General features: G+C 66.7%; 58 protein-coding genes and 1 pseudogene (1 of these 59 running past the window's edge). 30 read left to right on the top strand and 29 right to left on the bottom strand.

Annotation, left to right across the window (positions count from 1 at the left end; translation table 11 throughout):
* Together AC6H42_RS04320 and AC6H42_RS04315 are read right to left on the bottom strand one after the other, a co-directional pair.
* Positions 1-586 carry the 5' portion of a GMC family oxidoreductase gene (locus AC6H42_RS04320; protein WP_497547478.1) on the bottom strand. 1,097 nt of this gene lie to the left of the window's left edge, so the window shows 586 of its 1,683 coding nt (coding positions 1-586); its start codon is at positions 584-586; its stop codon lies beyond the left edge, outside the window.
* On the bottom strand, positions 583-1,104 hold the full coding sequence (locus tag AC6H42_RS04315) for a hypothetical protein (RefSeq protein ID WP_057155756.1): 522 nt from the start codon (positions 1,102-1,104) through the stop codon (positions 583-585). Before AC6H42_RS04315 ends, AC6H42_RS04320 begins: the two co-directional genes overlap by 4 nt.
* Positions 1,105-1,207: 103 nt before the next feature.
* Between AC6H42_RS04315 and AC6H42_RS04310 the strand changes: the two genes are divergently transcribed.
* On the top strand, positions 1,208-1,903 hold the full coding sequence (locus AC6H42_RS04310) for a DUF8198 family protein (protein ID WP_057155757.1): 696 nt from the start codon (positions 1,208-1,210) through the stop codon (positions 1,901-1,903).
* Between the two features lie 2 nt (positions 1,904-1,905).
* On the opposite strand, the gene AC6H42_RS04305 is transcribed toward AC6H42_RS04310, so the two are convergent.
* Entirely contained in the window at positions 1,906-2,724 is an 819-nt protein-coding gene (locus AC6H42_RS04305) for an RNA methyltransferase (protein ID WP_497547477.1), read from the bottom strand.
* 180 nt (positions 2,725-2,904) lie between these two features.
* On the opposite strand from AC6H42_RS04305, the gene AC6H42_RS04300 reads away from it, so the two are divergent.
* The 6 genes from AC6H42_RS04300 (at position 2,905) to AC6H42_RS04275 (ending at position 8,603) form a co-directional block, all read left to right on the top strand.
* Positions 2,905-3,687 (top strand): inositol monophosphatase family protein, encoded by a 783-nt coding sequence (locus AC6H42_RS04300; protein ID WP_497547485.1) that lies wholly within the window; start codon positions 2,905-2,907, stop codon positions 3,685-3,687.
* Positions 3,688-3,914: 227 nt separating this feature from the next.
* The gene (locus AC6H42_RS04295; RefSeq protein WP_057155759.1) at positions 3,915-5,333 is read left to right on the top strand and encodes a DEAD/DEAH box helicase; all 1,419 of its coding nucleotides are present in this window, start codon (positions 3,915-3,917) and stop codon (positions 5,331-5,333) included.
* A gap of 99 nt (positions 5,334-5,432) precedes the next feature.
* The gene (gene otnI / locus AC6H42_RS04290; protein WP_057155760.1) at positions 5,433-6,224 is read left to right on the top strand and encodes a 2-oxo-tetronate isomerase; all 792 of its coding nucleotides are present in this window, start codon (positions 5,433-5,435) and stop codon (positions 6,222-6,224) included.
* A 60-nt stretch (positions 6,225-6,284) separates the two neighbouring features.
* Positions 6,285-7,169 (top strand): hypothetical protein, encoded by an 885-nt coding sequence (locus AC6H42_RS04285; protein ID WP_200953972.1) that lies wholly within the window; start codon positions 6,285-6,287, stop codon positions 7,167-7,169.
* 10 nt (positions 7,170-7,179) lie between these two features.
* Positions 7,180-7,668, top strand: coding sequence for a hypothetical protein (locus AC6H42_RS04280; RefSeq protein WP_057155761.1), 489 nt, complete (start codon positions 7,180-7,182; stop codon positions 7,666-7,668).
* A 53-nt stretch (positions 7,669-7,721) separates the two neighbouring features.
* Positions 7,722-8,603, top strand: a complete 882-nt coding sequence (locus AC6H42_RS04275) for a universal stress protein (RefSeq protein ID WP_057155762.1) — start codon at positions 7,722-7,724, stop codon at positions 8,601-8,603.
* On the opposite strand, the gene AC6H42_RS04270 is transcribed toward AC6H42_RS04275, so the two are convergent.
* The gene (locus AC6H42_RS04270) at positions 8,600-8,959 is read right to left on the bottom strand and encodes a hypothetical protein (protein WP_057155763.1); all 360 of its coding nucleotides are present in this window, start codon (positions 8,957-8,959) and stop codon (positions 8,600-8,602) included. The genes AC6H42_RS04275 and AC6H42_RS04270 overlap by 4 nt on opposite strands.
* A 333-nt stretch (positions 8,960-9,292) precedes the next feature.
* Between AC6H42_RS04270 and AC6H42_RS04265 the strand changes: the two genes are divergently transcribed.
* The 6 genes from AC6H42_RS04265 to AC6H42_RS04240 are packed head-to-tail and all read left to right on the top strand — an operon-like array spanning position 9,293 to position 16,463.
* Entirely contained in the window at positions 9,293-11,857 is a 2,565-nt protein-coding gene (locus AC6H42_RS04265; protein ID WP_497547476.1) for an EAL domain-containing protein, read from the top strand.
* The gene (locus tag AC6H42_RS04260; RefSeq protein ID WP_057155764.1) at positions 11,854-12,189 is read left to right on the top strand and encodes a hypothetical protein; all 336 of its coding nucleotides are present in this window, start codon (positions 11,854-11,856) and stop codon (positions 12,187-12,189) included. The genes AC6H42_RS04265 and AC6H42_RS04260 overlap by 4 nt, the downstream gene beginning before the upstream one ends.
* Positions 12,190-12,191: 2 nt before the next feature.
* Positions 12,192-13,028 (top strand): HDOD domain-containing protein, encoded by an 837-nt coding sequence (locus AC6H42_RS04255; RefSeq protein WP_057155765.1) that lies wholly within the window; start codon positions 12,192-12,194, stop codon positions 13,026-13,028.
* Between the two features lie 22 nt (positions 13,029-13,050).
* A complete protein-coding gene (locus AC6H42_RS04250) occupies positions 13,051-14,559 on the top strand; it encodes a PAS domain-containing sensor histidine kinase (protein WP_082551848.1) in 1,509 nt (502 codons plus the stop codon).
* Positions 14,556-15,923 (top strand): response regulator c-di-GMP phosphodiesterase, NosR family, encoded by a 1,368-nt coding sequence (nosR, locus tag AC6H42_RS04245; RefSeq protein ID WP_229418192.1) that lies wholly within the window; start codon positions 14,556-14,558, stop codon positions 15,921-15,923. The genes AC6H42_RS04250 and nosR overlap by 4 nt, the downstream gene beginning before the upstream one ends.
* 9 nt (positions 15,924-15,932) lie before the next feature.
* Positions 15,933-16,463, top strand: a complete 531-nt coding sequence (locus AC6H42_RS04240) for a response regulator (protein WP_057155767.1) — start codon at positions 15,933-15,935, stop codon at positions 16,461-16,463.
* 3 nt (positions 16,464-16,466) lie between these two features.
* Here the strand turns inward: AC6H42_RS04240 and AC6H42_RS04235 are convergent, their stop codons facing one another.
* The 3 genes from AC6H42_RS04235 to AC6H42_RS04225 form a co-directional block, all read right to left on the bottom strand.
* The gene (locus AC6H42_RS04235; protein WP_057155768.1) at positions 16,467-17,750 is read right to left on the bottom strand and encodes an ATP-binding protein; all 1,284 of its coding nucleotides are present in this window, start codon (positions 17,748-17,750) and stop codon (positions 16,467-16,469) included.
* Positions 17,751-17,830: 80 nt separating this feature from the next.
* A complete protein-coding gene (locus tag AC6H42_RS04230; protein ID WP_057156093.1) occupies positions 17,831-18,745 on the bottom strand; it encodes a M90 family metallopeptidase in 915 nt (304 codons plus the stop codon).
* A gap of 146 nt (positions 18,746-18,891) precedes the next feature.
* Positions 18,892-19,467: a winged helix-turn-helix domain-containing protein gene (locus tag AC6H42_RS04225; protein ID WP_057156094.1), complete on the bottom strand. Its 576-nt coding sequence runs from the start codon at positions 19,465-19,467 to the stop codon at positions 18,892-18,894.
* 289 nt (positions 19,468-19,756) lie between these two features.
* Between AC6H42_RS04225 and AC6H42_RS04220 the strand changes: the two genes are divergently transcribed.
* From AC6H42_RS04220 to AC6H42_RS04210, 3 genes are all read left to right on the top strand, one after another.
* A complete protein-coding gene (locus AC6H42_RS04220; RefSeq protein ID WP_497547475.1) occupies positions 19,757-20,014 on the top strand; it encodes a hypothetical protein in 258 nt (85 codons plus the stop codon).
* 287 nt (positions 20,015-20,301) lie between these two features.
* Entirely contained in the window at positions 20,302-21,348 is a 1,047-nt protein-coding gene (locus AC6H42_RS04215) for an OmpA family protein (RefSeq protein ID WP_229418193.1), read from the top strand.
* Positions 21,349-21,422: 74 nt separating this feature from the next.
* Positions 21,423-22,319: a YihY/virulence factor BrkB family protein gene (locus tag AC6H42_RS04210; RefSeq protein WP_057155771.1), complete on the top strand. Its 897-nt coding sequence runs from the start codon at positions 21,423-21,425 to the stop codon at positions 22,317-22,319.
* Here AC6H42_RS04210 and AC6H42_RS04205 read toward each other — a convergent pair.
* The 4 genes from AC6H42_RS04205 to AC6H42_RS04190 all read right to left on the bottom strand — a co-directional run bounded on the left by AC6H42_RS04205 (position 22,316) and on the right by AC6H42_RS04190 (position 24,953).
* Positions 22,316-22,906, bottom strand: a complete 591-nt coding sequence (locus tag AC6H42_RS04205; protein WP_497547474.1) for a hypothetical protein — start codon at positions 22,904-22,906, stop codon at positions 22,316-22,318. The genes AC6H42_RS04210 and AC6H42_RS04205 overlap by 4 nt on opposite strands.
* Positions 22,907-23,020: 114 nt before the next feature.
* Positions 23,021-23,311 (bottom strand): hypothetical protein, encoded by a 291-nt coding sequence (locus AC6H42_RS04200; RefSeq protein ID WP_057155773.1) that lies wholly within the window; start codon positions 23,309-23,311, stop codon positions 23,021-23,023.
* A gap of 61 nt (positions 23,312-23,372) precedes the next feature.
* Complete coding sequence (locus AC6H42_RS04195; RefSeq protein WP_229418194.1) at positions 23,373-24,587, bottom strand: AI-2E family transporter; 1,215 nt, start codon at positions 24,585-24,587, stop codon at positions 23,373-23,375.
* A 51-nt stretch (positions 24,588-24,638) separates the two neighbouring features.
* A complete protein-coding gene (locus tag AC6H42_RS04190) occupies positions 24,639-24,953 on the bottom strand; it encodes a BON domain-containing protein (protein WP_057155774.1) in 315 nt (104 codons plus the stop codon).
* Positions 24,954-25,158: 205 nt separating this feature from the next.
* On the opposite strand from AC6H42_RS04190, the gene AC6H42_RS04185 reads away from it, so the two are divergent.
* Genes AC6H42_RS04185 through AC6H42_RS04175 form a run of 3 tightly spaced genes read left to right on the top strand, consistent with a single transcriptional unit; the run spans position 25,159 to position 26,163 of the window.
* Positions 25,159-25,602: an outer membrane lipoprotein gene (locus AC6H42_RS04185; protein WP_057155775.1), complete on the top strand. Its 444-nt coding sequence runs from the start codon at positions 25,159-25,161 to the stop codon at positions 25,600-25,602.
* Positions 25,603-25,634: 32 nt separating this feature from the next.
* A complete protein-coding gene (locus tag AC6H42_RS04180; protein WP_082551849.1) occupies positions 25,635-25,787 on the top strand; it encodes a DUF3309 domain-containing protein in 153 nt (50 codons plus the stop codon).
* A 25-nt stretch (positions 25,788-25,812) separates the two neighbouring features.
* Positions 25,813-26,163, top strand: a complete 351-nt coding sequence (locus AC6H42_RS04175) for a hypothetical protein (protein WP_497547473.1) — start codon at positions 25,813-25,815, stop codon at positions 26,161-26,163.
* Between the two features lie 70 nt (positions 26,164-26,233).
* On the opposite strand, the gene AC6H42_RS04170 is transcribed toward AC6H42_RS04175, so the two are convergent.
* From AC6H42_RS04170 to AC6H42_RS04145, 6 genes are all read right to left on the bottom strand, one after another.
* Positions 26,234-26,659: a hypothetical protein gene (locus tag AC6H42_RS04170; protein ID WP_057155777.1), complete on the bottom strand. Its 426-nt coding sequence runs from the start codon at positions 26,657-26,659 to the stop codon at positions 26,234-26,236.
* A gap of 26 nt (positions 26,660-26,685) precedes the next feature.
* Positions 26,686-27,066 (bottom strand): phage holin family protein, encoded by a 381-nt coding sequence (locus AC6H42_RS04165; RefSeq protein WP_057155778.1) that lies wholly within the window; start codon positions 27,064-27,066, stop codon positions 26,686-26,688.
* A gap of 21 nt (positions 27,067-27,087) precedes the next feature.
* Positions 27,088-27,390 (bottom strand): ElaB/YgaM/YqjD family protein, encoded by a 303-nt coding sequence (locus tag AC6H42_RS04160; protein ID WP_057155779.1) that lies wholly within the window; start codon positions 27,388-27,390, stop codon positions 27,088-27,090.
* Positions 27,391-27,453: 63 nt separating this feature from the next.
* The gene (locus AC6H42_RS04155; protein WP_057155780.1) at positions 27,454-27,990 is read right to left on the bottom strand and encodes a ferritin-like domain-containing protein; all 537 of its coding nucleotides are present in this window, start codon (positions 27,988-27,990) and stop codon (positions 27,454-27,456) included.
* Between the two features lie 21 nt (positions 27,991-28,011).
* Positions 28,012-28,923: an OmpA family protein gene (locus AC6H42_RS04150; protein ID WP_497547472.1), complete on the bottom strand. Its 912-nt coding sequence runs from the start codon at positions 28,921-28,923 to the stop codon at positions 28,012-28,014.
* 15 nt (positions 28,924-28,938) lie between these two features.
* Entirely contained in the window at positions 28,939-29,331 is a 393-nt protein-coding gene (locus AC6H42_RS04145; RefSeq protein WP_057155782.1) for a DUF4398 domain-containing protein, read from the bottom strand.
* A 121-nt stretch (positions 29,332-29,452) separates the two neighbouring features.
* Between AC6H42_RS04145 and AC6H42_RS04140 the strand changes: the two genes are divergently transcribed.
* The 3 genes from AC6H42_RS04140 (at position 29,453) to AC6H42_RS04130 (ending at position 32,180) form a co-directional block, all read left to right on the top strand.
* Positions 29,453-31,510 (top strand): AsmA family protein, encoded by a 2,058-nt coding sequence (locus AC6H42_RS04140; protein WP_497547471.1) that lies wholly within the window; start codon positions 29,453-29,455, stop codon positions 31,508-31,510.
* A 134-nt stretch (positions 31,511-31,644) separates the two neighbouring features.
* Positions 31,645-31,956: a BON domain-containing protein gene (locus tag AC6H42_RS04135; protein WP_057155784.1), complete on the top strand. Its 312-nt coding sequence runs from the start codon at positions 31,645-31,647 to the stop codon at positions 31,954-31,956.
* An 11-nt stretch (positions 31,957-31,967) separates the two neighbouring features.
* The gene (locus AC6H42_RS04130) at positions 31,968-32,180 is read left to right on the top strand and encodes a YMGG-like glycine zipper-containing protein (RefSeq protein ID WP_057155785.1); all 213 of its coding nucleotides are present in this window, start codon (positions 31,968-31,970) and stop codon (positions 32,178-32,180) included.
* A 70-nt stretch (positions 32,181-32,250) separates the two neighbouring features.
* Here AC6H42_RS04130 and AC6H42_RS04125 read toward each other — a convergent pair whose 3' ends face one another.
* Complete coding sequence (locus tag AC6H42_RS04125) at positions 32,251-32,994, bottom strand: Crp/Fnr family transcriptional regulator (RefSeq protein ID WP_057155786.1); 744 nt, start codon at positions 32,992-32,994, stop codon at positions 32,251-32,253.
* Between the two features lie 137 nt (positions 32,995-33,131).
* Here AC6H42_RS04125 and AC6H42_RS04120 point away from each other — a divergent pair, with 137 nt between their 5' ends.
* The 4 genes from AC6H42_RS04120 (at position 33,132) to AC6H42_RS04105 (ending at position 35,378) form a co-directional block, all read left to right on the top strand.
* Positions 33,132-33,818, top strand: a complete 687-nt coding sequence (locus tag AC6H42_RS04120; RefSeq protein ID WP_057155787.1) for a glycine zipper 2TM domain-containing protein — start codon at positions 33,132-33,134, stop codon at positions 33,816-33,818.
* A 123-nt stretch (positions 33,819-33,941) separates the two neighbouring features.
* A complete protein-coding gene (locus tag AC6H42_RS04115) occupies positions 33,942-34,088 on the top strand; it encodes a lmo0937 family membrane protein (protein WP_157200948.1) in 147 nt (48 codons plus the stop codon).
* A 62-nt stretch (positions 34,089-34,150) separates the two neighbouring features.
* The gene (locus AC6H42_RS04110; protein WP_057156096.1) at positions 34,151-34,792 is read left to right on the top strand and encodes a YiaD family glycine zipper/OmpA-like lipoprotein; all 642 of its coding nucleotides are present in this window, start codon (positions 34,151-34,153) and stop codon (positions 34,790-34,792) included.
* Positions 34,793-34,829: 37 nt separating this feature from the next.
* Positions 34,830-35,378: a DUF3617 domain-containing protein gene (locus tag AC6H42_RS04105; RefSeq protein WP_057155788.1), complete on the top strand. Its 549-nt coding sequence runs from the start codon at positions 34,830-34,832 to the stop codon at positions 35,376-35,378.
* A 10-nt stretch (positions 35,379-35,388) separates the two neighbouring features.
* Here AC6H42_RS04105 and AC6H42_RS04100 read toward each other — a convergent pair whose 3' ends face one another.
* A complete protein-coding gene (locus AC6H42_RS04100) occupies positions 35,389-36,225 on the bottom strand; it encodes a branched-chain amino acid aminotransferase (protein ID WP_057156097.1) in 837 nt (278 codons plus the stop codon).
* A gap of 63 nt (positions 36,226-36,288) precedes the next feature.
* Positions 36,289-37,368: a porin gene (locus AC6H42_RS04095; RefSeq protein ID WP_057155789.1), complete on the bottom strand. Its 1,080-nt coding sequence runs from the start codon at positions 37,366-37,368 to the stop codon at positions 36,289-36,291.
* A gap of 146 nt (positions 37,369-37,514) precedes the next feature.
* Between AC6H42_RS04095 and AC6H42_RS04090 the strand changes: the two genes are divergently transcribed.
* The 3 genes from AC6H42_RS04090 (at position 37,515) to cls (ending at position 42,345) form a co-directional block, all read left to right on the top strand.
* Positions 37,515-38,825: an acetyl-CoA hydrolase/transferase family protein gene (locus AC6H42_RS04090; protein ID WP_497547470.1), complete on the top strand. Its 1,311-nt coding sequence runs from the start codon at positions 37,515-37,517 to the stop codon at positions 38,823-38,825.
* A gap of 106 nt (positions 38,826-38,931) precedes the next feature.
* Positions 38,932-40,947, top strand: coding sequence for a site-specific recombinase (locus AC6H42_RS04085; protein ID WP_057155791.1), 2,016 nt, complete (start codon positions 38,932-38,934; stop codon positions 40,945-40,947).
* Positions 40,948-40,950: 3 nt separating this feature from the next.
* Positions 40,951-42,345 (top strand): cardiolipin synthase, encoded by a 1,395-nt coding sequence (cls, locus tag AC6H42_RS04080; RefSeq protein WP_057155792.1) that lies wholly within the window; start codon positions 40,951-40,953, stop codon positions 42,343-42,345.
* Here the strand turns inward: cls and AC6H42_RS04075 are convergent.
* The 7 genes and pseudogenes from AC6H42_RS04075 to AC6H42_RS04045 all read right to left on the bottom strand — a co-directional run bounded on the left by AC6H42_RS04075 (position 42,326) and on the right by AC6H42_RS04045 (position 50,475).
* The gene (locus AC6H42_RS04075; RefSeq protein ID WP_497547469.1) at positions 42,326-43,108 is read right to left on the bottom strand and encodes an HpcH/HpaI aldolase family protein; all 783 of its coding nucleotides are present in this window, start codon (positions 43,106-43,108) and stop codon (positions 42,326-42,328) included. The two genes, cls and AC6H42_RS04075, sit on opposite strands and share 20 nt — an antisense overlap.
* Positions 43,095-44,333 (bottom strand): type III PLP-dependent enzyme, encoded by a 1,239-nt coding sequence (locus AC6H42_RS04070; protein WP_497547468.1) that lies wholly within the window; start codon positions 44,331-44,333, stop codon positions 43,095-43,097. The genes AC6H42_RS04075 and AC6H42_RS04070 overlap by 14 nt, the downstream gene beginning before the upstream one ends.
* A complete protein-coding gene (locus AC6H42_RS04065) occupies positions 44,324-45,418 on the bottom strand; it encodes an IucA/IucC family protein (RefSeq protein ID WP_497547467.1) in 1,095 nt (364 codons plus the stop codon). The genes AC6H42_RS04070 and AC6H42_RS04065 overlap by 10 nt, the downstream gene beginning before the upstream one ends.
* Positions 45,419-45,513: 95 nt before the next feature.
* Positions 45,514-45,747 (bottom strand): annotated as a pseudogene (locus AC6H42_RS04060) (IucA/IucC family protein); the annotation flags it as partial.
* 440 nt (positions 45,748-46,187) lie between these two features.
* Positions 46,188-47,393, bottom strand: coding sequence for an MFS transporter (locus tag AC6H42_RS04055; RefSeq protein WP_497547466.1), 1,206 nt, complete (start codon positions 47,391-47,393; stop codon positions 46,188-46,190).
* Positions 47,390-49,270, bottom strand: a complete 1,881-nt coding sequence (locus AC6H42_RS04050; RefSeq protein WP_497547465.1) for an IucA/IucC family protein — start codon at positions 49,268-49,270, stop codon at positions 47,390-47,392. Before AC6H42_RS04050 ends, AC6H42_RS04055 begins: the two co-directional genes overlap by 4 nt.
* Entirely contained in the window at positions 49,267-50,475 is a 1,209-nt protein-coding gene (locus AC6H42_RS04045) for an ATP-grasp domain-containing protein (protein WP_497547464.1), read from the bottom strand. The genes AC6H42_RS04050 and AC6H42_RS04045 overlap by 4 nt, the downstream gene beginning before the upstream one ends.
* A 242-nt stretch (positions 50,476-50,717) precedes the next feature.
* On the opposite strand from AC6H42_RS04045, the gene AC6H42_RS04040 reads away from it, so the two are divergent.
* A complete protein-coding gene (locus AC6H42_RS04040; protein ID WP_057155796.1) occupies positions 50,718-52,829 on the top strand; it encodes a TonB-dependent receptor in 2,112 nt (703 codons plus the stop codon).
* A gap of 6 nt (positions 52,830-52,835) precedes the next feature.
* On the opposite strand, the gene AC6H42_RS04035 is transcribed toward AC6H42_RS04040, so the two are convergent.
* Together AC6H42_RS04035 and AC6H42_RS04030 are read right to left on the bottom strand one after the other, a co-directional pair.
* Positions 52,836-53,660 carry a metallophosphoesterase family protein gene (locus tag AC6H42_RS04035; protein ID WP_057155797.1) on the bottom strand — a complete coding sequence of 275 codons (825 nt, stop codon included), beginning with the start codon at positions 53,658-53,660 and terminating at the stop codon, positions 52,836-52,838.
* 22 nt (positions 53,661-53,682) lie between these two features.
* On the bottom strand, positions 53,683-54,380 hold a 698-nt coding region (locus AC6H42_RS04030; RefSeq protein WP_497547463.1), incomplete at its 5' end, for a diacylglycerol/lipid kinase family protein.

Raw genomic sequence — 54,380 nt, 5'->3', positions numbered from 1 at the left:
AGCCGTTCACGTTGCGCCGGATCGACGCGGTGGGGATACCCAGCTTGTCCGCCCCGCGCCGCAGCAGGTCGTTGTTCTCGTTGGGCGGCACCTCCCAGGGGCCGATGTGCAGGCGCCGCTCCATCATGGCAAACCACGGCGCCATCGCTTCCGGCGTGTAGCCGGCCAGGCCGAAATGGCGCTGCCAGTAGGCCAGCGTGGACGGCGGCGTGCGGAAGCTGGAGGTCCAGTTCACCGTGGTGGACCCGCCCACCGTGCGGCCCTGCAGGATATTGATGCCCTTGTCGCGCGTCTTGCGGGCGCCGGCCTCCTGGTACAGCGTGGGATAGGCGTCCGCTTCGCGCATCTTGAAATCGCTGGACGACTTGAGCGCGCCCTCTTCCAGGATCAGCACGCTCAGGCCCGCCAGCGCCAGCAGCTCGGCCGTCACGCCGCCGCCGGCGCCGCTGCCGATCACCACCACGTCGGCCTCCAGCGTGCGGTCGCCGTCCAGCGCGGCGCCATCGATCACTTTCCAGCCGGAGGCCAGACCGGCCCGGATCGGGTCGGGAATCACATTCGGGTGTGCGTTTTGGCCGGCGTTCATCGGCTCAGCTCCTTGATCGGGCCCGGATAGCCCATGGCGGCCCAGCTGGCGGGATCGGCATACCATGCGCCCAGCACCAGGTCATGCAGCGCGTGGTAGGCGGTCTGGAGCATCTGCAGCCGGTGCAGGCGCCAGTCCTGCAGGAAGGCGGCGGCCTGCGCGGGCGTGGTTTCGCTCCAGGCCGGCACGCCCGCCAACAGGCGGCGCGCGGGCGCCAGCGCCAGCAGGCCAAACAGGTCCTGCACTTCCTTCTGCGTGCTCAGGGGCAGGCTGGCGACGGCTTGCTGCACGCCATCGGTGGTGCGGGCAACGGCGGCATTGCGCGCGGCCTCGCCCGGCGGCAGCATGGGGCCGACGATGGCCGGAATAATCGCCACCAGCACGGCGCGCGCCTCGCCGTTCAGCACGTAGCGCTGCAGCGGTGCGGCGCCCTGTACGGTGCGGTACAGCGCACCGCCCGCGGCCAGCGCCAGCGCGCCCAGCACGCCGGTTTTCAAAAAGGTTCTGCGGTTCAGCATGTCTCTGATATTCCAGTGTTTTTTGCAGTGTACGCCAAAGATCCGCGCGTTCCGCGTGCAAAAATAGAGCCACGCATCTATTTGCTTCTGGTAAAAAATCACCATGAAGAATGAACCCATCACGAGTGCGCTGGAACTGCAATTGCGCGCCGCCCGGCTGGAACGCCAGGCGGCCGGGCGCGATCCGGCCCTGCAATCGGCGCGGCTGGCACTGAAAACCTTCCAGGCCGCGCGCCTGGCGCGCACCCATGCCGACCTGTTGGCCGCCCCCGACACCCGCCAGGCCGCCGAGTTTTTCCTGGAAGAGCTGTACGGCACCCACGACCTGAGCCAGCGCGACACCGACCTGGAACGCATCGCGCCCACCATGCAGCGCGTGCTGCCGGCCGACGCGCTGCAAACCATCACCGAGGCGATGCAGCTGGACGCGCTGGCTGAACGGCTGGACACGGCCATGGCCCGCCTGCTGGGCCCACAGTTCAGCGACGCCGCTTATATCGCCGCCTACCGCCTGGCCCTCACGCGCGCCGACCGCGAACGCCAGCTGGACCTGGTACAGGCGCTGGGCGATTCGCTGAGCCAGCTGGTGCGGGTGCCGATGCTGAGCGGCACCCTGATGCTGATGCGCGGCCCGGCCCGGCTGGCCGGCCTCGGCAGCCTGCAGCAATTCCTGGAGCGGGGATTCTCAGCCTTCAAGCGCATGAAACGGCCGCGCGAATTCGTCGCCGCCGTCACCGGGCGCGAGCGCGCCATCATGGAACGGCTGTACGGCGGCCACGCGGCGCCGTTCGATATCTGAACTTACCTGGGCTGGTCGGCTGGTTTGTCGGCGCATTTGTCGGCGCATTTGTCGGCGCATTTGTCGGCTATCTTGCGCGCAATGCCACGCAAAATGTTCACTTCCTCGGTTTCCAGCTGGGTGCGGGAAAACATGCGCTTCAGGCGCGGCATCAGCTTGCGCGGGTTGTTCGCGTCCAGGAAGCCTAGCGCCACCAGCGCCTGCTCCAGGTGCGCATACATGCCGTCGATCTGCGCCAGGCTGGCCGCCTCGCCCTGGAAGCCGATGGCCGGCTCGGCCGGCGCGGCGGCCTCGGTGATGGCCGCCAGCGCCGCCATCCTGCACTCGTACACCAGCACCTGGGCAGCCTGCGCCAGGTTCAGCGACGAGTAATCCGGGTTGGCCGGGATATTAATCAGTGCGTTGCACTTCTCCACGATGTCGTTCGGCAAGCCGAAGCGCTCGTTGCCGAAAATCAGCGCCGCATGCAGCTCCGGGGCAGCGGCCGCGTGTTCGGCGAACTGGCGCGGCGCCAGCACCGGCGGCGAATACTCACGCAGCCGGGCCGACACGGCGGCCGCGAAGTTGATGCCTTGCAGCGCCTCGGCCATGCTGCCAACGATGCGCGCCGACGCCAGGATGTCCTGCGCGCCACTGGCGAACGCCACCGCCTCCTCGTGCTCCAGCATGCCTTCGAAGCGCGGCGTCACGAGCACGAGCTCGGCAAAACCCATGGTTTTCATGGCGCGCGCCACCGAGCCAATGTTGCCAGGACGACTAGTTTCGACCAGAATTATTCGCAGGCGGTGAAAAAGAGTCGCTGTATTTTGAGGCTGCATCATTTAAAATAGCGCCATTACGCGCGTTCGAGATGGATTTCGGTGGCATTCTAACCATTCCAACCCGTTCCCGCACCGCTCTTTCTCACAATCGCTTTTTCACATTGCTATACGCCACCCTGCCGAGATGCAACGCGCCCGGCGGGCAGCAGCGTTTTTTTCACGGAAGCTACCATGCACCCAATGCTCAATACGGCTATCAAAGCCGCCCGCCGCGGCGCCGCCGTCATCAACCGCGCCAGTTTCGACCTTGACCGTGTCATCGTCAATGAGAAGCAACACAACGACTTCGTCACCGATGTCGATACCGCTGCCGAGCAGGCCATCATCGAGGTACTGAGCAAAGCCTACCCCGAGCATGGCTTCCTGTGCGAAGAATCCGGCGCCTCGGCCAATGTGAACGACGAGACTGAGTACCTGTGGATCATCGATCCGCTCGACGGCACCACCAATTTCATCCATGGCTTCCCGCAGTACGCCATTTCCATGGCCCTGCAGCACCGCGGCGTCATCACGCTGGCCCTGGTCTACGACCCGGTGCGCAACGACCTGTTTACCGCTGAAAAGGGTTCCGGCGCCTTCCTGAACGACAAGCGCATCCGGGTGGGCAAGCTGGACCGTATCGCCAAAGCCCTGCTGGGCACCGGCTACCAGGCCGGCAACCCTGCCGCGCTGACTGAATACCTGAAAATGTACGGCATCATGGCCGAACGCAGCCATGGCGTGCGCCGCGCCGGCTCGGCCGCGCTGGACCTGGCCTATGTGGCCTGCGGCCGCCTGGACGGCTTCTACGAAAAAGGCCTGAAGCCTTGGGACATCGCCGCCGGCGCGCTGCTGGTGTCGGAAGCGGGCGGCATCATCGCCGAGTTCAACGGCGAGTCGGACTACCTGCACAAGGGCAACGTCATCGCCGGCAGCCCGAAGGTGTTCGGCCAGATGATCGGCCTGTTGGCGGAATTTGCCTGAGGTTTGCACGACTTTGATTGATAAAGTCACAATTTAAGTAACTTTGTTACAAAATAAAAGGGGCTGCGGCCCCTTTTTCATTTCCTTGCCGCAACTTGAACGACAACTAGCTGTTATACTCGGCAAAGCGGCACCTCGACCAGTCCATGGCCGCCACCCCGAGTAAAAATTGATTGCCTCTGACTGGCGCCCAAAAGGCGACGAGCCGATCTTAACTAAAAGTCATCATGTCATTTTCTACCCTTGGTCTGTCTGACGCCATCGTCCGCGCTGTCGCCGAAACCGGTTACACCACGCCGACGCCTATCCAGACCCAAGCGATTCCGGCTGTACTGAACGGCGGCGACCTGCTGGCCGGCGCCCAGACCGGCACCGGCAAGACCGCCGGCTTCACCCTGCCCATCCTGCACCGCCTGTCCACCGACGCCAACGGCGCCAAGCAGAGCAACCGCACCGCCGCGCGCCCGATCCGGGCCTTGATCCTGACCCCGACCCGCGAACTGGCGGCCCAGGTCGAGGAAAGCGTGCGCGTGTACGGCAAGTACACCAACCTGAACTCCGCCGTCATTTTCGGCGGCGTCAGCATCAATCCGCAGATCAAGCAGCTCAAGCATGGTGTCGACATCCTGGTCGCCACCCCGGGCCGCCTGCTGGACCATATGATGCAAAAGACCATCGACCTGAGCAAGGTCGAGATCCTGATCCTGGACGAAGCCGACCGCATGCTGGACATGGGCTTCATCCGCGACATCAAGAAAGTGCTGGCCGCGCTGCCGCCGAAGCGCCAGAACCTGCTGTTCTCGGCCACCTTCTCGGACGAGATCAAGGCCCTGGCCGACAACCTGCTGGACAGCCCGGCCACCATCGAAGTGGCGCGCCGCAACTCCACCGTGGAAGTGATCGCGCAAAAGATCTACCCGGTCGACCGCGACAAGAAGCACCCGATGCTGTCCTACCTGATCCGCACCCACAAGTGGACGCAGGTGCTGGTGTTTACGCGCACCAAGCATGGCGCCAACAAGCTGGTGGAGCAGCTGGGCAACGACGGTATCGGCGCCATGGCCATCCACGGCAACAAGAGCCAGGCTGCGCGCACCCGCGCGCTGGCCGAGTTCAAGGATGGCACGCTGCAAGTGCTGGTGGCCACCGACATCGCCGCGCGCGGCATCGATATCGACCAGCTGCCGCACGTGGTGAACTACGACCTGCCGAACGTGCCGGAAGACTATGTGCACCGCATTGGCCGGACCGGCCGCGCCGGCGCCACCGGCGAAGCGGTATCGCTGGTGTGCGTGGACGAACACATCATGCTGAAAGACATCGAAAAGCTCATCAAGCAGACGCTGCCGCGTGAAGTGATCCCAGGCTTTGAGCCGGACCCGACCGCGCGTGCCCAGCCCATCCAGCTGCGCAGCGGCGCCGGCCACCATCGCAACGCGCCCCGCCAGGGCGGCGGCGGCAATGGCCGCAGCAAGCCGGCCACGGGCGCCAGCGCCGGCGGCGCAGGCAAACCGCGCAGCGCCGGCGGCACTGGCGGCGGCGGTGGCGGCAACGCCGGCGGCGGCCGTGCTCCGGCAGCCCCGGGCGGCGGCCGCAGCGCCCCGCGCGCCGCGCCTCCGCACCGCTCCGGCGGCCGCGGCCGCTAAGCGCCCTGCTCCCGGCATGCCGGGAGGCAAAATGGGGTCAGGGTTAATTAAGTTATATACTTAACTAACCCTGACCCCTTTTTGCTTTTTCAACCCGTCATGCCGAAGTTTGCCGCCAACCTGTCCATGCTGTTTACCGAACTGCCGTTCCTGGACCGCTTCGCTGCGGCGCGCCAGGCTGGCTTCGATGCGGTGGAGTTCCTGTTTCCCTATGCCTACGACCCGGACCAGCTGAACCAGCGCCTGCACCGCAACCAGCTGCAGCTGGTGCTGCACAACATGCCGCCCGGCGACTGGGCGGCCGGCGACCGCGGCATGGCTTGCGATCCGCGCCGCGCCGACGAGTTCCGCGACGGCGTGCAGCAAGCCATCGATTTCGCCACCGAACTGGGCGTGACCAGGCTGCACTGCATGGCCGGCATCTTGCCCGGCGGCCTGGCGCCCGAGCGCGCCCGCGAAACGCTGGTGAGCAACCTGCAGTACGCTGCCGAGCGCTGCCACGAACACGGCATCCAGGTGCTGATCGAGCCCATCAACACCTACGATATCCCCGGCTATTTCCTGAACCACAGCCGGCAGGCGCTGGACATCATCGCCGCCTGCGCGCGGCCGAATATTTTCCTGCAATACGACATCTACCATATGCAGCGCATGGAGGGCGAACTGGCCAACACCATCCGCGCCTGCCTGCCGCAAATCGGCCACATGCAATTGGCCGACACCCCCGGCCGCCACGAGCCGGGCACCGGCGAGATCAACTATGCCTTCCTGTTCAAGCTGCTCGACGAGCTGGGCTACGAGGGCTGGGTGGGCTGCGAATACAATCCGCTGGCGGCCACCACAGACGGCCTGGGCTGGCTGGCGCGCCTGGCTGATTCCGGTTTGCGCTAGCGCAAGGTCCAAATCTTTGCAGGGAGCAATATAGATCCTTTCCTGCCTGGGAGAGGACCGATGAAACCGCCCCGCCTGCCGGCCATCGCGCCGGCCACCCCGTGCCTGCTGTTGCTGGTCCTGCTGCTGATGCTGGGCGGCTGCGCCAGCAATCCGCGCCTGGACGAGGCGCGGGAATTTGCCGCCGAGTCCGCCAAACTGGGCGGCTACGCCGACCTGACCCAGCGCTTCCGCGACACCTATATCCGCCAGCAACCCTACCTGTCGCCGGCCGCCGAGCAGCGCGAGCGCCTGGCCGACGCACGCCGGCGCGCGGCTTATCCGGACCTGATGGCCATCCACGAGGCAGTTGCGCTTTATATGCAGGCCCTGGGCAGGCTGGCCGGCGGCGACACGTTCGACTTGAAGCAGCCGCTCAAGGCCATGGGCAGCAGCATCAAGGCCTGGCCGGAAACCGGCCTGACCGACCGCCACGTGAACGCCTACAGCGGCCTGGCGCAATTGCTGGCGCGCGCGGCCAGCCAGCCTTACCAGGAGCGCGCCGTGCAAGCCATGGTGCGCGACGGCGACCAGGAACTGCAGGCCCTGCTGGAGGCGATGCAGAACCTGCTGCGCTACTACAGCAAAAGCAGCGACAACGAACGCGACACCGTGCTGGGCATGCTGGAGGTGGAGATCCCGTTCGCCGACACACCGCGCGACCGGCTGCTGGCGGCGCTGGCCAAGTCGCACCGGCAGGCCAAGCGCAACGAATACCGCCTGGCCGGCCTGCGCCACACGCTGGCGGCCAAGCATGTGGCGGCCATCGCGGCGGCCCATCTGGCGCTGGCGGCGCACATGGCGCGGCCGGACGATCCGGCCGCGCGCAGCACCCTGGCCGCAAGCCGAGACGCCCTGCGCGCCAGCGCCGCGGCCGTGGCCGGCGCCGCCCCTGTCACCGAATGAGGAGAACGCCATGACCCGGTCCATCACCGCCGCCGATGTCGAAGCCCTGGCCGACGCGCTGTCGGCCTGCGCCGACGCGCTGCACCGGCGCATCATGAAGGCGATCCGCGATAAGCCGCCAGGCGGCGCGGCGCCCGCCAGCGTCAGCCTGGAGCAAGGCATCTCGCAGGGCGCGGCGCAGGCGCTGTTCGACAACGAGGTCGCGCTGCGCCAGCGCGCCAACCGCCTGTACGTGGACGCCGCCGTGCTGGCGGCGGCCGGCCTGGGCGAACCGCAGCGCGTGCTGCTGGATCTGGTGGCAGTGGCGCAGCGCCGCATCCGCCACGCCAGCCGGCTGAAGGACGTGATCGGCATCACGGCCGACATGCTGGGCCTGGCCGCCGCCATCGCGGCCGGCAAGCCCGAACATGTGCCCGCCGTCGCCGACAGCATCAAGGAGCACTACGCGCAGCTCAAGGAAAGCGGCGCGGGGGAGCGCACCGAAGGCAGCGCCGGCTAGCGCCGCGGCGGCCTATAATCAAAGACATGCCCCCTCTCCTCAAGGAGCGCAGCATGTCTTACAAAAGCATCCTGGTGCACGTGGACGAAGCCCCGCGCGTGGCCGAACGCATCCGGCTGGCGGTCGAACTGGCGCTGCAGGACGATGGCCACCTGCTGGGCGTGGCCATGACCGGCATCGCCCGCGCGCTGTACCAGAACGCCATCGTCGACGAGCAGGACCCCAACCTGGCCCTGCACCTCAATTTCCTCAGGGAACGCGCCAACCGCGCGCTGGAGCAGTTCGGCCCGCTGGTCCAGCGCCTCGGCCTGCAGGACTTCGCGCAGCGCGTGGTGGACGACGACCCGGGCGCAGGCCTGAGCGTGATGGCGCGCCATGCCGACCTGGTGGTGATCGGCCAGGCCGACCCGGAACACGTGTCAACCTCGGCCGGCAGCGACTTTCCGGCCCAGGTGCTGACCCATTCCGGCCGCCCGGTACTGGTGGTGCCGTACGCCGGGCTGCCGCTGCCCGCGTCGGCGCAGGGCGGTCCGGCGCGGCGCGTCATGCTGGCCTGGAACGCCAGCAGGGAAGCGGCGCGCGCGGTGCACGAGGCGCTGCCGCTGCTGCGGCGCGCCGAGCGCGTGCATGTCGCCGTGTTCGATGCGGACAACCAGCGCGCGCTGCATGGCGACGCGCCCGGCGCGGAGTTGCTGCAATACCTGGCGCGCCACGGCATCGAGGCGGACGTGCTGCTGCGCCAGTCGCCGCGCGCCGGCCTGCTGAAGCGGCCCACCGGCACCGGCGAAGCGCTGCTGTCGCTGGTGGCCGAGCAAAACTGCGACCTGCTGGTGCTGGGCGCCTACGGCCACTCGCGCTTCCGCGAAACGCTGCTGGGCGGCGTCACCCGCACCGTGCTCGAGAGCATGACGGTGCCGGTGCTGATGGCGCACTAGCCTTCCGACCAGGACTGGTCGCGGATCTTGGCCACCTGGCGCTGCGCCAGCCACTTCCACAGCTGCAGCGCGTCGGCCTGCGGCGCGCCGGCCATGCGGCGCGGGCTGGCCAGGGCGATCTCGCAGTCGCGGTCGGACCATTCGGCAAAACAGATGTCGCCGCCGCTGGCCACCTCCACCTCGTACATCAGGCCGTCGTCGTAGCCGAAGCGCAGCACCGCCGTGCCGGGACCGCCATCCGGGCCGTGCGCGGCGCCGCTGTAGATTTCCGCCAGCGCCGCAGCCAGCTGGGATTCGGTCGGCGCGGCCACGTCGCGTCCGTCCGGGCGTGTCAACACTACCCATGCCTGTGTCATTGACGTTCCCCCTTCTCAACTCGTTAGCATTCTTCTGGCGAATAATGTACCGGCTCGGGCAACTTTGCCATGATCCATGTCTAGCATGGGGCTTGAGGACGCTTTTCAGATCATGTATCGGTATTTTTATTGTAGCAACTATATAAGCTGCCACCAGCGCGTCAAATGAATTCTTGCGCCGGTTGTTGGACTGCAACACCAAGCCTGTACCGCTGCCGAGATTGCCCGCCGGGCCGTTCCGCTTCCGTGCGGGCGCGCACAGAGCGCCGTGCCGGCCGTATAATAAAAATCAATTGCTGTCCCTGTCCGCTGCCCACCCATAGGAAAAGCCCGATGGAATTGGATGCCATGCCGCAGTTGTCCGCCCGCGCTCTGGCCGCCAGTTCGAACGGCGTGCTGATCGCCGACGCGCGCCAGCCTTCCTGCCCCATCATCTACGCCAACCCCGCGTTCTGCCGTATCACCGGCTACGGCCAGGACGAGCTGCTGGGACGCGACTGCCTGTTCCTGCAGGACACGGACGGCGAACAGGCCGCCGCCGCGCTGCCGGCGCTGCGCCGCGCCATGGCCGGCGGCGAGGACGCGCGCATGGTGCTGCGCAGCCAGCGCAAGGACGGCACGCCATTCTGGAACGACCTGTTCCTGTCGCCGGTGCCGGACCAGCACGGCGAACTGGCGCACTACATCGGCATCGTCACCGACATCACCGAGCTGAAAGAGCGCGAGCAGCGGCTGGCCTTCCACAGCACGCACGACAGGGTCACCGGGCTGCCCAACCGCCACCTGTTCATCGACCGCTTGCAGCAGGCACTGCTGCAGGCGCAGCGCCACGGCGGCCAGCTGGCCCTGCTGTGCATCGGCATCGACAACTACGCCTTCATCAATGAAAGCCTGGGCCACGCCGGCGGCGACCAGCTGCTGGCCGGGGCCGCCGAACGGCTGCGCGCCAGCGTGCGCAGCGACGACACGGTAGCCCTGCTGGGCGGCAACGAGTTCGTCGTCATCCTGGGCGACGTGGCCAGCCCGTCGGACGCCATCTCGGTGTGCGAGACCATCTTCGCGGCACTGGCGCCTGCCTTCACGCTGCAAGGCCAGCAGGTGCATGCCAGCGCCAGCATCGGCATCGTGCTCAGCCCGCAGGACGGGCGCGACGGCGCCACCCTGCTGCGCTACGCCGACATGGCGCTGACTCGCGCGCGCGAACTGGGCGGCGCGCACTACCAGTTCTTCGCCTCGGAAATGAATCACCGCACGCTGGAGCGCATCGGCATGGAGGCCGCGCTGCGGCTGGCGGTGTTCCGCGAGGAGCTGCAGCTGCGCTACCAGCCGCTGGCCGACCTGCGCAGCGGCGCGGTGGCCAGCCTGGAGGCGCTGGTGCGCTGGCAACATCCGGTGCTGGGCCTGATTCCGGCGCAGCGTTTCGTGCCGGTGGCCGAAGAGGCCGGCCTGATCGGCGCCATCGGCGCCTGGGTGCTGCGGCGCGCCTGCCACGATCTGCGCGCCTGGCGCGACGCCGGCCTGGCGCCGGTGCGGGTGGCCGTCAACGTCTCGCCCAAACAGTGCCGCGACCGCCAGTTTGCAGCCCAGGTGGCCGCCGCGCTGGACGCGTTTGGCCTGCCGCCGTCGGCCCTGGCGCTGGAAATCACCGAGGCGGCGCTGCCGCAGGAGACCGCCGCCGGCGCCGACCAGCTGCAATTGCTGGAGCCGCTCAAGACGCTGGGCGTGGCGCTGGTGCTGGACGACTTCGGCACCGGCTACTCCTCGCTGAGCAACCTGAAGCGCTATGCCTTCGACGCCGTCAAGATCGACTGCGCCTTCATCCGCGACATCGTCACCGACAGCGGCGACGCGGCGCTGTCCAAGACCATCATCTCCATGGCCCACCTGCTGGGCATGCAGGTGGTGGCCGAGGGCGTGGAAAGCGAGGCGCAGTGCGACTTCCTGCGCCGCCACAGCTGCGACCTGATCCAGGGCTATTTCTTCGCCGCCCCGCTCACGCCGGACGAGGTGCAGACGCTGCTGCGCGAGGACCGCCGCCTGTCGCCGCACCTGCTGCGGGTGCAGAAGCAGCAGCGCACCTTGCTGCTGGTGGACGACGAGCAGAACATCGTCTCGTCACTGAAGCGCCTGCTGCGCCGCGACGAATACCAGATCCACACCGCCAACAGCGGCCAGGAGGGCCTGGACGTGCTGGCACGGCACGCGGTGGACGTGATCGTGTCGGACCAGCGCATGCCGGGCATGCTGGGCGCGGACTTCCTGCGCAAGGCCAAGGAACTGTATCCGGACACGCTGCGCATCATGCTGTCGGGCTATACCGAACTGCAGTCGGTGACGGACGCCGTCAACGAGGGCGCGATCTACAAATTCCTCACCAAGCCGTGGGAAGACGAGCAGTTGCGCGGCCACATCGCCGAGGCATTCCGGCTCAAGGAAATCGCCGACGAGAACGAGCGCCTGAACCTGGAACTGCGCACCGTCAACCACGAGCTGGCCTCGGCCAACCGCCGCCTGGAGGACGTGCTGCGCCAGAAGCAGCAGCAGATCAGCCGCGACGAGATCAGCCTGAACGTGGCGCGCGAACTGCTGCAGCACCTGCCGCTGCCGGTCATCGGCATGGACGACCTGGGCATGATCGCCTTCATCAACGCAGCCGCCGACCATTTGTTCCGGGGCGGCGGCGCCCTGCTCGGCAACGAGGCCTGCGTGGTGCTGCCGGAACTGTTCCCGGCCGGGGACGGCTTCGAGGCCATGGCGTCCGGCAGCCGCCGGGCGCCCGGCACGCACGAGGCCGACATCGACGGCGTGCGCTTCGCGGTCGACGTCTACCCGATGGGCGCCAGTTCCACCTCGCGCGGCAGCCTGATCACACTGAGCCGCAAAGAGGAGGCAGCATGAGCAGTGCCAGCACCAACGGTGTCAGCACCGTAGTCGACCTGGACGATGCCAGCGCCGGCATGGTGCTGGCCGAAGCCTTGCTGGACGCGCACGGCGCCGTGCTGCTGCCGCCGGGCGCCGTGCTCAGCGACAGCAGCCTGAACTCGCTGCGCCGGCGCGGCGTGGCCAGCTGCAGCGTGCTGGTGCCGCCCGCGCCGGAAACGGCCGAACAGGCCGCCGCGCGCCGCCAGCAAGCCCTGCAGCGCCTGCAGCACCTGTTCCGCCACAGCGCGCAGGCGGAAGCCACCGGAGAGCTGCTGCGCCTGCTCGCCGATTACCGCAGCCGGAGCTGATCATGCCGACCATGGAAGACGTCGCCCGCCGTGTGCAAGACTTGCCCTCGCTGCCTGCCGTGGTGGGTGAACTGCTGGCCTGCGTGGGCCAGGAAGGGCTGGACATGCAGGTGCTGGCCGGCAAGCTCGCGCTGGACCAGTCGCTGTCGGCCAAGACCTTACGGCTGGCCAATTCCTCGTTCTACGGCATGCCCTCGCGCGTGACCACCATCCAGCAGGCAGTGGCGGTGCTGGGCGTGCACAACATCCGCACCCTGGTGACGGCGTGCTCGATCACCGGCAGCTTCCGCAGCGCGGCCGGCAGCAGTTTCGACCTGCCGGCATTCTGGCGCCATTCGGTGGGCACGGCCGCCTGCGCCCGCGCGCTGGCGCGGCCGCTGCGCCAGAACCCGGACACCGCCTTCATCGCCGGCCTGCTGCACGACCTCGGCACGCTGGTGCTGGCCACCCGCTACCCGGAGGAATACGCACAGATGGAAGCCTACCGCCGCGAGCACGATTGCTACCAGGCCGATGCCGAGCGCGCCGTGTTCGGCTTCGACCACGCCGGCATCGGCGGCGCGCTGGCCGCGCGCTGGCAGTTTCCGCATCAGATACAGCACGCCGTCGCCAGCCACCATGACGCGGAAGGACTGGATGCGCCGTCGCTGGCCCTGGCGGTGCACCTGGCCGACGCCTTCTCGCACGGACTGGAATTTTCCGGCCGCAGCGACGAACTGGTGCCGGCACTGGGCTGGCAAGCCTGGCGCGCGGCCGCGCTCAGCGACCAGGTCTGCATGGAAGTGCTGGCCGAGTCCGAGCGCACCTTCCACGACCTGAGCCAGATCCTGGTCAGCTGACGGTCAACCGAACGGAGCCGCCATGTTCCCCAGCCACGCCAGCACCGCCGCCACGTCCGCCGCCCCTGCGGCCCGGGCCGCCGACACGGTGCCCGCCTTCGACCTGTCGGCCTTCCTGGACGGCCATCCGGTGGCCACCTTCGTGATCGACACCACGCACACCATCACCCACTGGAACAAGGCCTGCGAACACCTGCTGGGCTGGAGCACGGCGGAAATGGTGGGCACGCAAAACCACTGGCAAGCGTTCTACCCCAAACAGCGCGCGCTGCTGGCCGACCTGATCGTGTCCGGCGTGGACCCGGCCGCCAGCGAGTACTACCGCGAAAAGCACAAGCGCTCGGCGCTGATCCCGGGCGCCTACGAGGACGAGGACTTCTTCCCCAATATCGGCGCCAGCGGCCACTGGCTGCACTTCACGGCCGCGCCGCTGCGCGACGCGGGCGGCCGGGTCGCGGGCGCGATCCAGACCCTGCGCGACGTGACCGAAAGGCGGGTGGCCGAGAACGCGCTGCGCAAGGCGCACGACAACCTGGAACACCTGGTGGAAAAACGCACCGCCCAGCTGGCCGAGGCCAACCAGCGGCTGGAGGACGACATCCGCCAGCGCGAGCTGGCCGACGCCGAACTGCGCCGCCGCAACATCGAGCTGACCGCGCTGAACGAACAGCTGGGCATGACCCAGCAGCAGCTGCTGCAGTCCGAGAAGCTGGCCTCGATCGGCCAGCTGGCCGCCGGCGTGGCGCACGAGATCAACAACCCGATCGGCTACATCTTCTCCAACTTCGGCACCCTGCAAAGCTACCTGGGCAGCCTGTTCGACGCGCTGCAAGCCTACCGCGACGCCGAGCCGCACGTGGCCGACGCGGCCGTGGCCGAACGGCTGCGCGCCATGCGCGAGGAACTGGACCTGGACTTCCTGCGCGAGGACATCCCCTCGCTGATGAACGAGTCGAAGGAAGGCATCGTGCGCGTGCGCCACATCGTGCAGGACTTGAAGGACTTCTCGCGGGTCGACGCCAACCAGGAATGGGTGTGGGCCAATCTGCACCAGGGCATCGATTCCACGCTCAACATCGTCAGCAACGAAGTCAAGTACAAGGCCGACGTGGTCAAGCAGTACGGCGATATCCCCGACATCCAGTGCCTGCCGCTGCAGCTCAACCAGGTGGTGATGAACCTGGTGGTAAACGCGGCGCACGCCATCGGCGCCGAGCGCGGCACCATCACGGTGCGCACCGGCGCCGACGACGCGGGCGAACAGGTGTGGCTGGAAGTGCGGGACACCGGCGGCGGCATCGCGCCGGACAACCTGTCGCGCATCTTCGATCCCTTCTTCACCACCAAGCCGATCGGCAAGGGCACCGGCCTCGGCCTGTCCATGGCCTACGGCATCGTACGCAAGCACAACGGCAGCATCACGGTGCACTCCACCGTCGGCGCCGGCACCACGTTTCGCGTGCTGCTGCCGGTGCGCCATGAAGAAGCGCAGCCCGGGCCAGCACCGGAGCAAGGACCAGGGCCAGCATGAACTCAGCCATCAAACCCGCCGACACTGCAGCAGACGCGGCAACCGCGCCCGCCATGCCGCCGGCGCCCGCCGCGGCGGCCACCCTGCTGTGCGTGGACGACGAACCCAACATCCTGGCCTCGCTGCGGCGCCTGTTCCGCGCCAAGGGCTATCGCGTGCTGCTGGCCGAAAGCGGCGCGCTGGGCCTGGACGTGCTGGCAACGGAAAAAGTCGACCTGGTCATCTCGGACATGCGCATGCCGGAAATGGACGGCGCGCGCTTCCTGGCGCAAGTGAAGGACCGCTGGCCCGACACCGTGCGCCTGCTGCTGACCGGCTACTCCGACATCCAGTCCATCCAGGACGCGATCAACTGCGGCGAGATCTACCGCTACATCACCAAGCCCTGGGACGACAACGACATGCTGCTGGTGGTGCGCCACGCGCTCGAGCGGCGCGCGCTGGAGCAGGAAAAGCAGCGCCTGGAGGCGCTCACGCTGCGCCAGAACGAGGAACTGAAGTCGCTCAACCAGAGCCTGGAAGCCAAGGTCGAGGCGCGCACGCTGCAGCTGAAGCTGTCGCGCGACGCGGCGGTGGCCGCGAACGACAAGCTCAAGCAGAATTTCGTCACCACCATCAAGGTCATCTCCAGCATGCTGGAAATGCGCGGCGGCGCGCTGTCGGGCCACGCGCGCCAGGTGGCCGACCTGGCGCGCAAGATGGCCGCCAAGCTCAAGCTGGACGCCAGGGAGATCCAGGACATCTTCGTGGCCGGCCTGCTGCACGACCTGGGCAAGATCGGCTACAGCGACGCCATGCTGGCCACGCCGCTGACCATGCTGCACGGCGAGGAGCTGGGCCTGTTCCGCAAGCATCCGGTGCGCGCCGAGCAGCTCCTGATGCCGCTGGAGGATTTGCGCGGCAGCGCCGCCATCCTGCGCGCCCAGCTGGAGCGCTTCGACGGCAACGGCTTCCCGGACGGCCTGGCCGGCCTGGCCATCCCGCTGGGCGCGCGCATCCTGGCGCTGGCGGTGGACTATTACAACCTGCAGCAGGGCGCCATGGTGCAGCGCCACCTGCGCGCCGACGAGGCCAAGTCGCTGATCGTCAACGCCAGCGGCAAGCGCTACGACCCCAACGTGGTGAACGCCTTCCGCCAGGTGGTCGACGGCGGCGCCGGCGACGAGGCCAACGGGGTGGAAATGCTGTCCGGCGAACTGGTGCCCGGCATGGTGCTGGCGCGCGACCTGGTCAGCCGCGACGGCCTGATGCTGCTGGCGGCCGACCACGTGCTGGACGCGCGCATGATCCAGCAGGTGCAGGACTTCGAAGCGAAGAGCGAGGGGCGCTTGTCGATACGGGTGCGGCCGTTCAAAGGGAAATAGGAGGAAACCATGCGACGCATCCTGCTGCTGGACGATGAAATGAACGTGCTGATGGCGCTGCAGCGCTCGATGCGTGCGCAGCTGAAGCACCTCGATCTGCAGACGGAAATCTTCACCAATCCCTTCGAGGCGCTGCAGCGCGTGTGCGTGTGCGACTTCGACGTGGCGATCTCGGACTACCACATGCCGCAAATGAGCGGCGTGGCCTTTCTGCAGGCGCTCAAGGATGTCGCGCCCAACACGGTGCGCATGATGCTGACGGCCTCCACCGAGTTCGAGACGGCCATCAGCGCCATCAACGAGGCGCACGTGTTCCGTTTCATCCCCAAGCCCTGGCAGCTGGCCGACCTGCAGGACAATATCGGCGAAGCGCTGGCCATGCGCGACCGTCTGCTGGCCGACCAGGCCGCGTCGCGGGCCCAGCCGGCCCGGGACGCCTCCCAGCTCACGCCGCAGGAACTGGAAGCGCAGCGTCTGGAGGCGGAGGAACCCGGCATCCTGAAGGTGAACCGGGCGCCGGACGGCTCGATTATCCTGTAGCGCTCAGCCCTTGGGCGGGTGCACCGGCAGCCGTATCGTGAAGCGGGTGCCCTTGCCCACTTCGGAAGCCACCTCGATGCGGCCGCCGTGCTTGTTGACGATGCCGTAGGACAGCGACAGGCCCAGCCCGGTGCCGCTGCCGACCGGCTTGGTGGTGAAGAAGGGTTCGAAAATGCGGTTCAGGTTTTCCGGCGGGATGCCGCAGCCCGAATCGCCCACCTCGATCCAGACCCAGCCGTTCTCGGCGCCGGTGCGCAAGGTGATGGTGCCGCGCTCCTTGATGGCGTGGCCGGCGTTGACCAGCAGATTCATGAACACCTGGTTCAGCTGCGAGGCCAGGCACTCGACCTGCGGCAGCACGCCGTACTGCTTTTCCACCGTGCATTTGTACTTGATCTCGTTGGCCACGATGTTGAGCGTGCTGTCCAGGCCGTGGTGCAGATCGGCCACCTGCCACTCGGTTTCGCCCACGTGCGAAAAATCCTTGAGCGCCTGCACGATGTCCTTGACGCGCTTGAGCCCGTCCATCGATTCCTTCACCAGCTCGGTGACGTCCTCGCGCAGAAACTCCAGGTCGGCCGCCTGGCGCGCCGCGCCGATGCGCGCCGCCAGCGCGGGCGGCAGCGGCTGCGCCGCCAGCGCCTGGTCGTAGGCATCGACCACGCCGAACAGGGTGCTCACGTAATTGCGCAAGGTGCCCATATTGGAATTGACGAAGCCCACCGGGTTGTTGATCTCATGCGCGATGCCGGCCGCCAGCTGGCCGATCGAGGCCATTTTCTCCGACTGCAGCAATTGTTCGTGGGCCTCGCGCAGTTTGGCGATCAGGTCATGCTGGGCCTGCTCCATGTGCTTGCGCACGGTGATGTCGGTAAGCGAGCCGATCACCTCCAGCGGTGCGCCGTGCTCGTCGCGGATCAGGCGCAGGCTGTCGTGCATCCACAGGTAGGAGCCGTCGGCGATGCGGAAGCGGTACTCGTAGGCGCGCTGCCCTTCGGTGAAGATGCTGGCCAGGCTGGAGAAGATATTGGGCGCGTCGTCCGGGTGAATGTGGTCGAACCAGAAGTTGGGGTCGGCCACCATGTCTTCCGGCCGGTAACCCAGCACGTTGAGGGCGTTGTTGCTGACGAAGGTCATCTTGAAGTCGCCGCTGGGCACGGTGCAGTAGATGATGGCGGGCGTGTTGTCGACCAGGTATTGCAAGCGCACCAGCGGCGAGGCGGCCTCTGCCGCTGCGGCCGGCGCCACCGGGGCCTGTGTGAAAAAATCGAATTCCTCGAATTGCATGTCGCCACCCTTCCCGCGCGCCTAGGACATGCTTGAATTATGCTCTTTTCCTCGACGGAAAGCGCACCTTATGCCGGCCCCTACCAGCTTGCAATGGCGTAGGAACGGCGCGCCGCGCCGGGCCCGGCCGCCATCAGCGGGACCGGGCCGGGTTCCGGCAGCGGCGGCGCCGCCGGCTGGTCCAGCCAGGCGCGCGGATCGACCCGGTAGTACTTCATGAACTCGTCATAAAGGGCGGCGTGGCGGCCGGCCATCTGCCACGGCTTCTCGAAGAAGGTCTCGGTGGCGACGGCAAAAAACTCGGCCGGACTGGTGGCGCCGTAATGGTCGAGCACACTGTCCTGCCGGCCATAGTAGGCGTCGTAGCGCAGATTGTCGTAGTCGCGCGACAGAACCGCCGACCAGCTGCGGTAGCTGTCCTGGCTGCCCAGGTAGGGCGCACCGTTGGTGCTGCCCGATTCGCTGTCGAGCTGGTGCGCGAACTCGTGCAGCACCACGTTGTGGCCGTCGGTCCAGTCGCGGTAGCCGCGCTTGACGTCGGCCCAGGACAGCACCACGCGGCCGTCATCCCAGGACTCGCCCAGCAGCGTCTGCTTGTGGGCCGTGACCACCCCGCCGGCCTCCATTTGCTGGCGCGGCACCAGGAAGGCGCTGGGGTAGACCAGGATGGTGTGCAGCGCGCGGTACACCTTGCTGGGCCGGTTCAGCAGCAGCAGGCAGGCCTGGCCGGCGATGGTGTAACGCATCTCGTCATCCAGCTCCAGGCCCTCGCAGCCGACGAATTTCTTCTGGTGCAGGAACTGCTTGACCAGTTGCCGCAGCTGCTGCTGCAGCGCGGCGCCCATGCTGGCGTACACCGGGATATTGCGCTGCAAGACCGCTTCGGCGGCAGCCGGCAGCGGCCGGGCCAGTGCCCGCCGCAACCGCCAGCGCGGGTACAGCAGCGGCGCGGCCACTGCCAGCGCCAACACGGGTATCCACAACAATCCGTCCATAGTGCCATCCATAAGGAAACTTGTCCGCCTCAGGTGGGGTTCCTTTCCGACAATTCAATGCACAACAGCCGGAACGCATTCCGGCTGTTTGAGTGTAGCATTGCTGGCCGCACCAGGTGCGGCGCCCGTCTGGACGGGCGGCGGCTTTACGGCTGTGCCTTTTGCAGCGAGGTCGGCGCGCCGAACAGGGCTGCCACGAGCGGATCGCGGGTGACCGGGCCGCGGTTGACGCGGATCGCATAATGGGTGTCGTCGGCCAGGATATGGAAGTGGCGGCCGGCGCCGGCCATGGCCTGTTCCCGCAGGCTGGGGCGCTCCTTGCGCGGCGGCGCGCCTTCGCGCTTGGGCTGCACGATGGCGGCCAGGAACTGCTTCACGCGCTCAGGGTCGGGCGTCAGCTGGTAGACCGCCTTGCCCAGGTAGGTGGCGGTGCCTTCAATATAGCGGGCCAGTTCGATCACGCCGGCGTCGCGCAGGTCGCGGATGTATTTGCGGGCGCCGGAAGGCGAAAACTTGAGGAACCATGCAATCTCGTCGGCCAGCATTTCATGTTGCTGCAGCTCGGCGATCAACTTTTGCATGTTTTCGATGCGGCGCAGCGTAGCCGAAGTCGAACGCACCCGCTCAATGGGCGCCAGCGACAAGGCCTTGCGCTCAGGAATAGGACCGGGACGTTCTACCAGCGTCAGCCTTGGTTTGTCTGCCGCCTTGGCAGGCTCCATCATGGCGTGGCCGGAATTTTGGTTATCTCTGATTGCATGCATTTCATCACTCCTTATAACGATAGCCAGGATTGCGTGGCGAGGGGCCCGACTGCCTTGCAGGCCACGCATTCGTCTACTTCTGGGGTCTAGAATGCCGTGGCGGCCTGTTTTGGTCTGTGCGGCAACGAACATAAGTGAGCAATCGGTCAATAATGGGCCTTGCGGGGCCGCTTGGTGCGTTCGCGAACAGAGCAGTGCTGCGGGGGCCGCTACAGTGATTCCATCTTTACCAAAGAGAGGACTGATCATGAAAATTTCCATCCTGTTGGCCACCGTGGCCGCCGCCCTGACCCTGACCGCCTGCGAAAAAACCACTGTTAACAACCCGCCGGCGGTGGAAACCCCGGCGCCGGCCGCGGTGCCGGTTCCTGTGCCGGGCCCTCCTGGACCGCAAGGCGCCCCGGGCGCACCGGGCGAGCCGGGCAAAGCCGGCGACACCCTGATCGTGGTGCCGGACGCTCCGAAACCTGCGGAAGAACCGGCGCCGCCACCACCTGCCCGCTAAATTCTGGGCTGGCCAAGTCACCAAGCTTGTTACTCTGCTACAATACCTACCGCGCCGCACCATTTATGGTGACGGCGCGGTTTCCATTGGACTGCGCAAACTGACGCCAGTTCACAGGCTGGACCGTCACAATTCGACAACACATTTGATGTAGCGCAAGAGTTTTGTGCGGTAGCGCACGGAGCTATTGAGCAAATGTCCATAAAGTCCAGTCCAACAGCTCAGCACCTAGCTGGAAACTTCGCTGTGTAGGCAGCACCACCCTCAAATAAAAACGGGAGTTACTTGTGAAAAAGACCAATAAAATTGCTATCGTTGCAGCCCTGATGTCGCTGGCCTCGTCCGCCGCTCTGGCGCAGGAAGCCGTGATCAACCCTAACTGGTACGTCCAGCCCAGCCTGAGCATCATGGACCAGGACTCGGACTTCGGCATCGACAAGAGCGGCCATGGCGCCGGCCTGAAGTTCGGTAAAGCCCTGAACCAGAACTGGGACATCCAGACCGGTTACACCTATGCCCGCAGCCGCGACAACGGCACCCGCTACCAGCAAGAAACGCTGGGCGTGGACGGCCTGTACCTGTTCTCGCGCAAAGCCGTGCGTCCCTTCCTGCTGGTCGGTATCGGCGCCGAGCGTTCGCGCACCAACCTGCGCAATGCCGCAGAGCGCGAAAAGAGCGCACCGTTCGTCAGCGCCGGCGTGGGCTTCCAGTCCGACCTGACCGACCGCCTGTCGCTGCAAGCCGACCTGCGCAACGTGCACGCCTTCGTGCGCGACAACGCTTTCCCGGGCGTGGGCGCCAACAGCAACAATGCTTACCTGAACTTCGCGCTGAACTACGCGCTCGGTCCTAAGCCAGTACCGGCAGCACCGCCGGCACCGGCGCCAGCGCCTGTGGCAGCACCAGCACCGGCACCGGTAGCGCCTCCTCCACCGCCGCCACCAGCGCCGCGCTTCGAGAAGGTCACCATGTCGGCGACCGAACTGTTCGCCTTCGACAGCGCCAAGCTGAACCCGAACCAGCCTAAGCTGGACGAGCTGGCCACGCTGCTGAACAACAACCCATCCGTCGGCAACGTGACCATCACCGGCCACACCGACCGCCTGGGTTCGGACAAGTACAACCAGAAGCTGTCGGAACAGCGCGCCAACTCGGTCAAGGCTTACCTGACCGGTAAAGGCGTTGCCGCTGACCGCCTGAACGCCGTCGGCAAGGGCGAGTCCCAGCCAGTGGTACAGTGCGACAACAAGAAGCGCGCCGACCTGATCAAGTGCCTGGAGCCTAACCGCCGCGTGGAAGTCGATCAAGTGACCATCGAACGCCGCGTGAACTAATCGCACGGCCGGTCGTCTGACTGTTGGGAAAAGGGGCTTCGGCCCCTTTTTCTTTTTCGGAAGGAGATATTGCCATGAGACACATTCCGCCCAAGGTGAAGACGCTGCGCAGCGTGGCCGTCTGCACCGTCACCGAATGGCTGGAGCACCGCGCCAGCAGCAAGGGGGCAGCGCTGGCCTTCTACACCATGTTCTCCATCGCGCCCATCCTGGTGCTGGTGATCGCCATCGCCGGCGCCTTCTACGGCGAGCAGGCGGCGCAGGGCGAGCTGTTCGGGCAGCTGCGCGGCCTGGTCGGCCCGCAGGGCGCGGAAGCGCTGCAGGCCGTGCTGGCCGGCGCCCGCAACCAGGAAGAAGGCAAGCTGGCCACGCTGGTGGCGGGCGCCCTGCTGCTGTTCGGCGCCACCACCGTCTTTGCCGAACTAAAATCCAGCCTGGACGAAATCTGGCAGCTGCCGCCGCTGACGCAAGGCACCGTGTGGGACACCGTGCGCACCCGCCTGCTGTCCTTCGGCATGGTGCTGGTGCTGGGTTTTCTGCTGATGGTGTCGCTGGTGGTGAGCGCCGCGCTGGCGGTGCTGGAGAAATACTGGCAGGGCTTGTGGAGCAGCGCCACGCTGGCGCTGTCGGTCATCAACTGGGCCATCGGCTTCCTGGTGATCGCCGCCATGTTCGGCGTGATCTACAAGCTGCTGCCGCGCATCGCGCTGTCCTGGCACGACGTCACCATCGGCGCGCTCGGCACGGCGGCCTTGTTCACCTTGGGCAAATACGGTATCGGCGCCTACATCGGCAACAGCGGCGTGGCCAACAGCTTCGGCGCTGCCGGCTCGCTGATCGCGCTGCTGCTCTGGGTGTACTACTCGGCGCAGATCTTCTTCCTCGGCGCCGAGTTCGCGCGCCAGTACGCGCTGCAGCTGGGCAGCCTGCGCCACCATCCGCGCGACGAGCACGGCAATTTGCTGCTTTAGTGCATGGCGTCCGGCATGCTGGCGGCAGCGTGCGTGATGTCGAGGCGGCCGTCCCCCAGGCAACCGGCGATGGCGACCGGCACCGCGCCGGGCCGCCTCACCGCGTGCAGGTGGAACAGCAGCTGGCCGTGCGCCAGTTCGCCCCAGCCGGCCATCACCAGTTCGCCGGAGCGCCGCTGCACCATCACGTGCACGCTGCACGCCAGCCCCGCCACCGGTTCCGCCAGCAGCAGATGGTCGACGCGCCAGTCCTCGTCGCCGATGGCGCGGGTGGCGACGGCGCCCAGCACGATCTTGTGCTTCAACAAGTCCGGCATGCGCTCCGGCGCCACGGCCTGGCGCGACACGCACACCATGTGCGCGGCCGGCCCATAGCGCAGGCATAGTAAATTCCGCTCGTCCAACTCCAGCCCCAGCCCGCTGTCCTGCAAGGCGGCCAGCACCGCGCGCGTCACCTGCGCGCCGGGCCGTTCAACCGGCAGCGCGTGGCCATCGCTGTCCGCCAGCGCCAGCAGTCCATCCGCGGCGGGAAAGGACAGTTCATTGCGTTCGACATTGCCAGGGGTGCCTTCAATCGGTGTAGTCATGTTTTCTCCGGTGGTTGCCATCAAAAAGGACGCAGCTGTTTTTATACGCCGCGGAGACCGGAATTTCAACTGCAGGAGTGGCTATTTTTTCTGATGAGCGCGGCGCGCAGCCGGCTATTCGCCGTCGCAGTAGAGATAGAGCTGCGACGCCGCCGCCTTGCGCAGCAGCGACTGGAACGCCGCGATGTCGGCCGGTTTGGCCTGTTTGAACAGGGCGTCGATGGCGTCCGCCAGCAGCCCGGCGTGATTGGGCGGCAGCTTGGTATTGTCGTATTCCGACATCCGCACTCCGGTCTGCCGCCGGAATGCGTCGAACACCGGCTGCAGCTGCTGCAATGCCTGCGCCGGCAGAACGCAGGCCGGGTCCCGGCCCTGCCCGGTTTCGATTTGTATGTGCAGCGGCACGGTGCTCTCCTGGCGATGATGGGCCACGGCAAGCGCCCTGCGCCCGAGTATACACGGGGCGCTACTCGCCCAGCAACTCCGCCACCACTTCCATGCCCTCGACGCGCTCGGCCACCACCTTGACGATGACGATCACCGGCACGCCCAGCAGCAGCCCCCACACGCCCCACAGCCAGCCCCAGAACAGCAGGCTGACGAACACGGCGGCCGGGTTCATGCGGGCGATGCGGCCCGTCATCCAGGTGGTGACGAAGGTGCCCACCAGGGTGGCGATGGCCAGCGAGGCGCCGGTCACCAGCAACACCATTTGCAGCGATTCGAATTGCAGGAAGGCCACCACGCCGGTGGCGCTGGTGATCAGCAGGGGGCCGAAGTACGGCATCAGGTGCAGCAGCCCGGCCACGATGGCCCAGGCGCCGGCGTTCTCCAGGCCGATGGCGCGCAGGGCCATCCACATCAGCAAGGCCAGCAGCAGGTTGGTCACCAGCAGCATGAACATATAGCTCTGGATGCTGCTGTTGATGTCTTCCAGGATGTGCACCGTCACCTTTTTCTTGCTCAGCGACGGCCCGGTCAGCTTGACCAGCTTGCGCTTGAAGGTGTCGCCCGCCAGCAGCAGGAAAAACACCAGGAAGATCACCATCGCGGCCTGGCTGACGAAGCCGGCCACCCCCATCGAGCCGGCCCACACCCAGTCGATCACCTTGATGCCGCCCTGCTCGGCCGGTATGGCCTTGCGCGGCGTGCGCTTGGCGCCGCCGGACGCGGCCTGCTCGATCTCGGTGGCCACGGCCTGGATGCGCTCGAGCGTGCTCGGTCCTTTGCCCAGCTTGTCGGACAGCAGGCGCGACAGTTTGTGCGTGACGGTGGGCAGTTCTTCGACGATGTTCTGGAATTCGCCGTGCAGCTTGTCGGCCGTGACGGCCGAGCCGAACAGGATGGCGGCCGTGACCAGCGTGGCGCCCAGCGGCCGCGCAATGCGGATGCGCTCCAGCCAGCACACCAGCGGATTGAGGGTATAAGCGATGAAGATGCCCAGCAGCAGGGGCACCAGGAAGTGCTTGGCCCATTGCAGCGCGTACAGGAAGGCGACGGTGGCGATTATGCCCAGCGCCAGGCCGCGCGCGTGCACGTGCAGCGGCAGGCGGGCTGCGGCGTCGGGCGGTATGGCGGGGGGAGTGTCTTGCGCAAGGTCCGGCTTGTCGGGCACCGGAACGGAAGGGGATGACGCCGCCGCATCCAGCGGTCGGCTTGCTGCATCGTCGGCGTGCATCATATGCTTTCGCTTGCCGGTACCATCCCCGCAGGGACGGCGCCGGCCGCATGCTTACTTCACGCGGATGTCGTTCTTGACCGACTTCACGCCAGCCACGCCGCGCGCAATTTCGCCGGCCTTGGTGATGTCGCCTGGCTGGGCCACGAAGCCGCTCAGCTGCACGGTGCCTTTGAAGGTCTCGACATTGATCTCGGTCGATTTCAGCGTCGGCTCGTTGAAGATGCTGGCTTTCACTTTGGTGGTCAGCACGGTGTCATCGACGTATTCGCCGGCACCTTCTTTGGTCGGGGTGGAAGCGCAGCCGACCACAGCAAAGACAGTGGCGGCAGTAAACACGGCGGTGGCAAATTTTTGAGCGATCTTCATGGTGTTCTCCTTGGTTGGAAAGTGCTCAACTGAGCAGTCTGCAGTGTCACCCAGCCGCGCCGCGCCATCTGTACGCTAGCGTACACACCGTGATTTATTTTCTGCGTTTGCAACAAGCCCAGGCGCCGAAAGGCTTCGTGCGTCATCGCACAGACCCTTGCCGTCAGGCTGACTATGCTGTAAGCACACTTTCCAGGAGATCGACATGAAGACTACACAAACCGTCGCGGCACTGATGATCGCAGCTTCCACCCTGATCACCGGCTGCTCCAGCACCCCCGTCTCATCCACCAATTACTCCACCGCCAGCAACGACTCCACTCATGGGGTGATCGATTCGATCCAGATTGTCCGTCTCGATCCCGCCACCAGTGGAGTTGGCGCCGTGACCGGCGGCCTGGTGGGTGCGCTGGTGGGCAACCAGGTCGGCTCCGGCAGCGGCCGCACCGCGGCCACCGCCGCCGGCGCCATCGGTGGCGCACTGGTGGGCAACAGCGTCGAACGCAACCGCAACCAGCCATACGATGCCTACCAGATCACGGTGCGGCTCGACAACGGCGAATACCGCACCGTCAATCAGGACAGCGTGTATGACCTGCGCGTGGGCAACCGCGTGCGCATGGTCGATGGCCGCGTCTATCGCTACTAATACCATAACCCGAAGAAATCAAGGAGAACGCCATGGGCACCATTATCCTCATCGTACTGGTTCTGTTACTGATAGGCGCGCTGCCAGCCTGGCCGCACAGCCGCAACTGGGGGTATGCGCCCAGCGGCGTTACCGCAGTGATCGTGCTGATCCTGCTGTTCATGCTGTTTACCGGCCGGCTATGACTTTAGCCGGCCATAGGAGAACTCTATGAAACGAACTTTAGCCATTGCCACGCTAGCGGCCTGCTGCGCAGCGCAGGCGCAAGTCACGCCGCCCGAAGTGGCGGTCCAGCAAAAGCAGGAAATCAAGCGCGGCGATCCCGCCCGCTGGACCAGGGAAGACCGCACGCCCGCGCAGCAGATGGCCACGCTGCGCAAGGAAATCAACGCCGCGCTGGCAGAAGCGCGCGCCGAGTGCAAGCAGCTGGCGCAGCAGGAACGCGCCGACTGCATGAAGGAAGCGCAAGCCACCTACGCGGCGGACATCGGCAATATGCGCCAGCAGATCGCCAAGGCCAACCACCCGCAGCAAGGCGCTTATGACACCAGCGGACAATGAAGCGATCCGCCGCGCCATGAAAAAACGCCGCGAACTTCGCGGCGTTTTTTTTGCTGCCAGGCAGGCAGCGCTACTTGCGCCTGGACAGCCAAAGGCCGGCCGCCAGGGCCGCCGCGCCGGCAAACAGCGCCGGCTTGACGAGGCGGCGACGCGCCACGAAGGCGCCCACCCGGATCGCGATGGGCAGCGCGCGCGTCAATCCCATGCCCTTCACCAGGCCGATGACGCCGGCCAGGCTGGCCAGGCCGCCCAGGCCGGCGGCTGCGCCCTGGCCATGCCCATCGGCGCCTGCCGGCGCACCGCCGCCGAACAGCCCGGCGAAGCGCTGCTGCACCGCGCCCAGCGCATGTTCGATGGCGCTGTGCACGATGGCGTCGGGACGCAGCGCATTGGCGACCTGGGCCTTGGCATGCACCACGCTGACGCGGTACAACTGGCCTTCCAGCACCAGCTTTTCCTTGGCGGCGGCCAGGGCCGCGTGTTCTTGCTTAGTCATGGACACTCCACATTACAACAGCCTGGTTACAGCAACATATCGCGGTCGCCTTGCAGCTCCGCCATCGTCATGGGCAATCCCAGCTTTTTCTGCCGCAGCAGGCCGCGCGCCATCATCACCAGCCACAGGGTGATGATGATGAACCCGGCGGCCAGGATCAGCAGGATTTTCCAGCCGATCGCTTCCCACGCCAGATAGACCACGGTGGCCGTGGTGAAGGCCACCGCGAACCAGCCGGCCACCAGCGCCAGCGCAAACACCACCGACAGCTGCACCAGGTGCTCGCGCACCTCGGACAGCTCCAGCGCAGCCAGTTCGATGCGCGACAGGATCAGCCGCGCCGTGTTGCGGCACACGCCGGCCAGCGAGCCGATCAAGCCAGGGGCAGGCGATGCAGGTTGCTCCATGTCAGCTCCTGGCACGGGCAATTACTTGCGGCCCAGGATCACACCCACCAGCAGGCCCACGCCAGCGGCCAGCGCGATCGAACGCCATGGGTTTTCCTTCACGTAGGCATCGGTCGACTGTGCCATTTGCTTGCCGGCCGCGACGGCGCTTTGCTGCGCCTCGTGGGCCTTGGCCAGCGCCGTGTCGAGCGCGCGCATGCCGCGGCCGCGCAGTTCTTCGGCCTTTTCGCCGGTCAGCGCGGTGGCTGCGGTGAACAGCGCCTGGGCGTCCTTGACCAGGGTTTTCACGTCGTTGTTCACGGTACTGATGTTATTTTCAAGCATGATGGACTCCTGTTGTTATGGTGGGTTAAACGTACTGCAAAAAAGAGGACTTGATTCGAGCGCTTACTCGAGCAGATCCCGCATATCGTCGGCGTGTTCCTCTTCGACTGCCATGATCTTGATCAACAATTGCCTGGTCGTCGGGTCCGAGTCGCCGATCTGCTCGATCATCTGGCGGTAGGACTCGATGGCCACCCGCTCGGCGATCAGGTTGGCGCGCACCATCGACTGCACCTCCCCAGACTCATCATACTCGGCATGGCTGCGATCGAGCAACGTTGCCGGATTAAAATCAGGTTGGCCGTTTAACTGAATGATACGCTCAGCCAGCCAGTCGGCGTGTTCCTGTTCCTGGACGGCATGCTCCAGGAACTCGGCCTTGACGCCGGCGTTGTCGCGTCCGGCCACTGTGTAGTAGTGGCGCTTGTAGCGCAATATGCAGACCAGTTCGGTCGCCAGCGCACCGTTCAACATCTTGATGACCGCTTCGCGGTCGCCCTTGTAGCCGGCCGTGACCGGGCCGTCCGACAGGTTTTGCGCTGCCGCGCGGATGGCTGCCGTATCGATGCCGGCGGGTGGGGATAATGTGGATTCAGCCATGACAGTTCCTTTTCAATGGGTTCATCGGCGCGAGTTCACCGGGCGGCCCGCATCGGACAGCACGATTTCCACGCGACGGTTCAGCTGGCGGTTGCCGGCCGAGTCGTTGCCGGCCACCGGATAGGCTTCACCGTAGCCGCGGGTGGCCACGCGCGTGCCTTCAATGCCCATGGCCATCAGCGCGCTGCGCACCGCCTCGGCGCGCCGCTGCGACAGTTCCAGGTTGTGCGCCGAACTGCCGGTGCTGTCGGTAAAGCCCTCCACCATCACGCTGCGGTCCGGGTTCTGGGTCAGCACGTCGGCCAGCTTGCGCAGCGTGCGCTGGCCGCCTTCGGTCAGCACCGCCTGGTCGGTATTGAACAGCACGTCACCGAAGGTGATCACGATGCCGCGTTCGGTCTGCTTGGCCTGCAGGTCGGCCAGCTGGGCCGCCAGGGCGTCGGCCTTGGCTTGCGCGTCGCGCGTGGCGCCGGCCTGGGTCTCGGCCGCCATGCGGGCCGCGTCGGCCTGGCTGCGGGCCGCCTCGGCTTGCGCCTGGGCCTGCTCGGCGCTGCGCTTGGCGTTCTCGGCCTCGGCGGTGCGCGCGTCCAGGCGGATCTGGTCGCGCTGGCGCGCCGCGTCCGCCACCTGGGCCTCGGCGCCCTTCTGCTTGGCCACTTCCTGCGCCACGCCGATGCGCTGCTTGGCGATATAGGCGAGCTTGTCCACCTCGGCGGCATCGTCCTTGCGGGCGGCCGCTTCATTGGCGCGGTCCAGCGCGGCCGTGGCCTGGCGGAATTCCACCGGCGCATACTGCGCCACCGCAGGGTTGTTCTGGGCGGCCATGTAGTCGCCGCGGGTCTGGTCCAGCAGGCTGGTGGTGGTGGGTGCGGAGCTGCAGGCGCCCAGTGCGATGGCCAGCGCCAGCGCGGCCGGTTTGAATATCATCTTCATGGTGGTCTCCCTGGATTATTTGACGGTGGTGGTGTTGGCGCGGTCCAGCTCTTCGCGCAGCACGCGGATGTTTTCCTGCAGCGCGTCGGCGGCGGCGGTGGCCTTGGCCGAGTTGGCCTTGCTCTGCGCCAGGCGGGCATCGGCCTGGGCCTGGGTGGCCAGGTCGCGCGCGGCCTGGTAATCCTTGGCGGCCAGCGCCTGGTTGGCGCGCAGCATTTTCTCGCGCGCCGACGTCATTTCAGCCGGGGCCAGTTCGGCCGCACCGGCGGAGGTGGCGTTCTCGACCGCCGCGCGCGAGACGGCGACATCGGCGGTAGCGGGGGCTTTCTGGCTGGCACAGCCGGCCAGCATCAGCAGGGCCAGGCCGCAAATGGCGGAGCTGTATTGGATACGCAGCGTAGCGTTCATTGTTTTTCTCCTTGAATGTATGAGGGGTATCGACGTTATAAGCGTTCTGGAGAACCCATTCAGTACGGTGCCGCACATTGCACCCGCCATGCGTGGTGTAGGCTGACGCCATGCTCTCTGTATGAAAGGCCGCCCCATGACCATGCCGCGCAGAACAAAAATCGCCCTCGCCATCGGCGGCACCTTGCTCGCCGTGCCCGCCGTCGCGCTCATCGTGCTGCTCAACTACGACTGGAACCGGGCCCGTCCCTGGCTCAGCGAAAAGACCAGCGAGGCCATCGGCCGCCCCTTCTCCATCGATGGCAACCTGGCGCTGACGTGGGAAAAACAAATCGTGCCGGAGCGCGAACGCAGCTGGCGCGACCGCCTGCCGTGGCCGCATCTGGTGGCGCGCGACATCCACCTGGGCAATCCGGCCGGCATGCAGCCGGCCGAGATGGCCAGCGTGGGCGAATTCTCCTTCTCGCTCAATCCCTTCGCCCTGCTCAACAAGCAGATCTCGATCCCGGTGCTGAGGTTCGAGGCGCCCACCGTGCTGCTGCAGCGCAGCGAGGACGGCCAGAACAACTGGACCTTCGAGAAAAAGGACAAGCCCTCGCCGTGGCGGCTGGATTTGCAGCGCGTGGTGTTCAACAAGGGCACCGTGCACTACAAGGACGCGCTGGCCAAGGCCGACGCCACCGCCGAGATCGACACCATCAATGCCGATCCCACCTACGGCGTGTCGTGGAAGCTCAAGGGCCAGTGGCGCGGCGCGCCGGTTAGCGGGCACGGCAAGGCCGGCGCGGTGCTGTCGCTGCAGCAGCAGGCCACGCCCTACCCGCTGGCGGCCGACGTCAACCTGGGCGGCACCCGCATCGCCATCGAAGGCACGCTGACCCGGCCCACCGCGCTGGCCGCGCTTGACGTGAAGCTGACCATGGCCGCGCCCAGCATGGCGCGCCTGTACGGCCTGACCGGCATCGTGCTGCCGGAAACGCCGCCCTTCACGACCTCCGGGCGCCTGAAAGCCACGCTGGGCAAGGACAGCGGCCACTACATCTACGACAAGTTCACCGGCAAGGTGGGCTCGAGCGACATCGGCGGCCACATGGAATACCAGCAGAAGCGGCCGCGCGGCTACCTGAGCGGCAACGTCGAGTCGCGCCTGCTGCAGTTCGCCGACCTCGGCCCGCTGGTGGGTGCCGACTCCAATGCCAGCAAGCAGGCGCGCGGCCTGCCCGCGGTGCAGCCCAGCGGCAAGGTGCTGCCGGTGGAGAAATTCCGCACCGAGCGCTGGACCAGCATCGATGCCGACGTCAAGTTCAAGGCCGACCGCATCGTGCGCGAAAAACAGCTGCCGATCGCCAACCTGGTGACCGACATCCACCTGAAGGACGGCGTGCTGGCGCTGACGCCGCTCAACTTCGACTGGGCCGGCGGCAAACTGGCCTCGAACGTCAAGCTCGACGGCAGCGGCCGCACCGACAAGAACGCCATCCGCGCCGAACTCAAGGCCAGCGCGCGCCACCTGAAGCTCAAGGAGCTGTTCCCCACGCTGGACGGCCTGAAGGCCAGCGTGGGCGAGATCAACGGCGACGCCTCGCTCAGCGCCACCGGCGACTCGGTGGCGACCTTGCTGGCCGCCTCCAATGGCGAAGTGAAGGCCTTGATCAACCAGGGCAGCATCAGCAAGCTGCTGCTCGAGCAGATGGGCCTGAACCTCGGCAACGTGGTGCTGACCAAGCTGTCCGGCGACAAGCAGGTCAAGCTCAACTGCATGGCGGCCGATTTCGCCGTCACCAACGGGCTGGCGCAAACGCGCGAATTCATCGTCGACACCGACGACGCCGTGATCGACGTGAACGGCAGCGTCAACCTGGCCAGCGAGCAGCTGAACCTCACGCTCAAGCCCGACAGCAAGGGCTTGCGCATCTTCACGCTGCGTTCGCCGCTGTACGTCACCGGCACCTTCAAGAACCCGGACGTGAGCGTGGACAAGGGCACGCTGGCCCTGAAGGCGGGCGGCGCGGTGGCACTGGCGGTCGCGGCGGCGCCGGCGGCGGCGCTGCTGCCCTTGATCAACACCGGGCCCGGCAAGGACAGCGACTGCGGCAGGCTGCTGGCACAGGCGCGCAGCAAGCCGGTGGCGCCGCCGCCCGGCAAGACGCTCAAGGGCCGTCCGGCGCGGAAACAATAAGTAACACTTATGCCGTCGCCGGCACGCATCACCGTGCGATGGCGAACAGAACATCTTGCTGAGGGCGGTTAATCTGGCCGTGTTGCAAGCGCCTTATGCCACTCGTACCAGGCGCAATTTTTCAAGGAGCAAAGATGAAAACTCTGCAATCCCTTCCCGCCCTGCTTGGCGCGCTGATGCTGGCCGCCACGGTCGGCTGCGCATCGACGCCCACGGCTGAAAGCACCGGCGAGTACATCGACGATACGGTGCTGACTGCCAACGTCAAAGCCGCCATGGTGAACCAGCCGGAGCTGAATGCATCGGAAATCAACGTGGAAACCTACAAGGGCACGGTGCAGCTGAGCGGCTTCGTCTCCTCGCAGGCGGACATCGACAAGGCAGTGGCAGCAGCCCGCAGCATCAACGGCGTGAAAAGCGTTACCAACGACATGCGCCTCAAATAAAGGAGAACATCATGAACTACATTAAACACCTCGCGGCCGTTGCCGCCATCCTGTCCCTGAGTGCTTGCGCGGGCATGTCCCAGCAAGATAAGAATACCGCGGTCGGCGCGGCCGTGGGCGGCGTGGCCGGCTCCGTGCTGACCGGCGGCAGCGCAGTCGGCACCGTCGGCGGCGCTGCGGTCGGTGGCGTGATCGGCAACCAGGTCAACAAGCCGCCGCGTTAAGCCATCCCATCCGCGTCAGCAAAAAGGACTTCCGAGGAAGTCCTTTTTTGTTGCGGCCCGCCTTGCGGGATCACAGGAACACGTTGGCCATGCCGATGCTGCCGGTGTCCTTCACCATTTCGTAGCAGCGGCAGGACACCGCCTCCAGCCCGGCCGAATCGAGGATCTCGATATTGCCCCGGCTGTAGGTGATCAGCTTCTGGTGCTGCAGCGCGCTGGCGGCCTTGGTCACGCCGACGCGGCGCACGCCCAGCGCGTGCGCCAGGAACTCATGGGTCAGGTGGAATTTCTCCGACTGCAGGCGGTCGCGCGTGATCAGCAGCGAACGCGCCAGGCGCGCCTCCAGTACATGGAAGCGGCTGCACACGGCGATCTGGATGGCCTGCGCCAGCAAGGTGTCGGTGTAGCGGTACAGCAGGCGCTGCAAGGATTCCATGCGCGCGAACTCGGCGCAGAAGTCGGCCGCGTGGATGCGGCTTGAATGGCCGGCGCGCTGCACCACCGCGCGCACCTGCGCCAGCTCGTGCCCCAGCGCCACCGACGAGCCTATCATGCCTTCGCGCCCGACCGAGCCCACTTCCAGCGTCATGCGCCCTTCCGCCACCGCCAGCAGCGAAATCAGGCTGTCGCTGGGAAAATAGATGTACTGGATGGCCTGGCCCGGCTCGTAGAGCACGTCGCCCACGTCCGAATGCACCTGCTCGCACAGCGATTCCAGGTGCAGCAAATCGTCTTCGGGCAGGCTGGCCAGCAGCCGGTTGCCATAGTCGGGCGGCGGCATGCTGCTGTGGGCGGTGGCGAGGGTCAGGTCCATGGGGGGCGACAGTTAGCTTTTCTTCATCATGAAATGAAGGGTAGCGGCATTGAATTTCCCTGTATGTACGCTGACGCACTGAACTAGCCGCCCGGCGCGGCGAAAATCCCGTGCATCAGTCTGCAAAGGAAAACAAAATGAACACCAACTCCGTCCGTACCAACCATCCGCTGCTGCTCATCGCCGCCATTGCCGTCATCCTGTTCTGCAGCGTGGGCATCGCCGCGCTGATGGGCTGGCTGCCCAACTCCACCGGCAATCCTGCGCCGCAGCAAGTGGCCGCCGCCGCGCAGGCGCAGCAGCCGTCCAGCGACGGCGCGGCAGTGTCCTATCCCGGCTACCATCCCGGCCCCGGACCGGGCTCGAGCCTGACGCCGGTGCCGCCGCCGGCCAGCGCCGCCTACGCCGACAACAGCGCCGAAGCGGAGCGCGTGCCGGAACGCGCCTATGAACGCGCGCCCGAAGCGCAGCGCGTGGCGGCCGAGCCGGCCGTCTGCAAGAGCTGCGGCGTGGTCGAATCGGTGCGCGAAGTGACCACCCGCGCCCAGGGCAGCGGCCTGGGCGCGGGCGCCGGCGCCGTGGTGGGCGGTTTGCTGGGCAACCAGATCGGCGGCGGCCACGGCCGCCAGCTGGCCACCGTGGCCGGCGCGGTAGGCGGCGCCGTGGTCGGCAACCAGGTGGAAGGCAATATGCGCGCCACGCGCAGCTACACCATCAAGGTGCGCATGGACGACGGCAGCCACCGCACCTTCCACCGCAGCGCGCCCAACTGGCAGCAGGGCGAACGCGTGCGCGTGGTGAAAGGCGAATTGCGGCACGGTTAAAACCACGCTGACAGCGCGTAGCAATGAAATAACACTTTATGTACGGCACCGAACAGAACACGCGCCACCAAGCGCCGATACTGACAACTCCTAAATCAACATTGAGACGAGAGGGCCACTATCATGCTATATACCATCGCTGTTGTACTCATCATCCTCTGGCTGCTGGGCCTGGTTACTTCCTATACCATCGGCGGCTTCATCCACATTCTGCTGGTAGTGGCTATTATTATGATCTTGCTGCGTCTGATAAGCGGACGCGGCATTTAGCCTAAGGAGTGTCCATGAACCAAATCAGTAACAACGGCAGTAAAAAAGCCCTGGCCGGCGCGATGGCGCTGGCCATCGCTCTCGCCAGCACCGGCTGCGCCGATATGTCCGCCACCCAGCGCGGCACGGCCACCGGGGCCGGCGCGGGCGCCGCCCTGGGCGCCCTGATCGGCGGCACCACCGGCAGCCACAGTAGTGGCCGCACTGCCGGCGGCGCGCTGATCGGCGCGGCGGCCGGCGCCGTCATCGGCAATATCTGGTCCACCCGCATGGAGAACCAGAAGCGCGCCATGGAACAGGCCACGCAGGGCACCGGGGTTCAAGTGAGCAAGACCGACGACAACCGCCTGCGCCTCGAAATTCCCAGCGATATTTCCTTCGATACCGGACGCGCCGACATCAAGTCGAACTTCCGTCCCATCCTGGACCGCTTTGCCACCACCCTGAATGAAAACCCAGCCGCCACGGTCAGCATCATCGGCCATACCGACAGCACCGGCAGCGACGCCATCAACCAGCCCTTGTCGGTCGACCGCGCCTCCAACGCGCGCGACTACCTGGCTGCGCGCGGCGTCTCGCCGACCCGCATCGTGGTCGAAGGCAAGGGCTCGCGCGAACCGATCGCCTCCAACAACGACGACAGCGGCCGCGCCCGCAATCGTCGCGTGGAAATCTTCGTAGCGGAACCGCAAAGCCGAGGCTGATGCGGTATGCTGGCGGCTACGTTTAACGGGAGCCGCCATGCCATCCACTCGCAAGCTATGCCACATCCTCCCGGCCGCAGTCATTGCGGCCGCTTTCATTTTGCCCGCGTCGGCGCAGACCATCCGCCCCGGCCTGTGGGAAATCAACAATAAGGTCAGCAACGCCAAGGGCGGCAACGCCAATGCCCTGGCCGAGGCGCAAAAGCAGCTCGCCGCCCTGCCGCCCGAACAGCGCCAGATGATGGAAGCCATGATGGCCAAGCAAGGCATCGCCCTCAGCGGCGGCGCCGACGGCGGCATGAAAATCACCTATTGCGTGACCAAGGAAATGGCCGAGAAGAAGGAACTGCCGGCCGGGCAACAAGGCGACTGCAAAACCAGCCACACGCCGATACCCGGCGGCATGAACATCAGCTACACCTGCACCAATCCGCCCTCGAGCGGCAGCGGCCAGGTGCTGTTCCAGGGCGACAGCGCCTACACCATGCGCATGAATATGTCCGGCACCGTGCAGGGCAAGCAGGAGAGCATGACGGTCGACAGCACCGGCCGCCTGCTCAGCCCCAACTGCGCCGCCAGGAAATAAGCAGGCCGCCCTACGCCGCGTCCATGAAGGCGAAATACAGATCGCGCGCCTGCGTGGCCACCGGCCCCACAGGCAGCGCGCGCTCTTCATAGCGCACGCATGGCGTCACCTTGCCGTAGTTGCCGGTGTTGAAGATCTCCAGCGCCGTCAGCAGTTCCTCCGGCTTGACCGAACGCTCCTCCACCGCCACGCCGGCCCCGGCCAGCAGCTTGATCACGCGCGCGCGGGTGATGCCCGACAGGAAAGTGCCGTTGGGCACCGGCGTCACCACCTTGCCCTGCGGCGTGACGAAAAACAGGTTGGCCGTGGCGAACTCGGCCACGTGGCCCTGGCTGTCCAGCATCACCGCGTTGTCATAGCCGCGCTCCTTGGCCAGGCGCAGCGCCTTGGTGGAATTGGCGTACAGCGCCGAGGCCTTGGCATCGGCCACCGCCATGTCGGCATCCGGACGGCGCAGGCTGGACAGGCAAGCGGAAAAGCCGCTGAACGGCGGCATGGGCGCGTCGAACAAGGTCAGCGCGAAGGCCGACTTCTCGGGCACGGGGATCAGCAGGCCGTCGGTGCCGAACACCAGCGGTCGGATGTACAGTTCGGCGTCGGCCGGGAATTTGGCCACGCCTTCGCGCACCAGCTGTTCCATCTCATCCACGCTGAGCGGGCACACCAGGCCGACGCTGGTGGACGAGCGCACCACGCGCTCCAGGTGCGGACGCAGGTCGGGCATGTGGCCGCGCACCGAGCGCGCGCCGTCGAAAACGGACGAGCCGAGCCAGACGCTGTGGTCCATGGCGCCGAACAGCGGGGCATTGCCTTCGCTCCAGCTGCCGTTGAAATAGGTGAGATACATGAAGATTTCCGGGCGGTTGTTGATCACAGTCGCAAACTGTAGCACGGCTGTGGAAACACTTGCTCAGAATGAATGGCGCAGCCCCAGGTTGATGCCGCTGTTGCCCTTGCCCCGCTCGGTGGCGTTGCCCACCGTATAGCCGGCGCCGTTCTTGTTCTTGATCTTGGCGTAAGCGGCATACAGGCTGGTGCGCTTGGACAGCGCATAGGTCATGCCGGCGGCGATCTGGTCCGCATCCTGGTTGGCCAGGCTGCGGTCATTCTTGTGGATGTAGGACACCATGAAGGTGGCCGCGCCGCGCGGGATCGCGATGCCGGCCAGGATGTCGTGGCTGTTGTTGGTCGGCATGGGCGCCACCAGCGCGCCGTAGGGGTTGGACGGGTCCCACGGCGAACTGCCGATGCCGCGGTTGACGCCGTAGGCCGCGTACAGCGTGGCGGCCTTCATGTTGAAGTTGGCCGCCACCAGCGTATTGCGCGACGAATAATCGACCGCCGGCACCACGCCGGTGGCGTCCGACAGGTTGTTCTTGCGCTGGTGCGCCACGCGCAGCGTGAACGGGCCGTTCTCGTAGCCTATGGTGGCGCCGTAGGCGCGGTTCTGGCGCGTGCTGTAGGACGACTCGCCGAAACTGTAGATGGCGCCCGCGCTCCAGCCGCGCAGTTGCGGGGTGGCGTACTTGACCGTGTTGTCGTAGCGGCGCGTGGTGTAGCCGGCCAGGTTGGTGGCCGTGCCCGCCATGCCGCCCCGGAACGGGTCGGCCACGTCGATCAGGGTTTCGTACTGCAGATTGTACTGGCGGCCCAGCGTGATGGCGCCCCAGCGGCTCTCCAGGCCGACGAAGGCCTGGCGGCCGAACAGCCGCCCCTCCTCGGACTGGCCGGTATCGGCGCCCACGCCCGCCTCCAGCGTGAACACCGCCCGCACGTCGCCGCCCAGCTCTTCCCTGCCCGTCACGCCCAGCCGCGAGCCGCTGGCAACGCCGCTGCTGACCTTGGTCTTGGCGCAGGCGGCGCCGCAGCCCCGTTCGGCCACCACGCCCGCATCGACCACGCCGTACACCGTGACGGCCGAGGCGGACTGTTCCTGCGCCAGCCCTGCCAGCGGTGACAACAATGCGATGGTGCACAGTGCGGTTTTCATAATGACTACAGGTTACGCCGCGGCCACGGGTGTATCTGTGCGCGCGCTCACATTCAAACCGGTCAATTGTCGTCCGGTTGATATACATCATGGCGGGAAGGGTATAGTTTAGAAAAAACTACCAATTTACAAGCCGGAGACCAACCATGAGCACCACCGCAGCCCAGTACGCCGCCCAGTACGCCAGCAAGCGCATGTCCGCCAGCGACGCCATCCAGCAAGTGCGCGACGGCGACTTCATCATCGTGCCGTCCGGCGCCGGCGAGCCGCCCGCCCTGCTCACCGAGCTGTCCGAGCAGCGGCGCCGCTTCCGCGACGTCAAGGTGTCGCAAATTCTTGCCCTGCGAAAATACGGCTACTTCGACTGCGACACCGTGCAGCATGTGCGCCACGTCGCCCTGTTCTTCGGCGGCGCCTCGCGCGCGGCCGGCCAGGCCGGCTGGGCCGACTTCATCCCGGCCTACTTCTCCGAGCTGCCCAGCCTGATCGAACGCAACCAGATTCCGTCCGACGTGGTGTTCTCCATGGCCTCGCCGATGAACGAGCAAGGCTGGTTCTCGCTCAGCCTGGGCGCCGACTACACCATGGCCGCGGTGCAGGAGGCGCGCGCGGTGGTGCTCGAAGTCAACCCCAACGTCCCCTTCGCGCACGGCCAGTGCCACGTCCACATTTCGCAGGTGGCGGCGCTGGTGGAAAGCAGCGAGGCCATCATCGAAGTGGGCCTGCCGAAAATCGGTCCGGTGCAGGAAGCCATCGGCAAATACGTGGCCGACATGATAGAAGACGGCTCCACCCTGCAGATCGGCTACGGCGGCATACCGGACGCGGTGGTGATGCAGCTGACCGGCAAGCGCGACCTCGGCATCCACACCGAAATGATAGGCGACGGCATCCTGAACCTGGTCGAAGCCGGCGTGGTCACCAACCGCAGAAAAACCTGGCTGCCGAACAAGATGGTGGCCACTTTCGCGCTCGGCTCCAAGCGGCTGTACGACTATATGCACCACAATCCCATGCTGGAAATGCACCCCGTCAACACCACCAACGACCCCTATATCGCCGGCCAGAACGACAAGCTGATCGCCATCAACGCCAGTCTGCAGATCGACCTGCTGGGCCAGTGCGGCTCCGAAAGCATTGCCCACCTGCCCTATTCCGGCACCGGCGGGCAGGTCGACTTCGTGCGCGCCGCCAACCGCTCGCGCGGCGGCAAGGCCTTCATCGTGCTGCCCTCCACGGCCAAGGACGGCGCCATCTCGCGCATTGTCCCCACGCTCACGCCCGGCACCCACGTCACCACCGGCAAGAACGACATCAACTATGTGGTCACCGAATACGGCGTGGCCCAGCTGCGCGGCAAGTCCGCCCGCCAGCGCGCCGAAGAGCTGATCAGCATCGCCCACCCCGACTTCCGCGCCGAACTGCGCCAGGCCGCCGCCAGGATCAACCTTTGCTAAAAGCAATATGGGGTCAGGGTTAATTAGTCGGCGCGGCAATATTAACCCTGACCCCATTTTGCAGTACGGAAATGTGCGTTTGCAGCATTTCGGGTAGACTAGCGGGATGCTTAATATTCTTGAAAGCATCTCCGATGCGACCACCAGCATCGATACGCTGGTAAAACTTTTCAATGCGCTGCGCCCCAAGCGCCCTGCCGATGCGGCCCAGGCGATCGCCAACGTGCGCACCCTGACCCGGCTGCTGAAGGCCGATCCGCTGCACGCCCAGGCGCTGCGCGACTATCTGCTGCGCCTGCTCGCCGCGCGCCGCCATTCCAGCCTCTACACCGAGATCGGCGTGCTGTCGAACGACGGCTTCTTCACCGAGCTGAAACGCCGCATCGCCTACCGCGCGCTGCCGCCGGCGCTGGGCGACGAGTATCTGAGCGACGCGCTCGACCAGCTGGCCCACGAGGAAACCGACCACCTGTGGATCGGCGCCGTTCCCGCCGCCGACTGGCTGGAACTGTTCGACACCGTCTTCACCGCCGTGCCCGGCATGCGCAACGTCATGCTGCCCGGCTTGCTCGACGCGATCCGCACGCTGTCCTACCGCGTGGCCGCCATCGGCCTGGAACCGAAGCTGACCAACTTCCACACCGAAATCGAAGTCTTCGATTCGCCGTTCACCGAACAGAACCGCGAGGTGAACGCCTACCTGGAAGGCTACCGGCAACTGCTGGCGGGCCAGGCCGAACAAGTGGAGGACGCCGCCCACCTCCTGGTGATGCTGGACCAGTGCGACGCCGTGGTGGCCAAGATCCGCAAGAAGGCGCTGGCGCAAGGCACCAGCATTGCGCTGACCTATCTGCTGGTCACGCTCACGCAAAGCATCGACCGCCTGCGCAAGCTGCTGTTCCTGGTCGACACCTCCGGCGGCCTGCTGGACGCGCCCGCCGGCGAACGCCGCGCGGCCGGCATTGCCCTGATGCTGGAGCTGATCGAAGCGCACAACAAGAAGTACACGGTGCGCGACCTGCTGGCCGATAACATCCACCTGCTGGCGCGCAACGTCACCGAAAACGCCAGCCGCACCGGCGAGCACTACGTGGCCGACAACCGGGGCCAGCTGGGCGGCATGTTCCTGTCCTCGGCCGGCGCCGGCCTCATCATCGGCTTCATGGCGCTGTTCAAGATCCTGATGTCCTACCTGCGCGCCGCGCCGCTGGTGGAAGCCTTCCTGTTCAGCATGAACTACTCGCTGGGCTTCATGTTCATCCACCTGCTGCATTTCACCGTGGCCACCAAGCAGCCGGCCATGACGGCCTCGCGCATCGCCACCGGCCTGCAGAGCCGCGACGGCAAATACCTCGACATCGACAGCATGGCCGAACTGGTCAACAAGGTGTTCCGCACGCAGGTGTGGGCGGTGCTGGGCAATCTGGCCACGGCCATCCCGACCGCCTGGCTGATCGCCTTCGGCTGGCAGAAGATCACCGGCCACCACCTGGTGTCGCCGGAAAAAGCCATGCACCTGCTGCACGATATCGACCCCATCGGCAGCCCGGCGCTGCTGTACGCGGCGGTGGCCGGCGTGTGCCTGTTCCTGGCCGGCCTGATCTCGGGCTACTACGACAACAAGGCGCTCTACACCCGCTTCGCCCAGCGCATTGCGCAGCGGCGCGGCCTGGGCCGCCTCATCGGCCAGAAGCGCCTGGCCCGCCTCGGCCTGTACCTGGAGAACAACCTGGGCGGCCTGATGGGCAATTTCTACTTCGGCATCCTGCTCGGCAGCATAGGCACGCTGGGCTTCCTGCTCGGGCTGCCGATCGACATCCGTCACGTAACTTTCTCGTCTGCCAACTTCGCGACAGCAATTGTGGGACTCGATCACAATGTCAGCTGGCAACTGGTGTTGAAGTCCGTATCGGGTTTCCTGGCGATCGGCGCGGTCAACCTGCTGGTCAGTTTCGCGCTGGCGCTGTGGGTGGCGCTGCGCTCGCGGCAGGTGCGCTTCAAGCATGGCTTTGCCCTGCTGAAAGCCCTGGGCCGCCGTTTCATCACGGCGCCGGTCGACTTCTTCCTTGGGGCCAGGGACACGGCCCCCATATTGCCGGATGAGACCACCATAAAGAGATAAACCATGACACTCCCAAGCGCACGCTGCTGGCTGGCAACCATACTGACCTGCTGGTCCCTGGTGGCGTGCGCTTCACTGCCCACCGTGGCAGTGGACGACGCCAAGGCCAAGGCCGCGGTCTCGGCCGCGCCGCGCATCGAGACCGCCAACGGCAAGCTGTCGGCCAACACCAGCGAATCGCTGCTGAACAAGCGCTGGGCCAAGGGCGCGCTGGACCTGGGGCAACAGGCGGCGCTGGAGGAAGCGGCCACCGGCGTGCCGCTCATTGCCGGCAACAAGGTGCAGCTGCTGTTCGACGGCCCCGCCACCCTGACCGAAATGATGAAGGCCATCGGCGCGGCCAAGAACCACGTCAATTTCGAGACCTACATCTTCGACGAGGACATGCTGGGCAACCAGTTCGCCGACCTGCTGCTGAAGAAGCAGGCCGAGGGCGTCACCGTCAACATTATCTATGACAGCGTGGGCACCATCGGCGTGCCGCAAGCCTTCTTCGACCGCATGCGCGCCGGCGGCATCAAGCTGGTGGCGTTCAACCCCGTGAACCCGGCCAAGGTGCGCGGCAACGGCTGGAAGGTGAACAACCGCGACCACCGCAAAATCCTCATCGTCGACGGCAAGGTGGCCTTCACCGGCGGCATCAACATCAGCGACACCTATTCGAAAAGCTCGCCGTTCCGCTCCAAGGCCAAGCCCACCGACAAAAAGGACGTGGGCTGGCGCGACACGCACGTGAAGATCGAAGGCCCGGCCGTGGCGGCCTTCCAGTGGCTGTTCATCCAGGCCTGGACCCAGCAGGACAGCGACGACCTGCGCGACGCCGACTACTTCCCCAACCCGGTGATCGCCGGCGACCGCATCGTGCGCGTGCTGGGCAGCGCGCCGGGCGGTAAGTTCGAAATCTTCAAAGCCTACCTGCTGGCCATGCAGGAGGCGAAGAAATCCATCCACATCACCATGGCCTACTTCGTGCCGGACCAGCAGACCATGGACGCGCTGACGGCCGCCGCCAGGCGCGGCGTGGACGTGCGCCTGGTGCTGCCCAGCGTGTCCGACAGCGGCCTGGTGTGGCACGCCGGGCGCGCCAAGTACGACGAACTGCTGGAAGCGGGCGTGAAGATCCACGAATTGAAGCTGGCCGTGCTGCACGCCAAGACCGCCGTCATCGACGGCGTCTGGTCCACCGTGGGTTCGACCAATCTGGACACGCGCAGCTTCCTGCACAACAGCGAAGTGAGCGTGATCGTGATGGGCGACTCTTTCGGCGCCGAGATGGAGCGCGCCTTCCAGGAGGACTTGCGCAACTCCACCGAGGTGAAGCTGGAGCAGTGGCGCCACCGGCCTTGGGGCATGCGCATGAAGGAATGGTCGGCGCGGTTTATGGATTACTGGCTGTAGCGTCCCGGTAAGCGCCGACGTGCGCCTTGAGTGCGCGGAAGCTCACGCCCCGGTCGTCGCCCAGCAGGAAGGCGCGCACCCCGCGCGCCAGCCATGCGGCATGCTGTCCGGCTTCGCGCGGGATGGCGCAGAACGGCACCTGGTGCGCCCGGCAGGCGTCGGCCACGCGGCCGATGGCCGCCTGCACCTGCGGATGCTGCGCCAGCCCCGGATGACCCAGCGACTGCGACAGGTCGATGGCGCCTTCCAGCACCATGTCGATGCCCGGCACCGACAGGATGCTGTCGATATTCTCCACGCCCTGCGCATCTTCTATCATTGCCACCACCATGATTTCGCGGTTGGCCTGCCCGAAATAGTCCGTCAGCGGAATGGCGCCGAAGCCCGTGGTGCGGCCGCCGCTGATGCCGCGCCGGCCCAGCGGGTGGTAGCGGCTGGCTTGCACGGCGGCGCGCGCGTCGTCCGCCGTGCAGACGTGCGGCACCACCACGCCCATCGCGCCCGCGTCCAGCGCGCGCGTGATGTCCGCGCCGCCGCCCGCCGGCACCCGCACCAGCGCCGGCAAGCCCGCGCACTCGGCGGCGCGCAGCATATGCTCCAGCGTTTCCGGGTTGACGCAAACATGCTCCGTGTCGAGGATGACGAAGTCGTAGCCGGCGCAGGCGATCATCTCCACCATCAGCGCGCACGGCATGGAATTGAGCAGGCCGTGCACGGCGCCGCCGCCGGACAGCTTTTGCCGCAGGCGGTTAGGCTTCAGCATGCAGATACCATTGATGCGGATGCCGGTGCCGCAGGAAGTCATGGTGCGATATGTGCCATGCGTAGGCGCCCGCCAGCGGGAACACCAGCACGTCGCCGCAGCGCACGCGCGACACCGGCACATCGAAAGCCAGCACGTCTTTCGGCGTGCACAGCTGGCCTACCACGCTGACCGCCGTGTCCTGCGCCTGCGGCCGCGCGTACGGATAGGGCCAGTCCTCCACCGGCATCACATGGAAGGGGTGGCTGTGGCCCTGGGCGGGCGGCGTGCGGAAATGGTGCGTACCGCCGCGTCCGACCACATAGGTCTTGCCATAGCTGGCCTTGATGTCGATCACTTCCATCGCGTAGTAGCCGCACCAGGCCGTCATGTAGCGCCCCAGCTCGAAGCGCAGTTTCACGCCGGGCATGGCTTCCTGTTGCATCAGGCGCGCCAGCTCCGAGCAGAAGCCCTGCCAGTCGAACTGCGCCTGCTCCTCGCGGTAGTTGACGCCGATGCCGCCGCCCACGTTGATGTGGCCGATCTCCAGGCCGTGCTGCGCGCACCACAGCTTGACCTGGCGCAGGTAGCTGGCCATCAGCCGCAGGTGCGCCTGCGCGTCGAGCTGATGCGACAGCAGGTGGAAGTGGAAGCCGCGCAGCGCCAGCTGCGGGTAGTCGCGCAGCCGCGCCAGCGCTGCCGGCAGCCCGGCGGCGGGGATGCCGAACGGCGTGGGTTTCCCGCCCATCATCAGGCGCGTCTCGGCCAGGCCGTCCAGCGCCAGGTTAATCCGCAGCAGCACCGGCACGCGGCCGCCCGGCGCCACGTCCGCGCGCCGCGCCGCCAGGCTGCCCAGCCGTTCGATTTCGTGCACGCTCTCCAGGTGCAGCCCGTCCACGCCCAGCTCCAGTGCGGCTTGCAGTTCGCCATCCAGCTTGCCCGGCCCGCTGAAGATTACCGGCGTGTGCGGGAAATGCTCCCTCACCCACGCCAGTTCGCCGCCGGAGGACACCTCGAAGCCGTGCACCAGCGGCGCCAGCGTGCGCAGCACCGGCAGCTCGGAATTGGCCTTGATCGCGTAAAACAGCTCGCACTGCTGCGGCAATGCCGCCATCGTGCGCGCGGCGTGCGCGTGCAGGGCCTGCATGTCGTACACATAAGCGCACAACGGCTCGCGCGCCTTGGCCAGGGCATCCTGCAGCCCCGCCCGCAGGCGCCCGAACACCGCATCCATCCTCAATTCCATGCGGCCTCCCGCGGCGCCATGGGATTGCCGACCGCGACATAGGTGGTGGCGCGGTCGGCGCGTTTGAAGAAGCGGTTCAGCAAATTGGTCTTGCCGGGCAAGGGCGCGCCGGCCAGCAGCTCGCCCAGGCGGGCTGCCGACTGGCTGTCCCCGTGCAGCTGCTGGTAGCGCGCGACGTGATGCCGCACCACCGCCCACAAGCGCTTGCGCAGCAAGGCGTCGCGGCCGGCCAGCTGGTCCACCGCCTCGCAGAAGTTGTTGACGAACAGGCAGTAGGCGATGCGATTCCAGCCCAGGTCCGCGCTGTACCACAACGCCGTACGGGCCGCCTCGCTCACGCCGCGCAAGTCATCCGCGCTGTAGCGTTCGCGGGTCAGCTTGACGCCCTCGAAGTCGCGCAGGAAGACCTGGCACGGCAAGCCGCCGGCCACGCCCACCAGCACGTTCTGCAAGTGCGGTTCAAAGATCAGCCCATGCGCGAAATAGCAGTACAGCACCGGATACATCAGCTCTTCCACGTAGCACGAGAACCAGCGCTCGGCCATAGCGGTATCGCCGGCGCCGGTTGCGGCAGTGGTGCCGCCGCGCGCTTGCGCCACCAGTTCGCGCAGGCGCGCGGCGCCATGCACATGGTTGCCGAACAGCGCGCCGGCCAGCAGCGGCACCGCGCCGGGACGCAGGAAGTCCTGCCAGCCGCGCCGCAGTATCATGCCGAACGCTTCGCTCACGTCGCGGTCGCCGGCCGCGTCGCCGGACTTCAGGTCCACGCTCATGAAGGCCGGCTCCTCCAGCACCTCCAGGCCGGCAAAGCGCTGCTTCAGATCCGGCATCAGCCCGCGCATGATTTCGCTGACCTGCAACGCGCCTTCCAGTTCATAGTGTGCGTTCTTGCGCACGCAGTTGGTGATGCGGATATTCAGCGAGCACTTGTAGAAGTATTGCTGGTCCGGGTGGTACAGCGTGCGGATGGACGAGGTGGGGAAATAGTCGGCGCCATGCGGGCCGAGGTAGCGCAGCTTGCCCTGCTCCAGCGCGGCCGCCACCAGAGGATGCTCCAGCAGGTGGCTGGCCTGCCACGGATGCACCGGCAGCAGCGCATGGCTGTCGTCCGGCGCCAGGCCGGCGCTTGCGCCGCCACGATCCGGTCGCAGCTGCGCTCCAGCAGGGACCGCTGCATCAGGTGCTCACGCCGCACCGCGAAATAGTGCAGCGGGAAGCGCGCGCCGGTTTCCGGCGAGTAGCGCAGCATGTCGGCGTGGGTCACGCCCTGGCGGCTCTTCGGCGCCGGATGGAAGGGGTGGCCGAACAGCAGCGACTGCTCGGAGGCGATGAAGGCGGCGGCCGGCTGCGCGGCGAACGGGCCGGGGTCGGCCACCGCCAGCACAGCCGCCGTCACGCCCACGCTGTCGCGCATCTGCTGCATCAATTCCTCGTTATGGCCAGTGCCGGTCTGCTGGCCCAGTTCGCGCAGCAGCGTAGCGGCCAGCGCTTCCCAGTCCAGTATCGCCCACGGCTTGCCGTCGGTCTTGGCGTAAAACGCCGAAACGTAGCTGAAGTTGCCCGTGTGCGACGGTGCGGCGACGGCCACCAGCAGCCGCGCACGCGTGTGCGGCAACGCAATCTGCAGCACGCCCGGCCCTGCGGCGCCGCCGGCACCGGCCACGGCGGCGCGCATGGCCATCCGCAGGGACTGCGGCCAGTCGTCCTGCGCGCCGGGCGGGCCCACCTGAAGCTGGCCATGCGGCGCCGCCACTTCGCGGCAGTAGCAATTGAGCAGGGTTTCCATCGCGCGGCGCGCCGCGTCCAGTTGCGCATCCGCTTGCGCGTGTTGCGGGAAATTCGCGGTCATGACTTTCATGGTTTCTCCAATGCGTATTTTTGTGTGGGGGCGCAGGCCAGCGCCGCGGCATACAGGCCGCAGGCCAGCATCACGCCGGCGCCGGCGATGAAGGGCGCGCGCAGGCCGGTTTGCTGCACCATCAGGCCGGCGGCCAGGCCGGCCGCGACTGCGCCCCATTTGGAACTGCTTTCGAACCAGCCGAAGGTGTGGCCTGCGTTGTCATGCTGAACCAGGCTGGCGATCAGGCCGTGCAGCGCGAGATAGGCCAGCGTCATGCCCAAGCCCATCAGCACGCGCCAGGCGGCCAGCGGCTGCCAGTGCGCGCCGCCGCTCCAGGCCTGCCCGGCGAGCGCCAGCGCCAGCAACGCGCAGGCGCCCGCCATGGTGGCCGGCAGGTGGCTGCGGCCCAGCCAGCGGCTCAGCGGCACGGCGCACAGCAGGTACACCAGGTGCGGCAGCCCGAACAGCAGCCCGGCAATGGCTGGCGTGGCCGCGCCTGCCTGCGCGTAGCTGACGAAGTACGGCATGGTGGCGACGGTGGCGAACACGAACAGCCATTGCAGCAGGTAGACCTGGCGCGGCGTGGCGGCCACCGCTTCGACCCTGGCCGCCTGCGCCTTGGCCGCCTTGGCCGCGGCGCCGCTGGCCGGCAGCAGCCAGATGCCGAGCGCCGCGCACAGCGGCAGCGCGGCCAGCCAGCGGTACAGCAGCAGCGGCGAACCGGTCTGCATCAGCAGCCAGCCCAGTCCCAGCGGCGCGATCACCAGTGCGGCGCGGGCCGACCACTGCATCAGCGTCAGGCTGCGCATCAGCGCCGCGCCGCTGACCACTGTGGCCAGGTAGGCGTTGGAGGCCGAGAAGGTGCCGCCCAGCAAGCCTTGCAGCACCAGCGCGGCGACGAACCACTCTACGCTGGGCGCGAAACTGGCCAGCAGGAAGCTGGCCGCCAGACCGAGCTGGGCGCGCAGCAGCAGGCGCTTCTTGCCGTAGCGGTCCGCCAGCCGGCCCCACCACGGGCTGCTGAGCGCCGTGAAGAAGGTGGGCACCACGTATAGCCAGCCGGCCAGGAAGGGCTGGCCGCTGTGCAGCGCACCTTGCAGGATCAGCGCGAAGAATGGCGGCATGCCCAGCGCCGCGAACGCCGCCACGAAGTGGCACAGCATGACGGTACCGATCACCAGCCCCGGGCGGGTGCCGCCCGCCACGGCCGCTGCGCTCATGCCGGCCTCAGGAAGTTGGGCGCGCTGCGGCCGTAGAATTTGTTCACGTCGGCCGCGCCGGTTTCGCTCTTGTCCGACAAGGTGGCCGCGACCAGCAGGCATTTCAGGTACAGGCGCTCGTCCTCCAGCAGCACGCGCCGCGCCAGCGATGCGTCCTCGCCCTCACCTTCCAGCTGCGCCAGCACCCGTTCCACGCACGCACGCACACGCCCATGCAGCGCGGATGGCTCCACCTTGAGCGCCTGCGCATAGCGTTCCGCCAGCACGGCGATATTCAGCTGCAGCGTGATGGTGATGAACATCTGCGCCAGCGGCAGCGCGTCGGCCACGGCGATGCGCTGGTCCTGCAGGTCCGCCACGTGCGCGGCCAGCTGCGGCCAGCGCCGCGCCAGTGCGCCGGTGTGGATGCGGGCCGCGTCGTTGTCCTTCAGCAGCAGGCGCAGGCGCGGCCAGCCCTGCCGCTGCCCCAGCACCAGCACCGAGTTCTGCTGGTTGGACTCCAGCGCCACGCCATAGCGCAGCCACAGCGTCAGATGCAGGCCCAGGGTCAGGTCCAGGTAGTCGTCGAAGAACGCCGTCAGCTCGCCGTCGTAATAGCGCTGGGCCAGCTCCTGCGCCACGATGCCGCCGTGCGGCGCGGTGGCCGTGAGCGCAGCGACCGACACCACCGAGCAGCCTTGCAGCGCCGCGTCGGGATAGCGCCGCAGTATGTAGCCGAGGAACATGCGGTGGTCCGCGTGCGCGCCCGCCTGTTCGCCGGTGAGCAGCAGGCGCTGCGCGTAAGCCGGCTCGCGCGCGGCAATGGCGCCCAGCAGGGTCTGGATACTGTGGCCGTCGCGGATGGTGCTGGGCTTGATGGTGCGGATGTTGCGGGCGCCCAGCGTGCGTATCGTCAGCGGCACTTTCAGGTGCCACTCGGGCGCCTCCAGCAGCACCACGGTGCGCACCGACAGCGTGGGCGCCACCGACAGCCAGGGCTGCGGCGCGGCGATGGCCCGCCCGGCCAGGCCGCAGCCTTCCAGCATGGCGTCCAGCTGCGCGCCCCACACAAAGGGATGGACCGGCAGCAGCACATGGCTGTCCGCCAGCGCCGGCGCCAGGCCGACGTCGGCGAAACCCGGCCACCCGGCCGGCCAGCCGCCGTCCGGCGCGGCAGGAGCGTCCGGCAAGCGCGCCGGCGCCGCCCCGCCTTCGGCGAACACCAGCTCGCGCGGCAACGCCAGCCAGCGCAGCTGGAATGGCCGCTGGCATTCCGGTCCGTAGGCTTCCAGCGCGGCGCGGTCGAAGCCCAGCTTGGCGCGCGCGGTAGGATACAGCGGGTGGTCGTGGAACGCCGCCACCCGGTCGTAGTGCAGCAGGGAGGCGCTCCAGTCCAGATCCTGCGCGGCCGCCGCGTCCATGCGCAGCGCGCCGAACCAGCGTTCGCGCTCGGTGTCCGCGATGCGGCGGTGCTCCACCGCCAGGCTGCACTCGGCCGCGAACGAGGAGAACAGCGCCTGCGCCTGCGGCGCCAGGCCGCGCGCAAAGCAATCGAGGATCTGGTCCAGCGTCAGCAGCTCGGTGTAACGCACGCCCTCCTGCCACAGCAGGGGCGCGGCGGTGCTGCGCCACTGCTGCATGAAATGCGCCGGCTGCACCGGTATCCACAACACGCCGCCCTGCAAATGGGGCAGCCGCAGCCACTGGGCGCCGCTGGGACGGCTCCACGCGCCGGGATAGCCGGCCAGCTGCTCCGCGCCGGCCAGCGTGGCCTGGCTGACGCAGCCGCGCACATCCTCGCGCAGCAAGGCATCGAGCACGCGCTGGCGGATATAGCTGTCCTCCGCCCGCATGTTGACGGCCGCGCTCAGCGCGCGCAAGGCGCTGCCGCGCCTCACGCTGCAATCTCCCACACCAGGCCGGCGCTGACGCGGTCCATGGCCAGCGCCAGGCTGTGCGCGTCGCGGCCGGTGCCGCGCAGCACGCCGAGGTAGTCCTTGTTGGAGTTGCTGAGCCGGATCTGCTCGCCCTGCTCGCACAGCGGCTGGTAATGCCACTGCACGCCGTCGCCGCCGGCGCCGAAGGCGGACGGCGACGCGGCCAGCCGGCCTTCCTCGGCAGCGGTGAAGTAGCGTATCAGCGCGGCGTTCTGCGCCGGCTTCAGGTCCGGCAGCGGCTGGCCCAGGTAGAGCCGCAGCACGGTCTCGAACAGCGGGATGTGCAATGTCTCCTGCAACAGGAACTCGCGGTAGTCGCCGATGTTGCGGTAGTTGATCTCGATCAGGCGCGGCCCGGTGGCGCTGAGCACGAACTCGGTGTGGCAGGCGCCGAAGCCGATGCCGAAGCGCTCTATCATGCGCACCACCTGCGCTTCCTGCTGCGCCGTCAGGCCGGTGCCCCAGCGCGCTTCCAGCTCCACGAAGTACGGCGGCGGCGACAGGCTGACCTGGAAGCCGCCCAGCACGCACAGGCGCTCGCCGTCGCCCAGCGTCTCCAATGTATACAGCGGGCCGGGGATGTATTCCTCCAGCAGCAGCGGCGCGCCCGCTTGCGACTGCCAGATGGCGGCGCATTGTTCGCGCAGTTCGTCCTCGGTGGCGGCCAGCGTCACCTGCTGGCTGGCCACGCCTTCGCGCGGCTTGACGATGCACGGATAGAGCACCTCGTCCACCAGCCGGTCCAGGTCGTCCTGGCTGCAGGCCAGGCCGAACCACAGCGGGTCGAGCCCTTCCGCCTTCAGGTGCTCGCGCATTTGCGCCTTGTTCTTGGCGCGGTAGGTCACGTGCCAGTCCTTGTGCGGCAAGCCGAAGTAGTCGGCCGCGACGGCGGTGCTGGTTTGCAGGTGGTCGCTATTCGAGAACAGCGCGGCCGGCGCGGCGGCACGCGCGCTGAGCACGTCGATCACGGCCAGCGGGTTGAACACGTCGCAGGCGACGATCTCGGCCGGGTAGGCGGGCAAGCCGGCCTGGTTGAAATGCTTGCGGTGGGCGTCCGCATGGTCGCTCAGCAGCACCACGTTCAGGCCCAGGGCCCTGGCTGCGGGCAGGAAGCCCAGGTTGACAGAATCGGTAGGCACGTGGGCCAGGATGATCAAGTCTTGCATCGTGTTCCTCATTCTGTGGAGACGGATGACTTGCTTGCTTCCGCGGGCGGGAAGTGGCTGGCTTGGAGCAGCGATAATACTGTGAATACGAATCATTATCAATTAAAAGTTGTTTTTATTTATAGATTGCAATATGATATTGAGAATCATTTGCATCTAATTTGTATTTAGCCAGCCGCCGCCAGCCGAATCGTCGAATCCATCATCCAATCCAACATCCATTCCGTTCTCGAGGACTCCGCATGGCACTGAAGAAAACCCCGCTGGCGCTGCTGCTGGCACTGAGCTTCCCCGCCCTTACCCACGCCCAGGTCGACGCCGCCAGCGGCGCCGCCGATGGCGTGATGCCCACCGTGACCGTGGTGGGCGCCGCCGATGCGGAAGGCTATAACCCGGTCAAGTCGTCCAGCGCCACCAAGACCGACGCGCCGCTGCGCGACATCCCACAAACCGTGAACGTGATTCCGCAAACGCTGCTGCGCGACCAGGGCGTGCGTTCGCTGAATGACGCGCTCAAGGCCGTGCCGGGCGTGGGCATGTCGCACGGCGACGGCCAGCGCGACCAGGTCACCATCCGCGGCTTCTCCGCCATCGCCGACCAGTTCATCGACGGCATGCGCGACGACGCGCTCTACTTCCGCGACCTGTCCAACATCGAGCAGCTGGAAGTGGTGAAAGGCCCGGCCGCAGTGCTGTACGGCCGCGGCTCGTCCGGCGGCCTGATCAACCGGGTGACCAAGAAGCCGGGCGTGGACATCAGCGAAGTGGCGCTGCAGGTGGGCAGCTGGGCGCAGAAGCGCGGCGAGTTCGACCTGGGACGCAACCTGGCCGACAGCGGCGTGGCCTTCCGCGTCACCGGCGCGGTGGAAGACGCCGACAGCTACCGCGACCAGCAGTTCCTGGAACGCCAGGCGCTGGCGCCGTCGGTGCAGTTCAAGCTGGGCGCCGCCACCACCCTGCTGCTGCAGGCCGAGTACCTGCACGACAAGCGCGTGACCGACTTCGGCATTCCTTCCTACCAGGGCCGGGTGGTCGACGTGGCGCCGGGCACCTACTACGGCGCCGCCAACGCCAGGGACAACGACTTCAGCGACGCGCGCGTGAAAGCGGCCGGCGTCGTGCTGGAGCATGCCTTCAGCGGCACGCTCAAGCTGCGCAACGCCTTCCGCTACTACGACTACACGCTGAACCGCAACAACACCCTGGTGGGCTCGGTCAACGAAGCGGCCAGGACCGCCTCGCTCACGCGCGGCAATGTGTTCCGCGCCGAAGACGGCTACTTCAACCAGACCGAGCTGGTTCAAAAGGCCGAACTGGCCGGCATGCAGCACCAGATCCTGTACGGCGTGGAATTCGGCCAGCAGGACAAGGAAGTGCTGAACCGCTCGCAGGCCAACGTGGCCACTGTGTCGCTGTTCAACCCGGTGTCGCCGGCCGTGCCCTTTACCGCCGGCGGCGCGCCGAGCGCCAACAACCTGTCCAGGTTCGACGTGAGCAGCGGCTACGTGCAGGACCAGCTGGCCCTGTCCGCCAACTGGAAGGCCCTGGCCGGCGTGCGCTACGACCGCTTCGAACAGAAGACCATCGAGCGCCGCGTGAACCAGCCCAACCTGGCGCGCACCGACAGCACCTGGAGCCCGCGCGCCGGCCTGGTGTACCAGCCGGATGCGCAGCAGTCCTACTACGCGTCGTTCAGCAAGTCCTACCAGCCTTCCGGCGAAACGTTTGCGCTGGCCGCCAACAACGCCGACATGGCGCCGGAGCAGACCCAGAACAAGGAACTGGGCGCCAAGTTCGACCTGCTGGGCGGCCGCGCGTCGCTGACCGCCGCCGTGTTCCGCCTGCAGCGCGACCACATCAAGGCTACCGACCCGGCCACGAACAAGATCATCCCGATGGGCACGCAGCGCACCGATGGCCTGGAACTGACGTTCGCGGGCGACCTGGGCCAGGGCTGGCAGGCCTGGTCCGGCTACTCCTGGCTGGACGCCACCATGATCGCGTCCATCGCCAAGGATGACGGCCAGTTCGTGCAAGGCAAGCGCGCCACGCTCACGCCGCGCCACAGCCTGAACGTCTGGCTGAGCAAGGCCTTCAACAGCCACTGGGGCGCGGGCGCGGGCCTGAACTATGTGGGGGAACGCTTTGCCAATCCGGGCAATACGGTGGCGCTGGCAGGTTTCACCACGGTGGACGCCATGGCCTACTACCGCGCCAGGGCGGTGGAAGTGCAGCTGAACGTGATGAATTTGCTGGACCGCGACTACATCGTGGCCGGCCACGGCTCCAGCAAGTTCCTCAGCCTGCCCGGCGCGCCGCGCTCGGCGCAGCTGACGCTGCGCTACAGGTTCTAAGCCGGGCTACGCCGCTGCGGGCCGGGTCGATTCCCACACGTCGCCGTTGCGGCAGAACACTTCGCTGCTGGCCAGTTCAAAACTGGCCAGCGCTTCCTGCCAGCTGTAGCGCTCGACGGTCAGCCGCCCGGTCTCCACGCGGATGGCGTTGAACGAGTTTTCCTCGCCGCGCTTGCGGGTCGAGGTGGCCGTGCCGGCCTGCACCACCAGCGCCGCGTAGCCGGCGATCTTGTAGCGCCGCGAGCTGTTGGCCGCGTGGCTGGAATGCAGGTGGCCGGCCAGCAGCAAGTCCACACCGCAGTCGGCGAAGGCTTCCATCGCCATCGGCGCGCGGTCCACCAGGTCGTCCTTGTCGAAATGCTCGGGCAGGTCGAACGGGTGGTGCGTCACCACCACGTGCGTCAGCCCGTCCGGCAGCGCGTTGAAGCGCTCGCGCAGCCGCCCCACCTGCTCGCGGTTGACGCGGCCATCCTTGAAGGTCAGCGAACGCGCCGTGTTCATGCCCAGCACGGCGATTTCATCGTCCACGTACTCCGGCGCCAGGTTGGCGGTGATGTGGCGGCGGTATTTCACCAGCGGCGTGAAGAAGCGCGCCACCACGTTGTAGAGCGGAATGTCGTGGTTGCCCGGCACCACGATCTGCGGCCCCGGCAAGGTGTCCAGCCAGGCCCGCGCCGCCTTGAACTGGGCGCTGCGGGCGCGCTGCGTCAAGTCGCCCGACACCACCACCACATTTGGCCGCAGGGCTTCCACGCGCGCCTTCAGCGGCGCCAGCAGGGCCTCGTCGACGCGGCCGAAATGCAGATCCGACAAATGCACCAGCGTACGCATGGCGTTCTCCTTTCGTTCTCACTTATTTCGGCACCACCACCGTCAGCGCGCCCGCGCGCATGCGGTAGGACAGCGGCGTTTGCATCACGGTCACTTCCCCGTCGGTCGCCACGCGGATGCGGGCATTGCCGTGCTTGCGGCCCTTGCGCGTATCTATCGTCATTTCCGTGGCCAGCAGCACGTCGAAGTCGCGCTGCTGCGCCAGCGTGCCGCTTAGTGCATGCCAGGCCAGCCGCACCAGTCCCAGGCGGCTGGGGCGCTGCGCCACGTACAGGCTCAGCATACCGCCGTCGATGCGGCTGCGCGCGCCGATATTGAAGCCTTGCATCAGATATTCGTTGTTGCCGATGAATACGAAGGGTGTGCGCCGGGCATGCTCTTCGCCATTCACGCTCAGCCGCACGTTCAGGAAAGGAAAGCGCCGCAGCGCCGCCAGCGCGGCCCAGGTGAACGCCAGCCACTTGCCGCGCCCCAGCCGGCTCTGCTGCTTCTCGCGGTCGCGCACGATGTCCGGGTACAGGCCGAGGCTGGAGTTGTTGAGAAAGATGCGGCCGTTGACTTCCCCCACGTCCACCCGCACGTGGCCGCCGGTGGCGATGGTGGCGATGGCCTGGTCCAGCTCGAGCGGAATCTGCAAGTCCTTGGCGAAGTGGTTCAGCGTGCCGAGCGGCAGCACGCCGTAGGCCACGTCGGTGCCCGCCAGCACCGACGCGACGGCAT

The sequence above is a fragment of the Massilia sp. NBRC 108631 genome (assembly GCF_059704565.1).
The sequence above is the reverse complement of the archived record's forward strand: the minus strand, read 5'-3'. Positions and strand labels throughout refer to the sequence as shown.

Excerpts from the sequence above, each read along its gene's own strand:
- AC6H42_RS04280 (WP_057155761.1), top strand. The coding sequence starts at position 7,180 with ATGACCCGGTCCATCACCGCCGCCGATGTCGAAGCCCTGGCCGACGCG.
- AC6H42_RS04175 (WP_497547473.1), top strand. The coding sequence starts at position 25,813 with ATGAAACGAACTTTAGCCATTGCCACGCTAGCGGCCTGCTGCGCAGCG.
- AC6H42_RS04105 (WP_057155788.1), top strand. The coding sequence starts at position 34,830 with ATGCCATCCACTCGCAAGCTATGCCACATCCTCCCGGCCGCAGTCATT.
- AC6H42_RS04035 (WP_057155797.1), bottom strand. The coding sequence starts at position 53,660 with ATGCGTACGCTGGTGCATTTGTCGGATCTGCATTTCGGCCGCGTCGAC.
- AC6H42_RS04130 (WP_057155785.1), top strand. The coding sequence starts at position 31,968 with ATGAACTACATTAAACACCTCGCGGCCGTTGCCGCCATCCTGTCCCTG.
- AC6H42_RS04140 (WP_497547471.1), top strand. The coding sequence starts at position 29,453 with ATGAAAGGCCGCCCCATGACCATGCCGCGCAGAACAAAAATCGCCCTC.
- AC6H42_RS04095 (WP_057155789.1), bottom strand. The coding sequence starts at position 37,368 with ATGAAAACCGCACTGTGCACCATCGCATTGTTGTCACCGCTGGCAGGG.
- AC6H42_RS04205 (WP_497547474.1), bottom strand. The coding sequence starts at position 22,906 with ATGACTACACCGATTGAAGGCACCCCTGGCAATGTCGAACGCAATGAA.
- AC6H42_RS04125 (WP_057155786.1), bottom strand. The coding sequence starts at position 32,994 with ATGGACCTGACCCTCGCCACCGCCCACAGCAGCATGCCGCCGCCCGAC.
- AC6H42_RS04110 (WP_057156096.1), top strand. The coding sequence starts at position 34,151 with ATGGCGCTGGCCATCGCTCTCGCCAGCACCGGCTGCGCCGATATGTCC.
- AC6H42_RS04150 (WP_497547472.1), bottom strand. The coding sequence starts at position 28,923 with ATGAAGATGATATTCAAACCGGCCGCGCTGGCGCTGGCCATCGCACTG.
- AC6H42_RS04255 (WP_057155765.1), top strand. The coding sequence starts at position 12,192 with ATGCCGACCATGGAAGACGTCGCCCGCCGTGTGCAAGACTTGCCCTCG.
- AC6H42_RS04220 (WP_497547475.1), top strand. The coding sequence starts at position 19,757 with ATGAAAATTTCCATCCTGTTGGCCACCGTGGCCGCCGCCCTGACCCTG.
- AC6H42_RS04055 (WP_497547466.1), bottom strand. The coding sequence starts at position 47,393 with ATGAGCGCAGCGGCCGTGGCGGGCGGCACCCGCCCGGGGCTGGTGATC.
- AC6H42_RS04040 (WP_057155796.1), top strand. The coding sequence starts at position 50,718 with ATGGCACTGAAGAAAACCCCGCTGGCGCTGCTGCTGGCACTGAGCTTC.
- AC6H42_RS04270 (WP_057155763.1), bottom strand. The coding sequence starts at position 8,959 with ATGACACAGGCATGGGTAGTGTTGACACGCCCGGACGGACGCGACGTG.
- AC6H42_RS04285 (WP_200953972.1), top strand. The coding sequence starts at position 6,285 with ATGAAACCGCCCCGCCTGCCGGCCATCGCGCCGGCCACCCCGTGCCTG.
- AC6H42_RS04300 (WP_497547485.1), top strand. The coding sequence starts at position 2,905 with ATGCTCAATACGGCTATCAAAGCCGCCCGCCGCGGCGCCGCCGTCATC.
- AC6H42_RS04135 (WP_057155784.1), top strand. The coding sequence starts at position 31,645 with ATGAAAACTCTGCAATCCCTTCCCGCCCTGCTTGGCGCGCTGATGCTG.
- AC6H42_RS04145 (WP_057155782.1), bottom strand. The coding sequence starts at position 29,331 with ATGAACGCTACGCTGCGTATCCAATACAGCTCCGCCATTTGCGGCCTG.
- AC6H42_RS04075 (WP_497547469.1), bottom strand. The coding sequence starts at position 43,108 with ATGCTGAAGCCTAACCGCCTGCGGCAAAAGCTGTCCGGCGGCGGCGCC.
- AC6H42_RS04235 (WP_057155768.1), bottom strand. The coding sequence starts at position 17,750 with ATGCAATTCGAGGAATTCGATTTTTTCACACAGGCCCCGGTGGCGCCG.
- AC6H42_RS04230 (WP_057156093.1), bottom strand. The coding sequence starts at position 18,745 with ATGGACGGATTGTTGTGGATACCCGTGTTGGCGCTGGCAGTGGCCGCG.
- AC6H42_RS04070 (WP_497547468.1), bottom strand. The coding sequence starts at position 44,333 with ATGGAATTGAGGATGGATGCGGTGTTCGGGCGCCTGCGGGCGGGGCTG.
- AC6H42_RS04180 (WP_082551849.1), top strand. The coding sequence starts at position 25,635 with ATGGGCACCATTATCCTCATCGTACTGGTTCTGTTACTGATAGGCGCG.
- AC6H42_RS04275 (WP_057155762.1), top strand. The coding sequence starts at position 7,722 with ATGTCTTACAAAAGCATCCTGGTGCACGTGGACGAAGCCCCGCGCGTG.
- AC6H42_RS04120 (WP_057155787.1), top strand. The coding sequence starts at position 33,132 with ATGAACACCAACTCCGTCCGTACCAACCATCCGCTGCTGCTCATCGCC.
- AC6H42_RS04090 (WP_497547470.1), top strand. The coding sequence starts at position 37,515 with ATGAGCACCACCGCAGCCCAGTACGCCGCCCAGTACGCCAGCAAGCGC.
- AC6H42_RS04210 (WP_057155771.1), top strand. The coding sequence starts at position 21,423 with ATGAGACACATTCCGCCCAAGGTGAAGACGCTGCGCAGCGTGGCCGTC.
- AC6H42_RS04190 (WP_057155774.1), bottom strand. The coding sequence starts at position 24,953 with ATGAAGATCGCTCAAAAATTTGCCACCGCCGTGTTTACTGCCGCCACT.
- AC6H42_RS04045 (WP_497547464.1), bottom strand. The coding sequence starts at position 50,475 with ATGCAAGACTTGATCATCCTGGCCCACGTGCCTACCGATTCTGTCAAC.
- AC6H42_RS04260 (WP_057155764.1), top strand. The coding sequence starts at position 11,854 with ATGAGCAGTGCCAGCACCAACGGTGTCAGCACCGTAGTCGACCTGGAC.
- AC6H42_RS04250 (WP_082551848.1), top strand. The coding sequence starts at position 13,051 with ATGTTCCCCAGCCACGCCAGCACCGCCGCCACGTCCGCCGCCCCTGCG.
- otnI (WP_057155760.1), top strand. The coding sequence starts at position 5,433 with ATGCCGAAGTTTGCCGCCAACCTGTCCATGCTGTTTACCGAACTGCCG.
- AC6H42_RS04225 (WP_057156094.1), bottom strand. The coding sequence starts at position 19,467 with ATGGAGCCTGCCAAGGCGGCAGACAAACCAAGGCTGACGCTGGTAGAA.
- AC6H42_RS04240 (WP_057155767.1), top strand. The coding sequence starts at position 15,933 with ATGCGACGCATCCTGCTGCTGGACGATGAAATGAACGTGCTGATGGCG.
- AC6H42_RS04155 (WP_057155780.1), bottom strand. The coding sequence starts at position 27,990 with ATGGCTGAATCCACATTATCCCCACCCGCCGGCATCGATACGGCAGCC.
- AC6H42_RS04160 (WP_057155779.1), bottom strand. The coding sequence starts at position 27,390 with ATGCTTGAAAATAACATCAGTACCGTGAACAACGACGTGAAAACCCTG.
- AC6H42_RS04100 (WP_057156097.1), bottom strand. The coding sequence starts at position 36,225 with ATGTATCTCACCTATTTCAACGGCAGCTGGAGCGAAGGCAATGCCCCG.
- AC6H42_RS04195 (WP_229418194.1), bottom strand. The coding sequence starts at position 24,587 with ATGATGCACGCCGACGATGCAGCAAGCCGACCGCTGGATGCGGCGGCG.
- AC6H42_RS04295 (WP_057155759.1), top strand. The coding sequence starts at position 3,915 with ATGTCATTTTCTACCCTTGGTCTGTCTGACGCCATCGTCCGCGCTGTC.
- AC6H42_RS04315 (WP_057155756.1), bottom strand. The coding sequence starts at position 1,104 with ATGCTGAACCGCAGAACCTTTTTGAAAACCGGCGTGCTGGGCGCGCTG.
- AC6H42_RS04165 (WP_057155778.1), bottom strand. The coding sequence starts at position 27,066 with ATGGAGCAACCTGCATCGCCTGCCCCTGGCTTGATCGGCTCGCTGGCC.
- nosR (WP_229418192.1), top strand. The coding sequence starts at position 14,556 with ATGAACTCAGCCATCAAACCCGCCGACACTGCAGCAGACGCGGCAACC.
- AC6H42_RS04170 (WP_057155777.1), bottom strand. The coding sequence starts at position 26,659 with ATGACTAAGCAAGAACACGCGGCCCTGGCCGCCGCCAAGGAAAAGCTG.
- AC6H42_RS04265 (WP_497547476.1), top strand. The coding sequence starts at position 9,293 with ATGGAATTGGATGCCATGCCGCAGTTGTCCGCCCGCGCTCTGGCCGCC.
- AC6H42_RS04115 (WP_157200948.1), top strand. The coding sequence starts at position 33,942 with ATGCTATATACCATCGCTGTTGTACTCATCATCCTCTGGCTGCTGGGC.
- AC6H42_RS04185 (WP_057155775.1), top strand. The coding sequence starts at position 25,159 with ATGAAGACTACACAAACCGTCGCGGCACTGATGATCGCAGCTTCCACC.
- AC6H42_RS04310 (WP_057155757.1), top strand. The coding sequence starts at position 1,208 with ATGAAGAATGAACCCATCACGAGTGCGCTGGAACTGCAATTGCGCGCC.
- AC6H42_RS04305 (WP_497547477.1), bottom strand. The coding sequence starts at position 2,724 with ATGATGCAGCCTCAAAATACAGCGACTCTTTTTCACCGCCTGCGAATA.
- cls (WP_057155792.1), top strand. The coding sequence starts at position 40,951 with ATGACACTCCCAAGCGCACGCTGCTGGCTGGCAACCATACTGACCTGC.
- AC6H42_RS04085 (WP_057155791.1), top strand. The coding sequence starts at position 38,932 with ATGCTTAATATTCTTGAAAGCATCTCCGATGCGACCACCAGCATCGAT.